We start from the raw sequence: 54,553 nt of genomic DNA, 5'->3' as shown, positions 1-54,553 counted from the left end.
GTGAGGCCCGGCCTGCGGTTGACGAAGTGCAGCACACGATGATGGGCGCGGCCGAAGCCGTAATCGGCAAGGATCTGGTCCGGATCGGAGGTGAAATCGCGATAAGCGAAGAAAAACAGTTCGATGATGGCGAAGTCAATGCCGTCGTCATCGGTGATCGCCGTCCTGATCGGTTTTCCGGCTGCGGGGCTCGTCATCATTTCTCCATGCGAGGCGGGAATTATGTCAGTACTATTGACGTAATTTCCGGGCAATGATAATTTTTGACAAGCTTTTCGGCGGATTGCGAACGAAAAGGCAAGCGGAAGCCGCTTTTCCGGAACTTCCTGAGTTTGCCACGGATTGAATATCCGCCTACGCTTTCAAGCACTGGCCAGCGTTCCGGACCCTGTGGCGGGGCCGGCACCAAAGCCTATAGGACATAACGATTTGCGGGCCCGCCCGCGGGAGGTTTCCATGGCATCCGTTCCCTTCGATCAACTGGAAGGCTTCATCTGGATGAACGGCGAGTTCGTCAAATGGGCCGACGCCAAAATCCATGTGCTGACCCACGGCCTGCACTATGCCAGCGCCGTCTTCGAGGGCGAGCGCGCCTATGGCGGCCAGATCTTCAAGCTGACCGAGCACAATGAGCGCCTGCATGAATCGGCGCGCCTGCTCGGTTTCAAGATTCCCTACGCGGTCGCCGAGATCGACGAGGCCTGCCGCACGCTTCTGAAGAAGCAGGGTTTCCAAGACGCCTATGTGCGTCCGATCGCCTGGCGCGGCAGCGAGCAGATGGGCGTTTCGGCGCAGAACAGCCGTATCAACTGCGCCATCGCCATCTGGCAGTGGCCGAGCTATTTCGACCCGGCGCAGAAGCTCAAGGGCATTCGCCTCGATGTCGCCGAATGGCGCCGGCCCGATCCGCGCACCGCGCCGTCCAAGTCGAAGGCCGCCGGCCTCTACATGATCTGCACCATGTCCAAGCACGCCGCCGAGGCCAAGGGCTACGCCGATGCCATGATGCTCGACTGGCGTGGCCAGGTGGCCGAAGCCACGGGGGCCAACATCTTCTTCGTCAAGGACGGGAAGATCCATACGCCGACGCCCGACTGTTTCCTCGACGGGATCACCCGCCGCACCGTGATCGGCCTGGCGAAGGAGCGAGGTTTCGAGCTGATCGAGCGCGCCATCATGCCGGAGGAACTCGAAGGTTTCGAGCAATGTTTCCTCACCGGAACGGCCGCCGAAGTAACGCCGGTCTCGGAGATCGGGCCCTACCGATTCGAGGTCGGCGAGATCGCCAAGACGTTGATGAACGACTATTCTGCTGCAGTGCAACCAAAGCACGCCATCGCCGCAGAATAGCGATAGTCACAGCTTTTTTGTGCAATAGGGGCGGTTTTCGAGCCGCCCTTTTTATTTAAGCTTTCACGCATTTGACTTTCGAGTGGTTCGGCGTCTCATGATGGTGTCGGCCCTTGGAGGCTGGCGGCTATGGAGGGACCAGTTACATGGATACGAACACGATTGTTCAGATCATTGTACAGGTGATTGCAGGTGTTATCGGCGGTCAGGCGGTAGGTGTGGCGCTGAAGCAGGCGGCGATGGGTCAACTCACCAAAATCCTCGGCGGCGCCATCGGCGGCGTCGGCGGCGCGGCCATTCTCGGCAGCCTGCTCGGCGGTGGCGGGGTTGATGCGGCAGCGGCAGCGGGTGGCATCGGCAGCGCGATCGACCTGAAGAACATCCTTGGCGGCGCCGGCGGCGGCGCGATCCTTACCGGCATTCTCGGCGCGGTCATGGGCGCGATGAAGAAATAGACCTAGCCACATTTTCAGGTCCGTGCGTGGGCGGCTCCGGCCGCCCATTTCTTTTCGAGGAAGGTTCGCGTCGCCGATGGTGGACGCGAACCGCCATGGCCTCTACATCAGTGGCCCACATCTCGAAAGGAATGCCATGGGTCAGCTCAATGCCGGCATCGTGCCGGTCACGCCCTTCCAGCAGAACTGCACCATCCTGTTCGACATGGACGACAAGGCCGGTGTCGTGGTCGATCCCGGCGGCGATATCGATCAGGTGCTCAAGGCGCTGAAGGACAACGCCATCAGAGCCGGCGCGATCTGGATCACGCATGGCCATATCGACCATGCCGGCGGCGCGATGGAGCTGAAGGATGCGCTCGGCATCGACATCATCGGCCCGCATGAAGCCGACAAGCCGCTGCTTGCCAATCTCGAGAACCAGGCCAAGCGCTTCGGCCTCACCGATCCGGTGCGCAATTGCGTGCCGGACCGCTTCCTCAGCGAAGGCGAGACGGTGTCGTTCGGCAATCATCAATTCGAGGTGCTGCATTGCCCCGGGCATGCGCCGGGCCATGTCGTCTACTACAACCGCGCGGCCAAGTTCGCGCATGTCGGCGACGTGCTGTTTCGCGGCTCGATCGGGCGCACCGATCTGCCCGGCGGCGATCACGCCGCGCTGATCGCCTCGATCAAGGAAAAGCTCCTGCCGCTTGGCGACGATGTCGGCTTCATTTGCGGCCATGGGCCGGGCAGCCGTTTTGGCGACGAGCGGCGGACCAACCCCTTCTTGACCTGACCGCAAAAGAAAAGCGCCGCTGGGGGCGGCGCTCTTAGGGCAGGGAACCAGCTTTGTTGGACGCAATTCCGAACGGAAAACCGCTTCACACTTTTCCTGGAATTGCTTTGGCTCAGTTGGCGACGCAGAAGTGCTGGTCACCGTCATTGCCGGTGAAGGTGCCGGTCCGCGAATTGAAGGTGCGGTAGCGGTCCGAGCAATACTCGTACCAGGCCCGGGTCCACGGCTCGGCATAGCGGTCCGCGTAGACGACCCGGGGTTGCACATAGTAGCGGCGCACCGGCCGGTCAGGATAATAGCCGTCATCATAGGCCGGGTCATAATAGCGCGGCCCGGGGTTGCTGAGCGCGCTGCCGATCAGGGCGCCGGCCGCGAGGCCGACAACGCCGGCAGCAAGGGCGTCGCCGCCATGATGGCGATGATGGCGCCAGCGCCAGTCATCGGCATTGGCCGCCGAGAAGGTGGCCAGGGTGGTCGCGGCAATGCCCGCGGTCAGGATGGCGGTCTTGAGAAAACGGTTCATTTTCGGTCTCCTTCGCGCCGGCCTGCGCATTTTTTCAGGGGATGCGGACCGGCTTTAGCAAAGGTTAATAGAAGACCGTGGCTGAACGGAGGCTGAACGGAAATCGGCGCAATCGATTTTTTCGAGGCCCGGCGATCTTTTGGAAGTCCGGCCACGACCCATTCCGGGCGGGAGCAGTCCCGCCTGAAAAGCCTCCGTCGGATCCGTCGTGAGCCGGCTTAGCCGATCGACAGATTGACGGCCTTCGGACCCTTGCCGCGCTTGTCCGGCTCGGTGTCGAATGTCACTTTCTGCCCATCCTCAAGACCGGGAAGGCCCGACGCCTGCACAGCCGAGATATGGACGAAGACATCCTTCGCGCCATCGTCGGGCGTGATGAAGCCGAAGCCCTTGGCATGGTTGAAGAATTTGACGGTGCCGGTCTGCGGCATGGGAAACTCCTTTGATCCCATCAAGTCAAGTCTCGGGCCGGCAAACTGCCCGAGAGGAAATTTGTCCTTTATTTTAGCGCTATCGGCAAGAGAAAGTTTTCGCCTGCCGATCCAAGCATTTGCGCGCAAAAAAGGCGCGACGGTTCGGTCGCGCCTTTGCAATTTCGAGCCTGTCCAAAAGCCCGTTTATGATCCTGCCGCATCATTGCATTCGCAAGGACAGGCGGTCGCGCCGATCAGGCGGCGCGCAGGTTGACCGCCTTCGGGCCTTTGCCCATGCGGTCCGGCTCGACGTCGAAGGTGACCTTCTGGCCGTCGACCAGCGTGCGCAGGCCAGATGCCTCGATCGCGGAAATGTGGACGAACACGTCCTTGGCGCCGCCATCCGGCGTGATGAAGCCGAAGCCTTTGGTGGCGTTGAAGAACTTTACGGTACCGGTCTGGGCCATTGGGGAAACTCCTTCACCCGTGTCAGTCTTGGTGGTCTGCCCGCTGCCTCGCGCCTTGGGCAAATCCCGGTGGTTGCTTCGGCGGACATGCATTCGCGCATGGTCAAACCCCCCGCCGAAAAACGGGGTTGTCAGAGATTCACACTTATCGGGGAAAGGTCGTCCAAAACGTTCCGCTCTCCGGGTCGCAAATGCCCGAACGGGGAAATTTATTACACGGAAACGTGATGGTTGCAAGACGACGGTCGCGGGCGGCCAGCGGCGCGTCCAACGCAGGCGCCTCGATAGACCCCGTGCCACCGCCGGTCATCGGCCAGAGACAGGCCAAGCATGGGCCAGGGTGAGGTCGCCGATCGAGGGTTGCGGCTCCACAAACGGTGGTTGCGTTTGCTGCGGGGAATGCGAGGATGCCGCAGGCCGATAGCATGGCACCGGGATAAAAGAGGGACATATGCGACTTGTTGCGATCTCTCGGCGGAGCCTGGTCACTTTCGTCCTGTCCGTGCTCCTGGCGGCCTGTACGGTGGTCGTCGACGACGACGGGCCGCGCCCGCGGCCACCCAAGCCGAATCCGCAGCTCTGCACCATGCAATACCAGCCGGTCTGCGCCCGGCGCGACGGCGACCGCCAGACCTTCGCCAATGCCTGCCTGGCCGAAAGGGAAGGGTACCGCATCGTGCGCGACGGTCCTTGCCGCGCCGGCGGCGGCGGTGGAGGCGGCGAGCAGACGTTCTGCACGCGCGAATACGCCCCGGTCTGCGCCAGGCGCCATGGGCAAGAGCGAACCTTCCCGAATGCCTGTGAGGCCCGCGCGGCGGATTATCGCATCGTCGGCGACGGGCCTTGCTGAGGAAGTCTCGGTGTCCGTTTCCACAGGTGGATATGGACGCCACGACGCGCGTGGTATTGCTTAGCCTTGAATCTCTCGCCCGCATGGCTTAGGTCCGGCGGACCAACAAACACGGCAGGTTTCCCATTAACAGAGATCAAAGAAGAGCGGCAAACGCGGGCGGCAAGTCAGGAACGGCCAGCCCGCTCGATCCCTATGTGCAGCGGGCGCTGCAATTGCATCAGGCCGGCCGCCGCCAGGAAGCCGAGGCGCTCTACCGGCAAGTGCTGGGGCAGCAGCCGAACCATGCCGCCGCTTTGCATTTCCTCGGATTGCTGCTGCACCAGACCGGCCGCAGCGAGGAAGGGCTCGATCTCATCGAGCAGTCGGTGACGATGCAGCCCGGTAATGCCGACTTCCTCAACAATATGGGCACCGTCATGCGCGACCTCGGTCGGGTCGCCGCCGCCGTCGATTTCTTCCGCGGCGCGGTGGACATCCGGCCGGAGCAATTGGCGGCGCGCGACAATCTCGGCTCGTCGCTGAAGCAGCTCGGCCAGTTCGGCGCCGCCGAGGAGATCTACCGTGGCACAATCGGCCGCAACCCGTTCCATGTCCGCGCCCGCATCGGCCTTGCCGAGACGCTGCAGGAGGCCGCGCGGCTCGATGAGGCGATCGCCCTGTTCCGCGAGTCGTTGTCGATCAGGCCGAAAGACGCCGAGCTGCTTTACGGGCTGGGTGTCGCGATGATGGAGAAGGGCAAGCTCGACGAAGCCGCCGATCTTGCCCGTCAGGCCGTCGCGGTTGCTCCGGCCATGGCCAAGGCCTGGCTGCTGCTCACGCAGGTCAAGCGCCAGACCGAGCGTGACAAGGAGCTTGCCGGCATGGAAGCCGAGCATGCCAAGGCGCCGCAGGGCAGCCTTGCGCGCATGCAGCTTTCCTTCGGTCTCGGCAAGGTCAATGACGACCTCAAGGACTATGGCCGCGCCTTCGACTATTTCGCCGAGGGCAACGCCATCCGCCGCCAGGGTATCGACTACGATCCGGTCCGCACGCGCGACGAATTCGAGGCGATGAAGGCGGTCTTCGACGAGGCCTTCTTCGAGACGCACCGGACGAGCGACATTTCCGACGAGACGCCGATATTCGTCGTCGGCATGCCGCGCTCCGGCACCACGCTGGTCGAGCAGATCATCGCCAGCCACCCGCAGGTCTATGGCGCTGGCGAGTTGAACATCCTGAAGACGGCCGTCGGCAAGCAGTTTCCAATGAGCATGCCTGGTGGATTCCCCGCAGGGATCGCCGACATGCCGGACAAGACGTTCGCAGAAGCCGGCCAGGCCTATCTCGATATGCTGCATAGCCGCTATCCGGGCTATCGCCATGTCACCGACAAGATGCCGGGCAACTTCATGTTGATCGGCTTCCTGCACATGATGCTGCCGAAGGCCAAGATCGTGCATTGCGCCCGCGATGCGGCGGCGACGTGCCTGTCGATCTTCAAGGTGCATTTCCGCGGCGACAGCCACCGCTATGGCTACGATCTCGGCGAGCTCGCCGACTTCCACAACCTCTACACCGACATCATGGCGCATTGGCACAAGATGCTGCCGGGCGTCGTGCACGACGTGCGCTATGAGGATTTCGTCGCCGACCAGGAAGGGCAGGCGCGAGCGCTGATGGCGCATCTCGGCCTGCCGTGGGACGACAAGGTGCTGTCGTTCCACGAGACGGACCGGCCGGTGCGCACCGCCTCCGCCGCGCAGGTGCGCCAGCCGATGTATCAGGGCTCGGTCGATCTGTGGAAGCGCTATGGCGATCGGCTGAAGCCGCTGCTCGACAAGCTGGGCTGAACAGCCACGTGCCGGATCAGGATGACGTCGGTTGAACGTCGTCCGGACCCCTTGGATGCATCAGGCGGCCCGCGCCTTCTGCTCGTAGCGCAGGAAGACGTTGCCGTTGCCGAAGGCCTGTGACCGGGCCAGCTTCACATTGAGCCGGTTGCCGATGCCCTCGAACATCGTCCTGCCGGCGCCAAGCATGACCGGAACGATGACGAACTGGTATTCGTCGATCAGGTTCTCCTCGGCCCAATTGAGCGACGAGATTGCCGCTCCCCAGGATCGTCATGTGATTGCCCGGCCGCTGCTTCAGGTGTCGAAGCTTCGCCGCCGCTCCGCTTTTGACCAACTCGGTGTTTTTCCAACTTGCCGTGTCGAGCGTTCGGGAAAACACGACCTTGGGCATGGCGTTCATGCGTTCCGCCACCACCGGTGCGATCTGCGCGGCCAGCGGCGTCGGCCAGAACTGGATCATCAGGTCGTAGGTAACGCGGCCGAGCACCAGCATGCCTCCGCCCTTGGCATTGTCGGCCACGAAAGCGTTCCATTCCGGATCCTGGCTATGCACCCAGTCCATGCCGCCGTGCCCGTCGGTAAAATAGCCGTCGAGCGATATGCTGTTGAATACGATCAGCTTGCGCATCCATCGGTCCTTCTTGGGAAATAAAGACGAGTTCGGGTCTCGCCGTTGGGGTCGGCACGCGCCTAAAGCTCCACGAACGGCTGGAAGCCGCCGAAGATCATGCGCTTGCCGTCGAACGGCATGGCGGACCAGTCCATCTTTAGACGCGCATCGGCCATCACCTTGGCCATGACCGCATCGCGGCTCTGTCTGGACTCGTAGACGACCCAGGCGAAGATGACGATCTCGTCGTCCTTCGCCTGCACGGCGCGCGGGAACGAGGTCAGCTCGCCATAGGGCACGTCGTCGCCGATGCATTCGACATAGGAAAGCGCACCGTGCTCCATCCAGATGGGGCCCGCGGTGTTGGCCAGCTTCTTGTAGTCGTCGAGGCTTGCCTTCGGCACGGCAATCACGAAACCGTCGACATAGGACATGATGAAACTCCTTTGTTGAAAAACGAGCGCCGGGTCGGCGGGGGAACGACCCGGCGCGGGTGAGCGCGTCATCCCTTGGGGCGACGTCTGCTCTATATCTTTGTTTTCGATGCAATTCCGGGCGGAAAACCGCTCACACTTTTCCTGGAATTGCGCTGGGAAATTCACTTCACAGACGCATTCATCGCCCAGGCGACGCCGAAGGGATCGTTCACTTGACCCCAGCGGTCGCCCCAGAACATCACCTGCAGCGGCGTGACGACTTCGCAGCCGGCATCGACCGCGCGCTGCCACCAGGCATCGATGGCGTCGTTGTCGAGATGGAGCTGCAACGTGTAGCCCTGCGCCGCCTGATGCGGGTGGCCGTGTTCGGGATAGGCGTCGCACAGCATCAGCGTCGAGCCGTTGATGTGGAGATGGATGTGCATGGTGCGGCCCTGCTCGTCCGGCGGATAGGCGAACACTTCCTCCGCGCCGAAAGCCTTCTTGTAGAATTGGGCGGCCTTGGTAGCGCCGTCGACCTGCAGATAAGGGGTCAATCCGCCAAGAACCTTGGCGCGGGGCGGGGTCTGGTCGTTCATTCGCGTGTTCCTCTTCACGGGTTGATCCGGCTTGCGAGCCAAAGGACGGATGAAGCGGCGGCGATCCTACATGCCTCTCGAATTTTTTTTGAAGTGCCTGGCCCGGACAGTCCGTGCGACCGGCAAGCAATCGCGTTGAAAGCGCGACTTTATATGACTTTCGCCGAGAAGGTGGCGGCGCGGCGGCTTTCCCGCGTTTCGAAAATCTCCGGAAAGCCGATGTCCTTGCGCAACTCGGCCGGAAGCGACAGCAGGATGCGCTCGCTGCGATGACGGGCGCGCGCCGCGGCGTACCGGTTCGCAAGGCGGCCGATGGATGACAGTACCGACATAGTGGTTCTCCCTGGTTGATGCCGGCATCATCGTGTCGGCATCCCAAGGACGGAGTGGCATTTGGCGATCCGACAGATCGCCGAATTATTTTTGAAGCACCGATGCGGCCAGCGCCGTGTCGTAGTATTCCACCGCCTCGACGATCTGGCCGCCGCGTATCGTCCAGAAATTGGCTGTGCGTATCACGACCTCCTGGCCGGTGGTGCGGCGTGTCAGATGAATCTCGACCTGCGCCGCGACCTTGTCGCCGCTATGGATGATGTCGATCGGAACATAGCGCCGGTATTCGAAGTCGTCGTTCAGCGCCATGAGCCGCCCAAGGAATTCCTGCTTGCCGCGGGTTACACCAGCGTAGTGCGAATGCTTCGGGTCGGCGACCCAACGGAACTCGACATCGTTGGCGCAATTGGCAAGCGCGCCTTGGATGTCGCGGTTTGCATATCGTTCATAGAAACTGTTGACGAGGTCGACTGCACGCATGGCTCGGTCCCTCCCATTGTTGAGCAACTCAGCATGCGCCTTTTTTAGCGGACGGAAAAGTATCGTCGTTTTCCCAATACTACGTGGCGGGGCCGGCATTACTTCGAAATGCCGGCCCAAACGTTTGGCCGATTCTCAATTCGGTCCCTCGGCGACCGAGCGGAAGAACGCCTCCGGGTCGTCGACTTCGGTCAGCCGCCGCTTCTCGATCAGCCAGAAGCGGTTGCCGACGGCGCGGATGAAGGAGCGGTCATGCGAGGCGAGCAGGCAGCTCGCCTGCTGCTTCAGCAGTTCCGTCTCCAGCGCCTCCTGGCCGTCAATGTCGAGATGGTTGGTCGGCTCGTCGAGCAGATAGAAGTTGGGATGGATGAGCCTGAGCACGAGCATCATCAGCCGCGACTTCTGGCCGCCGGAAAGCATGCCGATCTTCCTTTCCTGCATCTCGATGGCGACGCCGGCGCCGGCGAGCAGCGAACGGGCGCGCTGCTCGCCGACCTCGAACCGGCGCGAGACCACCGCCAACGGCGTGTCGTCGCCGCTGATGCCCGACAGCGCCTGGTCGCTGTAACCGAGCACGGTCGACGGCGTCACCTTGACATTCGCGGCCGAGCCAGGCTCGGCGATGGCGTTGCGGATCATGGCGATGAAGCGCGTCTTGCCGACGCCGTTGCGACCGAGCAGCACGATGCGATCGTCCTGGCAGATGTGGCGCTTGCCGGTCCTGAACAGCAGCGCGCCGTCGGGCGTCTCCACCGACGCGTCTTCCAGCGTGATCAACACCTTGGCGTGGGTGCCGCGGTTCGCCAGCCTGATCGCGCCGGCCGAACGTTCGCGATGCGACTGCACGGCGGCATCCTCCAGTCTTTCCGCCCGTTTCTTGAGCTGCCTGGTTTTCACCGTCAGAAGGTCGCTGCCGGAATTGATGCCGATGTTGTTGAGCTTGGCGGCCTGCTTGCGCAACTGCTGGGCGACCTTCATGTCGCGCTCGAATTTGCGCGCCGTGGAGGCATCGAGTTCGTCCAGCGCCTGCCTGGCCCGCGAGTAAGGCAGCGCGAACACCGGCGATTCTTCCGGGCGCAGGAACAGCGTGCGGTTGGTGGTGGCGTCGAGGAAGGCGCGGTCGTGGCTGGCGACGATCACCGGCACCTCGCGCGGCAGCGCGTTGAGCCAGCTTTCCAACTGGCTGATCCTGGCGAGGTCGAGATGGTTGGTCGGTTCGTCGAGCAGAAGCACGTCCGGATCGGTAACCCAGACACGCGCGATCAGCGCCAGCCGCTGCCAGCCGCCGCTGAGCGCGCGCATCGGCCGGCCGCGCATCTCCTCGGGCACATCGAGCGAATCCAGCGCGACGTCGACGCGCCAGAGCTCGCTGTCGTGCTGCTCGGTTGGCAGTGCATCGGCGACGGCGTCATGGAAGCTGCGATCGAGCAACGCCTCGGGGACGGATTGCTCGACATGGCCGACGCGCAGGCCGCGCGACCGGGCGATGTCGCCGGCGGTGGGTTCGAGTTCGCCGGCCAGGCATTTGAGCAAGGTGGACTTGCCCCGGCCATTGGCCGCGACGATGCCGAGGCGGTCGCCGGCGGCGATGGTGAGGTCGAGGTTGGAAAACAGCGGCGCACTCATGGTGACGCCGAGGGTTTTGAGGCTGATCAGGGCCATGTCGGTTTCTCTGGTCTTGCCGGTCACCGGCTCAATGCACTCGGACGGTGCGCGTGCCGGGCTTCATGCTCGGGCTAGCGCACCACGAAGGGCAGACCAAAAAATCGAAACGGGAAAACCCGGACCGTCCTGGTCAGCCCTGCAAGCAAGCTCGCAGGGCACAAATCGGGCCACGCTGACGATGGTGATCGATAAACACGCAGCCCTCCTTTCCAAGACGTTCGAGTAGGAGAACTGGGTACACCGGGGGCGGGGCGGATGGCAAGGGGGCGCAACGGAGCGGTGACTGGTCAGACGGACTTCAGATGACCACCGGTCGTTCCAAATTCCTTGTTCAAGTCGAGCAGGAAATGTCCGAACACGGAGCGTTTGCCGAGGTCGACGACGATGACCAGAAGGGTGTTGAAGCGACCGGTGCCGATCAGAACCTGATCGAACCGGCTTAGCGCGTCTCGATAGACGTTGTGGACGTCGTTCAAATAGGGCAGGCCAATCTCATCCAAGTCCAGCGCCTCGACATATGGCCATATGTCGACGGCAGCCTCCGCAGTGGCGGTGACGTTCTGCATCGGCTCAGCGAAACAGGCCTTGAATTCCTCTTCCTGAAGTCTGCGGACGACTATCATCGGGCCAGTCTAGACGCCGTTCGAAAGCGTCTGCAACAGTGTGCTACCTTCCTGGACGCCCGGTCTTGCTCGACCTGCGTTTTTGGCGGCGCTCGTCGCCCGGGTCTTCGTAGGAGCCGATGCCTGCGCGTTGGCGGACGATCAGCTTATCGGAATCGTCGCGTTCCTTCGCGCCCCCCTCTGTCCTGCCGGACATCTCCCCCACAGGGGGGGAGATTGGCTGCGGCTTTGTTGGCTTCTTTCCTTCAACCGGTTTTTCCGTCCGCCGTACCGTCATCTCGTCGAGCGAATTCTTGCGGAACAGCGGCTTGGTACGGTCGCCGGGAATGCCGAAATCGGAGCCGTGTGCCTCTGCCGCCGACTGCTTCTTGAACAGCGAGCGTGACACCGCGCCGGCCGGTGTCGGCATGTCCGTACCAGGACCCATGTCGTCGATCGACGGCTTGGCGAAGAGCGGCTTCTTCACCGGCACGGCGCCGTCGGCGCCCATCTCGTCGAGATGCGGCTTGCGGAACATGTTGGGCCGTGCGGCCTTGGCCGCCTCTTCGGCGGCGCGGGCTTCATCGAGCTTGCGGAACCGCTCCTGTTCCTCGACTGTCCGATGTTTGGCCACGCCCTTGTTGTGCTTGCCTTTTTCGCGGCCCGAGGCTGGACTTTGTCCTTCCACCTCGCGCGCCAGCGGATCGTCGGAGATGGCAAGTTCCATCTCGCGCAGCCGCTTGATCTCGTCGCGGACGCGCGCTGCCTTCTCGAAATCGAGATTGGCGGCGGCATCGCGCATCTGCTTGTCCAGCGCCTCGAGATGGGTTTTCAGATTGTTGCCGATCATCGCTCCGGCATCGTCGGTGAATTGCGAGATGTCGGCGCGGACGTGGTCCTTCTCGTAGACGGAATCGAGGATGTCGGCGATGCGCGACTTGACCGATTCCGGCGTGATGCCGTTGGCGGCGTTCCACTCCATCTGCTTCTCGCGGCGGCGGTTGGTCTCCGCCATCGCCCGCTCCATCGAGCCGGTGATCTGGTCGGCATAAAGGATGACCTTGCCGTCGACGTTGCGGGCGGCGCGGCCGATCGTCTGGATCAGCGAGGTTTCGGAACGCAGGAACCCTTCCTTGTCGGCGTCGAGAATGGCGACGAAGCCGCATTCGGGGATGTCGAGGCCTTCGCGCAAGAGGTTGATGCCGACCAGCACGTCGAAGGCGCCGAGGCGCAGGTCGCGCAGGATCTCGATGCGCTCCAGCGTGTCGATGTCGGAATGCATGTAGCGGACGCGGATGCCGTTCTCATGCAGATATTCGGTGAGGTCCTCGGCCATGCGCTTGGTCAGCACCGTGACCAGAGTGCGGTAGCCGGCCCGGGTGGTGTCGCGGATCTCGCCCACGACGTCGTCGACCTGGCTCTTGGCCGGGCGCACCTCGACCGGCGGATCGATCAGCCCGGTCGGGCGGATGACCTGCTCGGCGAAGACGCCGCCGGACTGCTCCATCTCCCAGCCGCCGGGCGTCGCCGAAACCGCGACCGAAAGCGGGCGCATGGCGTCCCATTCCTCAAAGCGGAGCGGCCGGTTGTCCATGCAGGAAGGCAGGCGGAAGCCGTACTCGGCCAGCGTCGCCTTGCGACGGAAGTCGCCGCGATACATGCCGCCGATCTGCGGCACGGTGACGTGGCTTTCATCGACGAAGACCAGCGCGTTGTCGGGAATATATTCGAACAAGGTCGGCGGCGGATCGCCGGGCTGGCGCCCCGTCAGATAGCGCGAATAGTTCTCGATGCCAGCGCAGGAACCGGTGGCCTCAAGCATTTCCAGGTCGAAGCGTGTGCGCTGCTCCAGACGTTGTGCCTCCAGCAGACGGCCAGCCTTTTCAAGCTCTTGCAGGCGCTGCTTGAGCTCTTCCTTGATCGACTTGATGGCTTGATTCAAAGTCGGGCGCGGCGTCACATAGTGCGAGTTGGCATAGATCTTGACGCTTTTCAGCTCGCCGGTCTTCTGGCCGGTGAGCGGGTCGAATTCGGTGATCTGTTCGATCTCGTCGCCGAACATCGAGATGCGCCAGGCGCGGTCTTCCAGGTGGGCGGGGAAGATCTCGATCGTGTCGCCACGCACACGGAACGAGCCGCGCACGAAGTTGATGTCCTGGCGCTTATATTGCTGGGCGACGAGGTCGGCGAGCAGGGAGCGCTGGTCGAGCCTGTCGCCGACCTGCATCTGGAAGGTCATCGCCGTATAGGTCTCGACCGAGCCGATACCGTAGATGCAGGAAACCGAGGCGACGATGATGACGTCGTCGCGCTCCAGCAGCGAGCGCGTCGCCGAATGGCGCATGCGGTCGATCTGTTCGTTGATCGAGGATTCCTTCTCGATGAACGTATCGGTGCGCGGGACGTAGGCTTCAGGCTGGTAATAGTCGTAGTAGGAGACGAAATACTCCACCGCATTGTCGGGGAAGAATTTCTTGAACTCGGCATAGAGCTGCGCGGCCAGCGTCTTGTTGGGCGCCAGGATCAAGGCAGGGCGCTGCGTCTCCTCGATCACCTTGGCCATGGTGAAGGTCTTGCCCGAGCCGGTGACGCCGAGCAGCACCTGGGTGCGGTCATTGTTGTCGACGCCCTCGACGAGATCCTTGATGGCGGTCGGCTGGTCGCCGGCGGGCTCGAAATCCGACACCATCTTGATGGCGATGCCGCCCTCGGATTTGTCGGGGCGGGCAGGGCGGTGCGGCGTCCACAGCACGCCGTCCTTATGCAGCGGATTGCCGGATTCGATCAGCGCGGAGAGAGCGGCGACCGTCGCGGTCACACCGCTCGACGTCATCGTCTCGGCTTCTTCCAGCGAGATGTCGAGGCCGGCGACCGGGTTGAGGCCTGCCGCGGTGCGTTCGCGCGCCGTGGCTGCGCCACCCATGGAGGTGCCGCGCGCCGTGCGCCCAGGCGCGGCGGAGCGCTCGGGTATCTTCTTCGACGGTTTTGCCTTCGGCTGCTTTTCCGCCTCGCGCTCGATCTGCCCGGCCCAATCGGCGATCGAACCGGTCAGCGGCGCGCCGGTGAAGTCGGTCTGCGGCGCCTCGGCGAAGCCGCCGGGATTCAGTGGTTCAGCGGCGTCGAGGAATTCGGTCAACGGATTGCGCCGCTTCGGCGCGCCATCTTGCGCCGTCTTCTTGTCAGGATGTTTGGCCATGACCCGAATATGGGAGGACTCGGCCGAAATGGAAAGAGCGGAGTGAAACGGCGCTGGCCGCCCACGGACGCTGCTGACAGAAGGCTGTCAGGAGGGGTGTCGCACCGTCACCTCGCCTCAATTGAACCACAGCGCAAAGGTCAGGAAGCCGGCGCCGCCGAACTCGCGCTGAATCTGGTCGAAATCGTCGCTGGTCAGGATCCGGCCGCTTTCGAGATAAGGCGCGATACCGGGGCCGGTGATCGACAGCACGAGGTCGAAAGGTTTCGGTTCGTCGAAGAAGCGCTTGATGTTGATGCCCTTGCCGGTAATTCGGTAGTGCGGCAGCAGCACGCGGCCCTCGAGAAGGTCCTCGGCCATTGTCAGCGTGGCGAGCCAGGCCGTTACCTGCCCCTGACCGACCTCGAGGCCGGTGAGGGGGTTGGCGCCTTTCTGCCGCGGTCCCGGCAGCCACTCGCGGTCATTGTCGGTTTCGGCCAGGATCGCTTTCCAGTCCTCGCGCGACAGCCGGATCATCTCCAGCAGATGGCGGCGCGCTGCCTGCCGGCGCTCCGGCTCGACCACCGGCCAGTTGACGAGATGTACGAGCGAGATGAAGTCGGCGAAGCGCCATTCGGAAGTGAAAATGTTGCCGCTCATGCCGCCATCCGGCGGCACCAGGGCATCCTGGAGCGGCAGTCTCGCGCGCGGGAACAACATGTGGAAGGAACCGTCGAACATGGCCCTGAAATCATGCGCCAACCAGAAATCGGCCTGCGCCATCAGGAACTCGGCGTAGCCTTGCAGCCAGAAACCGTCGGCGCGGTCAAAGCGGAAAGTGAGCGAAGGCGCGGCGTTGCTGGTGTCGATGCTGCCGTGGGCGAGCGAGGCCATGATCGCGGCGACGCTTTCGTCGGGCGCAAGGTTGCCATCCTCGTTGAGGTCGATGCCGACGCGGGTGAGATCGACTACCATCCCGATATCGGCATCGTTCGGCACCGAGCCAAGCGTCGCGGCGGATTTTTCCAGCCGGTCGCGGAAGGCGACCAGTATGGCGCGGAATTCTTCGTAGGTCAGCGGCTGCGGGTTGGGATTGTCCGGCACGGGCAACTGCATCAGCGGCAGCATGAATGATTTCGGGCTTTCGAAACCGTGGCGATGCAGGCCGCCGGCGAGCAGTTCCAGGGCGGTGAAGAATTCGCCGGCGCCGGCGGCATAGGCCGATGCCGGGTCCTTGGCCGCTGCCGCCTCGAGCGTCGACAGCGCCGCGCTCCGATCGGTCACGCTCCTGGCCTCGAACATGGCTCTGGCTGCGTCAGGCATCTCCGCCCAGGCGAAGGACACCGGCAGGAATGCAGACAAGGCTGCTGCAAGGATCGCTCTACGCATCATGATCATCGCCCTCCACTGCGTCATGTCGAGAGCATACACGCATTTGGCGCATGGCGTCCTCCAGCCGGTGCCGATCGGCGGGCTGGTTTGGCAATGACGCCCGGCTTCAACCGGCCGGGCAGACAGTCTACAGAGGATGAAACTGGACGCGCGCGTGTCGAATTATCCCCTTGCCTATAAACTGTCGTGGCTGCTTCGCCTGCTGAGACCGTCGCTTGGCGGCGACAGAAGCGATCTTGCGGCGCCGGCGGTGACGTTGATCGACCCGCCGCCGATGCGGACGGTGCGGCTGGCGTTCGTCGGCGACATTTCGGCGGTCGCCAATCGCGATGCGCCGGAATGCGATCCGGCGATCGCCGCGCTGCTGTCCGCCGCCGATCTCGTGGTCGGCAATTGCGAGAGCCCGATCGTCGAGCGTCCACGCACGATGATGGGTACATGGCTCGGCACGCACCACGCGATGAGCGAGCGCTTCCTGGCGGACGCGCTCGCGGCTGCCGGCATCGCGCGCGACAGGCTCGTGCTGTCCCTGGCCAACAACCATGTGCTCGACCAGGGAATTGCCGGTTTCGAGGAGACAGTCGCGGCGCTGAACCGGCTCGGAATTCGCACCATAGGCACGCTGGCCGGCGGACCGGTCCAGCTTCATGCCGCCGGATCGCTGACCGTCGGCTTTGCTGCCTTCACCCTCTGGCGCAACACCGCCGCCGTGCCGTTTGAAAAACGCATCGCCATGCGTGCCGCCGAATGGCCGCGCGAGGCTGCCTCCGGCATCGACCTACATTGCGCGGTGCCTCACTGGGACTGGGAGTTCCGGCATTTTCCGAGGCGGGCGACACGGGAGTTGGCGAAAGCATTGGCCGGTCGCGATGTCCGGCTGATCGTTGGCCATCACGCCCACGTCGTGCAGCCAGTCAAGCGGATCGGCGACAGCCTCGTCGCCTATGGTCTAGGCGATTTCCTCGGCACTGCCTTTGCTAGGCTGCCATGGCCGGCGCGCATCGGCTCGATATTCGTCGTCGACGTCAGCGCCGATCCCGCCACGCGCGGTGACATCGCCGCCTACAGGATGCATTTCTTCGTGCGGCTGCGCGCAGGCGGCCATGAGCGACTGGTGCCGGTGGAGGCGCTCGATGGGACGATGAGGGAACGGGTTACGGCTCGTTTGAAGGCGATCTTCCCGGGTCAGCAGGCCAGGACTATTCGAGCACCGTCCAGTTGACTAAGCGCTGATGGATTGAGCATAGATGCGTCGCGGGTCTGAGGGCGGGACGGTGACGCATCGGTCTGCAAAACCGACGTAGTGGGTTCAATTCCCACTCAGACCTCCAACTCGCTGGCTGGCGAGAACCAGACGGCAGCCCGAAGCCGCAGAGCTATTTCATTAAGAAGACCTCGGATTTATAAACTGCATAGCCGCCGAAAGCCGGTATCATAAGCCGCATCTAAGCGGCGGCCGGGGGTGGCTATGGAAGCAGCGGATTTCATGCCGAGCGACGCGGTCATCGCAGGCATCAGGCACGACATCGAGGCCTATGAGGCAAAGCGGGCGTCAGCCCAGAGACAGGTGCGCTGGCGGGTGCCTGTGTTCGTGGGCCTTGTCGTCGTCTTCGTCGCGCTCGTGGCCTGGCTGTTCAACGCCGCCGCGGATCCCCACGAACAATGGCTCTCGACACCGCATGTGTTTCTCTATCTCGGCGGCATGGTCGCTGCGGTGCTGCTCTATTTCCAGGCGCTGCGACCGGCGACACGGCTGCAGCAATCCTTCCGCGACACGCTGCTGCCGATGATCTTCGGCTTCGTGCGCGACGTGCGCTACCAGCACGGCGTGCGGCCGAACTCCTTCAACAGGATACCGCGCGAAACGGTCGGGGCTTTCAATCGGCAGAGCTTCGACGACATCGTTTCCGGGCGCTACGAGGATTTTCCGTTCGAGCTTTACGAGGCGAGGCTTTGGGAAGGCTCTGGCAAGAGCGAGACGGTTGCCTTCAAGGGCGTCGTCGTCGCCTTCGAGACCATCGAGCCGTTCCCGGGAACGCTGGTCGCGGCGCGCAAGGCCGGCAAGGTGGCGCATTTCTTCCGCGGCATGTTCGCCAATGAGATGCAGGAGCTGTCATCCGGCGTCGAGGACCTGGACGCCACCTATGAATTCCGCACCGACAATGTCGAGGCAGCGCGGCCGCTGGTCACCGGGCGGATGGCTCAGGCGCTGACCTGGCTCCACGAGACATGGCCCTACGACCAGGCGCGGGTGGCGCTCAGCGGCAGCGACGGTTTTCTGTTGATGCCACGCTCGAAGAACTTCTTCGAGTTGCCGGATATTTCACAGCCGATCGACTACAACGCGCATGTCGCGCCGATGATCACGGATCTCGGCGCCATGCTGGCGACGGCGGCGCTGGTGCGCAAGATCGGCGTCAGGGACGAAGCGGTTGAATAATGCTCAACAGTCGAAGCCGTATTGGGTGCGCATGTAGTCGGCCTCTTCCTGCGACATCTTCTTGAGCATCACGCAGACGGTGAAGCTGCCGACCTGATGGCCGTTCCTGGTGTAGCCCCAGTCGGAAATGTCGTCCCTGGTGAATTCGATATTCTGGCCGAGGACGACGTTGTGAACGATTTCCGGCTCGTTCGCCAATATGCCGGCGAAGCCGGTTGCGGTCCGCTTGAAGGGGATGACCCAGAAGTGCTCCCTCGCGTCTCCATCGACGACCATCACCTTCAGCTTGTACTTGTCGGTTCCCGGCGGCGGAACCTCGGACAAAGCCAGGAATTCATCCAGGCTGGATCGCGCCTTGGCGATCGCCGCCGCCATCTCGGCGTCGTCGGAGGCGATCATCATCACTTTGTCGTCGCCTTCCGCCCGGGCATGCAGGGGAACGAACGCCAACAGCAGGCATAGTGCGATACGAACGGCAAAGACCATGACACCTCCCAAGGCCATTGATTTCCTGCCCACCACCCTCCCGCAATGTGTCGGCTTTTTCAATCGAAGCCCAGCTTGCGTCATCGCCAAGCGGCAAGGATCAGGCCAGCTCAGAGACCGGTCAGACCGGCCAGCCAGCTTGCCGAGCGCTTGGCTGCATCCATCGTCGCGCCGGCGGCGCGGCTGAGGTCGGTCTTGACCACGGCATAGCCTGCCTTGGTGCGATAAAGCACGGCGCTGCCGCCATCGACCGACCCGTCGAAGGCGACTGGTTTCGCGGCTTCCGTTTCGCTGGCCGTCACCGTCGCGCCGACCGGAGCGCTCGGGCGGTGGTCGAGCTCGGGCGGCAGCGGGGCGATGGTTTCGACGACACGGTTCGTGGGCTTCAGATCCGGCTTGGAAGCTTTCGCGGCAAGCTCGGAGGACGAGGCCGAGCCCTTGACGCGGCAGATGCCGGAAACCAGCGGATAGTTGAAATTGCGCTGATGCAGCATCTGGCTCTTCATCGCCGCCTCGCAGTCGGCGATCGTCGCCCATTTGGCCGGCGTCTCGCCGATATATTCGCACAGCTTGGCGTCGCAGTCGCAGCCGACAATGGTCATGGCGACAAGGGCGGTCTTGATCACGGTCTTGTCCCTTCCAGAGCGCTTCACCGTTTCGCAGAAACGGCGAACCGCTCTATCTCCTTGTTTCGACGCAATTCCGGACGGAAAACCGCCGACACTTTTCCTGGAATTGCTCCAGATTGCTTCCCCACCCCGCTCGCATCCATCCACGCCGAACAAGGCGGGATTTGGCCGCGATTGTGAAATGTGGATGACGGGGCGTTTCCGAAGGTTGCCCGGCCCACGACTGTGATCGAAATGCCTCAGTCGTCGGCGTAGACATGTTCCAATTTGGCACCGGCCTTGGCCAGCGCCGGCAGAAACAGGTTGCTGGCGAGGGGAACCCGCGGTGCACTGGCGGGCTTTGCGATGCACCAAAAGACAGTCGGCGCCGGGATCTCTCCCAGCGCCTCCCTGTCAGATCAGAACCGGTCAAGGCTGCAACTCCCGTAAAGTCGTCGCGCCAGGCCAGCCTTGATTTTGACGGTCCTGCCAGTCACCACCCGAGGGCAGCGCCCGTTCCAGACCACGCCGATCTCCACCCTTGCGGGCTTCGCCCAGCGTGCCATCGAAGGTTTTTACCGGCCTTCATGGCAGCATCGGTCCGCCGTCGGCGTTGGCACGCTTTCCGCGGCACCCGTAGGTCTCGGCATCCATCCCTCCAACAGGCGAACCTGCTTTCGTTCCGGGCCGTACGGGCCTCAGGAAATCCGCCTTGCGCTTTTGCCTTTCGGCTGGGCGTTCGGTAGCCGCCTGAGATGGGTTGAATGTACGCCGGGTAAGGGCTCTGGGGAATGCCGGCCTGCCTGTGGATAGCGGGATTATCGGGGACCAATGGCAAAAGCCTGAGAATCCGCCGGCCGGACCCCTTAGACAGCCTGCCCGATTTTCTGTGCCCGTTGGACATTGGAGCCTTGCTCCGCCGCCCGGTCCGCGTTTCAATGCCGGCAAAGGAAGTTTGGGCCGGCAAAAGACGTTAGGCGCCGGCTCGGACTCCGCCGCGCATTTGCGCGCCTTACCTCGGGGGAGGTCAGCTTGAAGGTCGGGGTGGTTCTCAATCCGATAGCCGGCGGCGGCAAGCTCAAGCGGCATTGGGCGGAGATCGCCGGATCGATCACGAAGCATTTCGGCGATTTCGATCTGCGCGAGACGCAGGCCAGCGGCGACGCCGAGCGGCTGGCGATCGACCTTGCCGCCAGCGGATGCGACCTGGTGATCGCGGCGGGCGGCGACGGCACGACCAGCGAGGTGGCGGATGGCCTGCTGCAGGCGCAGCATGAGATCGGCCGGACGACCGCCTTGGGACTGCTTCCCTGTGGCACCGGCATCGACTTCGCACGGGGCCTGGGCCTGCCGCAAGCGACCGACGCGGTGCTGGCACGCATCGCCGAGGCAAGCGCGCGCAAGATCGACGCCGGTCGCATCTGCTACATCGACGATCACGGCGCGCTGGCCAGCCGCCATTTCATCAACATCGCCAGTCTCGGCCTGTCCGGCGCGACGGATCGCGCGGTCAATGCCGACAAGCGCAAGGGCAGGGTCTCGGCCAAGGCGCTGTTCTTCTGGCGCACGGTGCTGGAGTTCGTCCGCTACCGCTTCCAGGACGTCAGGATCACCGTCGACGACGGCGAGCCGGTCGAGGCGCGCATGGCGCTGGTGGCGGTGGCCAACGGCAAATTCTTCGGCGGCGGCATGATGATCGCTCCGGACGCCGAGCTCGCCGACGGTCAGTTCGACATCGTCATCCTGCGCGCCGCGGGCAAGCTCGGCCTGATAAGGGACATCCGCCTGCTCTATGGCGGCCGGCATCGCAACCATCCGGCGATCACCATCCTGCGCGGGCGCAAGGTGCTGGTCGAGCCGCTTGGTGATGGGGAGAAGAACTGGGCGCTGGTGGACATAGACGGCGAGTCGCCGGGCCGGATTCCGGCGACGTTCGAGATCCTGCCGGGCGCACTGACGCTGAGAGGTTGATTCAACTGCTTTAGGATTTGATTCAGCCGATCTGATCAAGCGATTGAAATAGCTGGCTAGATTTTTGCCGGATCACGGTTCGAGCTTAGCCGGAAAGCCCGGCGCGCGAAGCTCGGTGCCGACGGCATCCTCCAGCAGCTTGACGATCTGGGTCGACCAGGCGCCGCCGCCATAGGCGCGCTTGCCCTCTTCGAAGATCGCGTTGACGCGCGATGCCAGATCGAGCGGCGCGCCGAAATCCCGGCCCATGGCCAGCGCGAAACCGAGGTCCTTCAGCGCAAGGTCCATGGTGAAGCCGATGTCGTAGGAGCCGTTCAAGACGAGCTGGCTTTCGGTCTCGTGCACAAAACTGTTGCCGGAGGAGGCGACGATGGCGTGGTAGGTCTGGGCGAGGTCGAGGCCGCCCTGCTTGGCCAGCATCAGCGCCTCGCCGGCGGCGACCAGATGGATGAAGGCCAGCATGTTGGTGATGACCTTGATCACCGCCGCCGAGCCGATAGGCCCCATCAGGAAGGACTTCGCGCACATCGCCTCGATCGCCGGGCGATGGCGTTCGTAGAGGGCCGCGTCGCCGCCGACGAGAGCGGTGATCCTGCCCGCCGCCGCCAGATGCACGCCGCCGGTGACCGGGCATTCGAGCGTCTCGATGCCTTTCGCCGAAGCGATTGCAGCGAGCCGCAGGATTTCGTCGCGGCCATTGGTCGACATCTCGATCCAGGTGCCGCCAGCGGGCAGGCCCTGAAGCAGTCCGTCGGGGCCGGCGAGCACCGCTTCGCTGACCTTCGGCGAGGGCAGGCAGCTGATCGCATTGCCGGCGCGGGCGGCGGCCTCCGCCGGGCTCACCGCCGCAATGGCGCCGAGCGCGACGAGGCGCTCGACCGTCGCCCGGTCACGGTCGACGACGGTGACGGCAAAGCCGTTGCGCAGCAGGCTGGCGGCAAGGTTGCCGCCGAGATGGCCGAGGCCGATGAAGGCGTAGGCGAGGGTCACGGCATCAACGGCGTCTGCATCATCTGCAGATGCAGGTCCTTGCCGCTATAGGGATGCGCGTCGCAGACCGCCTCGTCGAGCTCGACGCCGAGGCCGGGCTCCTTCGAGGGGATGACGTTGCCGTCCTGCCACTCGATCTTCTTCTTCAAGAGCGTGGCGTGGAAACCGTCCCACTGCTTCAGCGATTCCAGGATGAGGAAATTGGGCAGTGTCACCGCCAGCTGGATGTTGGCGGCGCCGACGATCGGGCCGCAATAGCAGTGCGGCGCGACCTGGATGTGGTAGGCCTCGGCCATGGCGGCAATCTTCTTGGTTTCGAGGATGCCGCCGGAGCGGCCGAGGTCGGGCTGCAGGATGGTCGCGGCGCGGTTCTCGATGACCCGGGCGAACTCGAATTTCGTCGTCAGCCGTTCGCCGGTGGCGATCGGGATCGAGGTGCCGCGGGCAACCTGCGCCATCACCTCGGGCATGTCCGGCGGCACCGGTTCCTCGAACCACAGCGGATCGTAAGGCTCGATGGCGCGGGCCAGGCGCAACGCGCCCGAGGCGGTGAACTGGCCGTGCGTGCCGAACAGGATATCGGCCCTGGTGCCGACCGCCTCGCGGATCGCCTTGATCATGCTGGCGGAAACGTCGATGTCGAGCAGCCGCGGCTGGTGGCCGTCGAAGGCCGTGTAAGGACCGGCCGGGTCTAGCTTGACGGCGTTGAACCCTTGCTCGACATATTCGAGCGCGCAGGCGGCGGCGAGATCGGGATCGTTGTAGACATTCTTGCCGCTCGGCGCGTCCTCCGAATGGACGCTGCCGGTGTGCGGGTAGAGATAGGTGTAGGAGCGCAGCGTTTCATGCACCTGGCCGCCAAGGAGCTTGTAGACCGGCTTGTTCGCCTCCTTGCCGATGATGTCCCAGCAGGCCATTTCCAGCGCCGAGAAGCAGCCCATGCCGGAGACGTCCGGGCGCTGGGTGAAACCGGAGGAATAGGCGCGGCGGAAGAAGTTCTCGATGTCGTGCGGATCGCGGCCGACCAGATAGCGCTCGGCCATGTCCTCGATCATTTTCGCGGTGACATGCGCCGAGAAGGTTGCGTTGTAGGCTTCGCCATAGCCGACCACGCCGCCATCGGTGGTGAGCTTGACGAAGATGAAATACTTGCCGCCGATGCCGGGCGGCGGGTTGCCGACAACCCAGGTTTTGACGTCGGTGATTTTCATTTGTGATCCTCCAGAACCAGATCGGCGCCTCTCCATCCGGTCAGGATCGAGGCGGCGTTGGTGTTGCCCGTGATGTTGTCGGGGAAAATCGAAGCGTCGATGACGCGCAGGCCTTCCAGTCCATGCACCCGAAGCCGCGGATCGACCACGGCGCGCGCGGCGTCCGGCCCCATGCGGCAGGTCGAGACCGGGTGATAGACCGTGCCCGAGCGTTTCCTGAAATCCTGGATCAGGTCGGCGTCCGACCGGATCGACGGTCCAGGCAGCACCTCTTCTTCGATGATCTCGGCCATGGCCGGCATCGCGGCGATCTTGCGCACGAACTTCACCGCCGCCAGCATCTCGTCGACATCGGCATTGGTCGAATAGGCATTGGCCGTGATCCTCGGATAGTCGCGCGGATTGTTCGAGCGGATCATGACCTCGCCGCGGCTCGACGGGCGGCAGTTGGAGAGGCCGATAGAGAAGCCGGGCCAGGGGTCGGGCGTCAGGATCGGCCGCTCGCCGCTCTTTGGAATGACGGTCGAGAAGGCCTGGAAATAGAGCTGCATGTTCGGCCGCGTCATCGACGGGTCGGTGCGGAAGAAGCCGCCGGCATTGTTCATCGACAGCGACAGCGGACCCGAGCGTGTCAGTATATACTGCATGCCGACCAGGAGCTTGCCCCACCAGGGCCGCAGGGTCTGGTTGAGCGTCGGCAGCTTGCCCTTGAAGGTGTAGTTGATGCCGACATGGTCCTGCAGATTGGCGCCGACATTGCCGTTGGCATGGACCACCGAAATGCCGAGATCGCCGAGCAGCGCGGCGGGGCCGACGCCGGAGAGCTGCAGCAGTTGCGGCGAGTTGATCGAGCCGCCGGAAAGGATCACCTCGCGACCAGCGCGCGCCGTCTTCTTCTCGCCGTTCTGCTCATATTCGACGCCGACGGCGCGCTTGCCTTCGAACAGGATTCGTGTCGCCAGCGCCTTGGTCTCGACGCGAACGTTGCCGCGCTTCATCGCCGGCCGCAGGAAGGCGCGGGCGGCCGACATGCGGCGGCCGTTCTTTGTCGTGATCTGGTAGACACCGACGCCCTCCTGGGAGGCGCCGTTGAAATCCGGGTTGAATGGCAGCCCGGCTTGTTCGCCGGCCGCCAGATAGCGCTTGGTCAGCGGGTGCACCGCGCGCGAGCAATCGGTGACGTGCAGCGGTCCGCCTGTGCCGCGCCATTGGTCGGCGCCGGCCTCATTGTCCTCCAGCGCTTTGAAGGCGGGCAGCAGGTCGTCATAACTCCAGCCAGGATTGCCGGCAGAGGCCCAGGCATCGAAGTCCTCGCGTGCACCCCGGATGAAGACCATGGCGTTGATCGAGCTCGAGCCGCCGAGCAGCTTGCCGCGCGGCCAATGATCGGCATTGCCGCCAAGACCGGGATCCGGCTCGGCCTTGTAGTTCCAGTTGACGGCTGGGTCGAAGAACGTCTTGCCGTAGCCAAGCGGCATCTGGACGTAGAACCTCTGGTCGGTCCCGCCGGCCTCCAGGACCAGCACCGAGAAGCGGCCGGAAGCCGACAGCCTGCCGGCAACGACCGAACCGGCCGAGCCGGAGCCAACGATGATGAAATCGTAAGTCTGCATGATGGGCGGGCGCGCTCCGAAATTCGCGGCCTAGCCTAGACATTGCCGGTTCAGGTCGTCGCCGTGGCTTCCGGCATGGCTTGTGAAAAAAGCGACCGGCTGCCGTGTCGGAATCGACCCGGGCTGCCGGATTAATCGACAGGCTGCCCGGCTTCGTCGGTAACGGTGAGCCGGGCGACCTTCGCGAGGAAATGCTCTTCCAGCACCTGTTCGATCAGCGCGGTGGCGCGACGCACGCGCCGTTTCGAGCGAACCGGTATGATGAGTTGCGAAGAGACGAGGTCGACATCGTCGAGCGAAAGCGAAGCAAGCTCATTCGAGCGCAAGGCGCGATAGAGGTCCTCGGCAAATATCCAGATCTTGAAGTTGAGATCGGCGTCTCCGGGCGTCGTTTCGAAATCGATGAGGATGCGGCGCGCCATCCGGGTTCTCCATCACGGCCGCTGCGCGTTGACCATTCGTCGTGCGACCGGTAGGCATCAGACCAGATTGGCGAGGAGTTGTCTTCATGGTGCATTACGCGGAGGGAAAGCCGCTCGGCGATCTGACGCTGAGGACCCTCGCCATGCCGTCCGATGCCAATGCGGCCGGCGACATTTTCGGCGGCTGGGTGATGGCGCAGATGGACCTTGCCTGCGGCATCCGCGCCGCAGAGCGCGCCAAGGGCCGGGTGGTCACCGCCGCAGTCAAGGAGATGTCCTTCGCCAAGCCGATGAAGATCGGCGATACGCTCTGTATCTACACCCATGTCGAGCGCGTCGGCCGCACCTCGATGGTGCTCAAGGTCGAGGCCTGGGCGCAACGCTACCTTTCCGATTTGATGGAGAAAGTCACCCACGCCGATTTCGTCATGGTGGCGCTCGACGGCGAAGGTAAGCCGAAGCCGGTTCCGGCCGAGAGCTGACGATCCCCCCGATTCTCCCAGACTGCTGTTTGTAACGACGCCCGCGCGGGGGATGTGCTTCGCGACATCCAATGGTTGCCTTCACCGCCCAGTTTTGCAGGTGCGGGGAGGGAAGACAATGCGTCAACATATGCTGAACGGGTGGCTCGTGGCAGCCCTCGTCGCCCTGGTCTGCCTGCTTGGCATTACGGCCTATGTGGAGGTCAGGAAAGACCTTCCGCGCGTCGCATGCTTGCGGGATTTGAAGGCGGCGGGCGAGGGTGTAACGTAGCCGGAAAACTGCTCGACGGCCTGCTGCAACAGCACCGCACGAGGCACCTGATCGGTAGGCGGCTAAGGGCGGCCACGCTTGGCGAAGCGATCGCGGCGACGCCTGCGAGGCTAGCAGGACCCGAAGCTGATCCCATCGAAATCGGAAAGTGCGCAGAGGCCGGCGCTGAGGCGCGCGAGGTTTATCCGTAGGTTCAAAATCCGTTGAACTACAAGGCCTTCAGGCCTGCAGGCCATCGAATTTCGCGCGCGCTTCCTGCACCCGGCTGGTGTTCCTGCGCGCCCATTCGCCGAGCGCGCCGACCGGCACCAGCAGCTCATGACCGAGCTCGGTGAGCTCGTAATCGACACGCGGCGGAATGGTCGGAAAGACTTTTCGGGTGACGAAGCCGTCGCGCTCCAGACCGCGCAAAGTACTGGTCAGCATCTTCTGCGAAATGCCGCCGACGGCGGCGCGCAATTCATTGAAGCGCATCGGTCCGCCGCCGAGCTTGCCGACGACGAGCACGGTCCATTTGTCGCCGACCCGTTGCAGGATTTCCGACACGGCTCGGCAGTCCTCAGTGTTGTGCGGGTGCCTCAGTAACAAAAACGTGCCTCCTTGCGCGCCGGTTTGTCAGTATCACATATAGCGCCGGTATCCAAACGATACCAATCCCCCAAGGAGAGCCCCTTATGTCCAAACCCAAGATCGCCATTGTCGTCGGTTCGACGCGCGCCGCCCGCTTCGCCGACGTCCCGACGCAGTGGATCGCCAAGATCGCCAGGTCGCACGCCGATATCGACGTGGAGATCGTCGATCTGCGCGACTGGCCGCTGCCTTTCTTCGACGAAGTAGCCTCCTCCGCCTGGGCGCCGTCGCAGAACGAAGTGGCGCAGCGCTGGCAGAAGAAGGTCGCCGAGTTCGACGGCTTCATCTTCACCGCCGCCGAATACAATCACGGCCCGACCGCCGTTCTGAAAAACGCCATCGATTACGCCGCCAATGAGTGGAACAAGAAGCCGGCCGGTTTCGTCGGCTATGGCTCCGTCGGCGGCTCGCGCGCGGTCGAGCACCTTCGCCTTGCCGCCGTCGAGCTGCAGATGGCGCCGGTCAAGTCGGCCGTGCATATCGCCTGGGGCGATTTCCTCGCCGTGCGTCAAGGCGAAAAGAAGCTCGAGGATCTCGAGCATCTGAACCAGTCGGCCACGGCGCTCGTCAACGACGTCGCCTGGTGGGCCAAGGTGCTGAAAGCCGCCCGCGCCGCCGACGCGATCGCCAGCGAAGCCCAGGCCGCCTGAGCCGAGACAGATATCATCCTCCCGATGGGCGGCGCTTGCGCCGCCCATCTTAATTTGCGGGAGCCTCAGCGACCTGCCTTGGCCTGATGATGCAATCGGCAAGCTGCGCCCGCTCGTCCAGCTCGTCGGCGTGGTGCTGTCCCCACTGGCAGAGCGCCAGGAGGATGGGCTCTAGGCTGAGGCCGAGCGGCGTCGCGGAATATTCGACGCGCGCAGGGATTTCGGCAAAGATCTCGCGGCTGACCAGCCCGTGCTCCTCCATCTCGCGCAGCTGATCGATCAGCACCTTCTGGGTGATGCCGGGCATCCGAGCCTTGAGCGCCGAAAGCCGGCACGGACCGTCGAACAGATGATAGAGGATCACCGCTTTCCAGCGGCCAGAGATCACCTTCAGCGCGCGCTCGGCCGGCAACATCGGCAGTCGCTTGATCGTGCGGGCCATGGTCACCTCCTGGTGTGCAGCGGACAAATCCGTGTGTAGCGGCGACTGCGCAGATAGTGGCAAAGGGCGGCCGATGCCATAGCGATCGGAGCCTGTCATGAAAGCCGTCCAATTCAACCGTTTCGGCGGTCCGGAAGTGCTGGAAACCGTCGAGCTTGCAAGACCCGTCGCGGCAGCCGGCGAGGTGCTGGTCAAGGTCGGAGCCGCCGGCATCAATTTCTTCGAGGTTCTAATGCGCGCCGATCGCTACGCCGTGACGCCCGGCCTGCCGGCGTTTCCCGGCGTCGAGGTCGCCGGCATCGTCGAGGCGGTCGGCGAAGGCGTTGACCGGCGCCTGTTGCGACAGCGTGTCGCCGCGCCGCTGTTCGTCTCGGCCCGGCCATTCGGCGGCTATGCCGAGTATGTGGCGATCGACGCCAGCCTCGTCGTGCCTTTGCCGGATGCGCTTACGTTCGAAGACGCGGCCGCCTTGATGGTGCAGGGGCTGACGGCCTTGCACCTGCCGCGGCAAAGCCCGCCAGCCGGCAAGGCGGTGCTGGTTCCCGCCGCCGCCGGCGGCGTCGGCTCGCTGCTTGTCCAACTGGCCAAAGGGCAGGGCGCGCGCCGAGTCATCGCGCTCGCCGGTGGCAAGGCCAGGCGCGATTTCGCCCTGTCGCTCGGCGCCGATGCGGCGATCGATTCCAGCGAGGCGGACTGGCCGGCGCAAGTCCGCGAAGCGAATCATGGCGCGGGCATCGAAATCGTCTACGACACGGTCGGCGGCGCGTTGACGAGGCAATTTCTCGATGTCCTGGCGCCCGGCGGCGAGCTGGTGTTCGCGGCGCTCGGTCGGTTTCAATTGTCGGCCCCGGATATCGAAGCGATGATTAACCGCAATCAGTCGCTCAAAGGCTTTGCATTGCTGCCGCTCTTGTCTCCGGACATTCTCAGGACAAGTCTTCGCGAGCTGTTCGACCTGGCGGCGCGCGGCCGGCTGAAGGTGGTAATCGGCGGCTGCTTTTCGCTTCGCGAGGCAGGCGAGGCGCATCGATTGGTGGAAGAGCGCCGCGCCACCGGCAAGGTCGTGCTGCTGCCCTGATCGATCGATGGCTTTCCGTCGGCGCTTGCCGCGCGCCGCTCACGACTTTGTGTCGGGCCGGTCCAAAGCCGCGCCACATAGTGACTTTCATTATGCAACTAACGTGGTTATTTGTAACTTGCATGTTGAAAGTGAGTTACGAAGATGGTTGCCAAGACGAGCTTCGAAACGCGCCCGTGCCCCATCGCGCGCAGCCTCGACGAGGTCGGCGAATGGTGGAGCATCCTTTTGCTGCGCGACGCCTTTCAGGGCCTTACACGCTTCGACCAGTTCCAGAAGAGCCTCGATATCGCGCCGAACATCCTGACGCGGCGGCTGAACAGCCTGGTCGAACGCGGTCTGTTCGAGAAGCGTGCCTACTGCGAGCGTCCGCTTCGTCATGAATATGTGCTGACCGCCAAGGCCCGCGATTTCCGGCCGGTGCTGCTGGCCCTGCTTGCCTGGGGCAACCGGCATCTGGCGCCGGAAGGCCCGAGCCTCGTCGTGGTGGACACGGCGGACGGGCGTTGGGCTGACCCTGTTCTGGTCGACCGCGAGACCGGCAGGGAGTTGGACGGCGGCGGCTTCACCATGGCGACCGGACCCAAGGCCAGCGACCGCATGCGGCAGCGCTACCGTTTCAGCAGCGAGGGTTCGGGTCGGCCGCTCGTCGAGAACACGCTGGGCCAGGTAGAGGCGCGAAGCAGATGAACAAGGCTCTTTCCCCGGCCGAGTTGCAGGCGTCGGTCGTCGACATCCCGAAACCCGCCAGGAAGCGGCGCAAGCCGCTGCTGCTCGGGGCGGCGTTGATCGCGATCGCTGCCGCCGGATGGTATGGCGCTCAGTGGTGGCAGGCCAACCGCTTCCTGGTGACGACGGACGATGCCTATGTCGGCGGCAATGTCACGCCGCTGGCGCCGCGCGTCGCCGGGCATATTGATCAGGTTCTCGTCGAGGACAACCAGCACGTCACCGCCGGCCAGCCCGTCATCCGCATCGACGACAGGCCGTTCAAGGCGGCGCTGGAGCATGCGCGGGCGTCGGTCGAGCAGAAGCAGTCGGCGCTCGACAATCTGCGCGCCCAGGTGTCGCTGCAGAATTCGTTGATAGAGCAGGCCAAAGCCGATCTCGAAGCCAAGAGCGTAGCGGCTCTCTTCACCGCACAGGATGCCAAGCGCTACGCAGTGCTTGCCAGCGCCAGGACCGGTTCGCAGCAGGATGCCCAGAAGAGCGCCGCCGCCGATGGCCAGGCGCAGGCATCCGTCACCGCTGCCCGGGCGGCGCTTGCGGCGTCGAGGCAACAGCTCGACGTCCTCGACACCCAGATTTCGGAAGCGGCGGCGGAAGTGGCGGCTGCCAAGGCGGATCTCGATGCGGCGGAGCTCGACCTCGGCTTCACGGAGATCCGCTCGCCGATCGACGGCATCGTCGGCAACAGGCTGGCGCAGGTCGGCACCTATGTTTCGCCGGGCAGCTACCTTTTGACCGTCGTTCCGGCCTCGGGCCTGTGGGTCGACGCGAATTTCAAGGAAGACCAGCTCGGCGCCATGGCCGACGGCCAGGCCGCGACGGTTTATGCCGATGTCGCTCCCGACCGGCCGCTCAAAGGTCACGTCACCAGCCTGGGGCCGGCGACCGGGGCGATCTTCAGCGTCATCCCGCCGCAGAATGCGACCGGCAACTTCACCAAGATCGTGCAGCGTGTCCCGGTCAGGATCACGATCGACGCCGGCCAGGCGGGCAAGGTCGCGCTGCGGCCCGGCCTGTCGACGGTCGTCACGGTCGACACCGGATCGCACTGAGGGCGCCATGTCATCGCCGGCCGCCCCGCAATCCTTCCTCGCCAGCATCCTGCCGTTCATGGTGATGTGCGTGGGGATGTTCATCGCGCTGCTCGACATCCAGATCGTCGCCTCCTCGCTGCAGGATATCGGCGGCGGCCTGTCGGCCGCGCAGGACCAGATCGGCTGGGTGCAGACCTCCTATCTGGTGGCTGAGATCATCGTCATCCCGCTGTCCGGCTGGCTCACCCGCGTCTTCTCGACCAGATGGCTCTTCACCATCTCGGCGGCCGGCTTCACGCTGGCCAGCATGCTGTGCGGCTTTGCCTGGAACATCGAAAGCATGATCGTGTTCCGGGCGCTGCAGGGGCTGCTGGGCGCGTCGATGATCCCGACGGTGTTCACCTCGTCCTTCCATTATTTCCAAGGCCCGAGGCGCGTCTATGCCGCCGCCGTCGTCGGCAGCATCGCCTCGATCGCGCCGACGCTCGGGCCCGTGATCGGCGGCTGGATCACCGACACGCTGAACTGGCACTGGCTGTTCTACGTCAACGTCGTCCCCGGAGTGGTCATCACCATCCTCGTCGCGCTTCTGGTCAAGATCGACAAAGCCGATCCGTCATTGCTGAAGGGCGCCGACTATATCGGCATCGTGCTGATGGCGGTCAGCCTGGGCACGGCGGAATACGTCCTTGAAGAAGGCTCGCGCTGGAACTGGTTCGATGATGCGCCGATCCGCAACGGCGCCATCGTCGTCGGCATCACCATGGTCCTGTTCGTCATCCGCAGCCTGACCTATTCGCAGCCGGTGGTCGATTTCCGCGCCTTCGGCAACCGCAATTTCGCCATTGGCTGTTTCCTCTCTTTCATCACCGGCATCGGCATCTTCGCCACGATCTACCTGACGCCGCTGTTTCTCGGTTACGTGCGCGGCTACAACGCGCTCGAGACGGGGCTCGCGGTATTTTCCACCGGCGTCGCCTCGATGGTCGGCGTTCCGGTCTACATCTTCCTTGCCAAGCGCTTCGACACGCGCTGGCTGATGATGTTCGGGCTGGCGTCCTTCGGCGCCTCGATGTGGAGTTTCAGCGCCATCACCAGCCAGTGGGGCTCGGCCGAGCTGCTCATCCCGCAACTGTTCCGTGGCTTCCCGCAGGTCTTTGCCGTGGCGCCCAGCGTCAATCTCGGGCTCGGCAGCCTGCCGCCGGACCGGCTGAAATATGCCAGCGGCCTGTTCAACACCATGCGCAATCTCGGCGGCGCGGTTGGCATCGCCATTTGCGGCGCGATCCTCAACAATCGCACCAACTTCCATTTCCTGACCATCGCTTCGCACCTGACGCCACAGAACGAAGCGGCGATGCACCTTCTCGACAATGTGGCGCAGCGCTACGGACAATTGCCCGGCGCCATCGACGAGGGCCACGCCGCCGCGCTGAAGCAGCTCTGGCAGCTTGCCTATCGCGAGGCCTCGACCATGGCCTATGCCGATGCGTTCCTGGTCATCATGGTTGCCTTCGTCATCGCCACGGCGCTGGTGCCGTTCCTGCGCAACGTGACGCCGAAGGCGCCGCCGCCGGACGCGCATTGAGCGAGCCGAAGTGACAGCGAGTGACGGTGTCGGACTCTACCACTTCACGCTGAAGCCGACCGAGCCGCCGAAGGAATGGCTGTCGCTGAAATCCTCGAGGCTGGAGCGCGCGATCAACTCGCCGTGGACGGCGTAGCGGTCGTCGGCCCAGCTCAGCGAGCCGCCGAAGCCCAGGCCGCCCCAAAGCTGTTGCGGCCTGCTGGTCAGCCTGGTGCCGGAGACGTCGACATCGGTGCCGTCGAGGAAGTCGTAATAGAGGTTGGCGATGCCGTAGACATGCGAGCGGCTTGTGCGGCCCGTCTTGTCCTTCCAGTCGCTTTCATAGTCGGCGGAGAGGCCAAGCCGGCCGATCAGGCTGTCGCTGTCGTCGTTGGAGACGAGCGCGCCATAAGGATCGGTGAAATTGTCGAAGTCGACCGAGGCGTAGCTCAGCTGCGCCTGCGGCGTCAGCGACCAGTTGCCCTCGAGCGCGATCTTTTGGCCGGCTTCGACGCCCAGGCCATAGCCGAAGCCGTTGTTGCCGTCGGCGAGTTTTTTGCCGAGCGTCGCGGAGGAAAGATCGCTGTCGAACCAGGTCAGCTCGGCCTGTGTGTCGACATAAAAGCCGTTCTTGCCGTACCAGGTCAGCGTGCCGCCGAAGCCATAGCCATTCGTGTCGATCGAGCCGGTGCCGAAGGACGAGGAAACATCCGACTTCACCGCGCCGTAGTGGACGGTGAGGCCGCCGATCACCATTCCGGAGGCGGTTTCCGAAAGCAGCATGTCGAGACCGGCCTGCATTCGCCACAGGTCCGCGTCGTAATCGGCGCCGGTCGTGCTGGTGCCCGGCTCGAACTCGTTGTGCGAAGCCTCCATGCGTCCCCAGATCGGACTGCCGCCTTGGGCGGCGCCGCCTGTCGCCGATTGGTCGGCGACAGTCCAGGAGCGGTTGCCGACGCGCTGCTGCAGCGTGCCGAGCCGGGTGAAGCTCTGCAGCACGCCGGCATAGGCCTCATAGATCGGCACGGCGGGCGAATAGAGCGGCGAGGTCGGCCCGCCCGGATCGACGGGATTGATCAGCGCCGAGCGCAGATACCAGTCGCCGTCGGCCGGCGTGCTGACGCCGTTCTGGTAGAGACGATAGGCATAGGCGCCGGCCACCACCGCCTGGTCGCCCTGGAAGACGTAGTCGCCCTGCAGGTTGAAGGTGCCGGCCGAGGCACCGCCGACATCGATGATCTTGATGCCGTCGACGGTCTGCGCGCCCGCGCCGCCAAGGCCGATCACCTTGACGTCGGCGGTGCCCGAGGTGTCGCCGGTGATGACGAGCTTGTCGGTGGAAGAGGCATCGCCGTCGAGAATGGCCTCGATCTCGACCGTGCCGCCGGCGCCGGCGAAATTGCCTTGGATGGTGAGCTGTCCGATCGAATTGCCGGGCGCGATGACGCCGCCGGCCCGCAGTGTCGTCGACCCCACCGTGCCGTTGCCGCCGAGAGCGCCGCCACCCAGGATGGTGACGGCGGAGTTGGCGAGCGAGCCGTTGATCGAGAGCTTGCCGGCTTCGATCGTGGTTGCGCCGCCGAGCGCGCTCGTGCCCGTGAGGTTGAGGTTGCCCGCGCCTTGCTTGGTCAACGTGCCGGTGCCGTCGATCGCCGCGGCAAAGCTGGCGTCGGCGGGCTGGTCGAAGACGAGCGCGGCGTCGTTCAGGATATTGCCGGTGCCGAAGCTCGTTGCCTGGCCGATCAGCGTGCCGGCCGAGATCGTCGTGCCGCCGCTGTAGGTGTTTGCGCCGTTCAAGGTCGTGCTGCCATTGCCCTGCTGCACCACCGCGCCACTGCCGGAAATCGCGCCGGCAAGGGTCATGGCGTTGGAGCGGTCGAAGACGAGGGTGCCGTTGTTGGTGATATTGCCGGTGATCGAACCGGTGGTGCCGCCATTGCCGAGCTGCAGGGTTCCGACCGAGATGGTCGTGGGACCGGTATAGCTGTTGTCGCCGGTGAGGATCAGCATGCCGGCGCCGATCTGGTTCACTGCACCGGCACCTGAAATCGCACCGGCGAAGGTGTAGGTGTCGGAGCGGTTGAAAGCGAGGGTGCCGTTATCGATGACATCGCCGAGGATCGATCCCGTCGTGCCGCCATTGCCGAGTTGCAGCGTGCCGACGGAGATGGTCGTGCCGCCGCCATAGGTGCTGTCACCGGTCAGTATGGTCGTGCCGGCGCCGATCTGGTTCACCGCGCCGCTGCCGGAGATGACGCCGGCATAGGTGTAGGCGTCGGAGCGGTCGAAGGCCAAAGTGGCGTTGTTGGCGGCATTGCCGAGGATCGAGCCGGTCGCGCCGCCATTGCCGATCTGCAGGGTGCCCTGGGAGATCGTCCAGGCTTGAGTGGCCGTATTGTCCGCTGTCAGCGCCCAGGTGCTGTTGCCGTTTTTTTGGAGGGTGTCGAAGTTCCGGTACTGGCCGGTGGCGCCGATCATACCGTCGAGGACTGCGGAGCTGTCGCCGCCGAGGGTGAGGACGTCATTCGCCCCCGTTCCTCCCACAACATTGCCGGTGATCAACGAACCGGCCTGAAGTTCAAGCTTAAGGCTCCCTGTCGAGCCTGCGATAAGAGAAATGGCATTGGCGCCAGTTCCGCCATTGATGGTGCCGCTGTTGATGATGCTCAGGGACACTGCGGCACTGCTGGTGATGATTGCGTTTGCTCCGGTTCCGCCCTGGATTTTACCGGTATTGATAATCGTCCCGACGTTGTTGGTACGCACCAGGACGCCGACGCCGCCGTTGGTCGTCCCCTCGCCACCCAGGATGGTACCGTCATTGGTGAGCTTTGTCTGCGCCCCGGCCGGACTGCCAATGGCAACGCCAATGCCTCCCGGCCCTTGGCTACCGCTACCACCCTGAATGGTGCCACCCGCGTTGTTTATCAACTGGCCACCGGAGCTTACTTGCGCTCCTGTGCCGCCAGCCGTGGTGCCGTCGCCGCCTGTGATGCTGCCGCTGTTGGCAAACGTCGAATTGTTCATAACGCTCGCGCCAATTTGTCCGGCGGTGCCCGGAGTGCTGAATGAGGCGCCTTCAACCGATACCTCATTGGTGACGTTAGCCCCATTATTGACCAGAAGCCCGGCCGTGTTGCTAAGTCCGACAACATTGCCGGTTCCGGTCACGATCACCGCTTGTCCGCCGCTGAATTGAGGACCGGTCAGCGTGTGTCCATTCGTATCGACCGTCAGCGGACTGGTAGAAGTCAAGACGTTGATGCTGGTCGTGATGTCGGCCTGCAGGACGATAACGGGCGTCGGATCACCTGTTGAAGTGATCGTAGCCAGGGCATTGTTGAGTTCGGCCAGATTGGCGACATCGTATTGCGCCGCCGAGGCAGCGCCTGGAAGCAGGCAGGCGATCGCCGCGCCGCTCGCGCCCGCAAGGAGCATCCCGTCCCGCATGCGCCGAAGCGCGCCGCTGCTCGTCTTCATTGGTCTGCCCACCCGGAAATCCGTCGCCCGCCATGCCGGATCGCCCGCACGGCGTGCCGACCAAATCGCCAATAGGTTAACTTGGTGTGTGATTCCTGTCGTTAAGTTGAATTGCTGATTACTGATTCATTGCGTGCCGTTACTTAAAAGTAACATTAGATACCTAGAATATAAGCAGTATAAATATAAGCTTTGACTTGAATACGACTGGAGCGGAAGGGCGAGCGGCGCTTGCAGGGGCCGCAAAAGCGTAACCCGGGCGATCCGGACGCTTGTCATGGCGATACAGGATTTGCGGGCCGGACCATGCCCCGCGGCTTGGGCAGCAGCCGTCAGCCCATGTCAATGCGAGCGCCACTTGTGCGTGCGATTTCCATCAGCGTCCGACATCCGAACAGATGATGGCGCACGGCTTGGCGCGGGCTATCTTTCGAACGTTGAGGGATAAGGCACGCAGCGTGCGAGGTGGAATTGTGCAGTCTCTTGCAGCGACCAGAGGTTCGAAATGGGTCTTGCCGGGCGACGAGGAGCGGCAGGCGAGGTTGGAGAAGATGGCCGGGCTCAGGCGACTCCGGTCCTACGGCTCGTGGCTGTCGCTCGATCCGAACGCCCAATTTCACGACCTAATCGACTGCGCGGCGCTGCTTGAAGGTGGCGAGGTCACGGGTATCCAGTCCAAGACTGGCAGACTGGTTTAACTGCACGGCTGTCGGGCAGGCGGGAGCAATCCCCCTATCGATGCGGCGGCCTTAGTGGTCGACCACCTCAGGCATCAGCGTTGCGAACTGCGAGCCGATGTACTCGCCGCACTGGCGCCCGCTCCTACAGCCAGCCGCCTGAAAACCCGGCCCGCCGGAGGCCCGTAGTTATGGCGGGCACGCCGCGCATCAGCCGCCACAGGAAATCCGACCGATAATTCTCGATCATCAATGCGATCGGCCCATGGTTGATGCCGATATGGTCCGGCGACACCCAGCCGCATGGCCGGCCGTCTGCGTTGGCGATCGTCGGGTTGAAGCTTGCGGTGAAGCCATAGGGATTGCCGTCATGCAGGTCTATCTCGTGAAAGTAGCGCAACGCCGGCAGCACGATCTCCGGCGCAAAGGGCAGCGACGTGATCGCCGCCCAGGGCGACAGCGTACCGTCATCGGGGCCGAAAGGCGCACCGCGCGCCAGATAGGTGAAGAAGCGGCGCCCGCCGGCGCGGCTCGGCTGCAGGCCCGGGCCGTCGCTCGCCGTGATGCCCCAGCAGTTCTCGCCGTAGCCGGCGAAGCCCTTCGGATTGCGGATGGCGTAGTGGCGGTGCAGATAGGTCGCCTGGCGGCTGTTCTCGAAATAGTCGCTGCCGACATTGCGCATGAAGGCATCGCGAATGCCGCGAAAATCGATCCAGATATGCGAGAACTGGTGGATGAAGAGCGGACCGGCATAGACCTGTTCCCGGCCATAGATCTTCTTCCATTTGTAGCTGGACAGCCAGGCGGCGTAGCTTTCTGGCGGCAGCGGAAAGGTCGGCGAACCGAGGCCCAGTATGTAAAGGATCAGCGCCTCGTCATAGCCTTCCCAGCGGTAGCGCAGGAAGCCTTTTTCGGGCCGCCAGCCGTGGGTGACGGTAGCGCCGCCATCTTGCGCCCAGCGCCAGTCGGTACGGCGGTAGAGCGCATCGGCAAGCTGGCGGATTTCCAACTCGGTCGCTTCGTCGGCGTCGAAATAGGCGCCGGTGGCCAGGACACCGGCAAGCAGAAGCGCCGTATCGATGGTGGACAACTCGCAATTCCAGACGCGGCGTCCGGTCCGCATGTCGAGGAAATGATAATAGAAGCCCCTGTAGCCGGTGGCGTCGGGCTCCGGTCCGTGCGGCGCATTCCAGAAGAAGCGAAGGGTGGCGAGCGTCCGCTCGACCGCGGCGGTGCGTGTCATGAAACCGCGCTCGACGCCGACCGGGTAGGACGACAGAGCGAGGCCGACGGCGGCTATGCTGGCCGGCGATGCCGCGGTGTTGCGGTCGGCGATCAGGCCGTTGGCCGGGTTCGCCTCGTTCAGAAAATAGTCGAAGGACAGACGCTGGATGTCCGAAAGAAGCTCGTCGTTCAGCGCGTGTTCGCTCGATGCATCCATGGTTGCCGATATAGACGCTTTTGCCGCGCTTCAAAGCCTTCTGGCCGGTCAATCCTAAGTGAGGAAAGCGAAGCTTGGCGGCGGCGTCAACCGCTCCGGCCGAACTTTGCCGCCTGCTCAGCGCGCCATCGGGCGATGGCCATCGGGCAGGCGGGTGGCGATGAGCTTGTCGATGCGGCGGCCGTCGAGGTCGACCACCTCGAAGCGCCAGCCTTGCGCGTCGACGCACTCGCCGGTCGCCGGCAGATGATGCAGATGCGACAGAACATAGCCGGCGACGGTCTCGTAGTCGCGGTTCTCGGGCAGGTCGATGCCCAGCACCTCGGCCATCTCGTCGGCCTGCATGTAGCCGGCGAGCAGCCAGGAGCCGTCCTCGCGCTTGACGGCGTTCTCTTCCTCGCCGGCCTCGAGGTCGGAGCGGAACACGCCGGTGATGGCTTCGAGGATGTCGGCCGGCGTGACGATGCCTTCGAAATGGCCGTATTCGTCATGGACCAGCGCCATCGGCACGTCGGATTCCCTGAGCTTCTGCAGGACGTCGAGCGCGTCGGCCTGGTCGTGCACGATGGGCGCGGCGCGCACATGCTGGCGCGGATCCAGCACCCTGCCGGCGAGAAGGGCGGCGAGCACGTCGCGCGTCTGGATGACGCCGACCATGGCGTCGACGTTGCCGTCGCCGACGGGCAATCGGGAGTGCTGGGTCTCCATCAGAAGCTTTTTGACGGCTGTCTCGTCGGATTGCAGGTTCAGCCAGTCGACCTCGGTGCGCGGGGTCATGACGGCGCGCACGGCGCGGTCGCCAAGGCGCATGACGCCGGCAATCATGCGGCGCTCGTCCGATTCGATGGTGCCGTGATGCTCGGCCTCGGCGACCAGCATCTTGATCTCCTCGTCGGTGACCTTCTCTTCCGCCTCGCCGGCCTGGCCGAGCAACCACAGAACGGCGCGGCCAGAGAGATCGAGCAGGAAGACGAGCGGCGCCGAAACGGCGGCAAGGATGGTCATTGCGGGTGCCGCGCGGACGGCGACGCGTTCGGGATCCTTCAGCGCGATCTGCTTCGGCACCAGCTCGCCGACGATCAGTGAGGCATAGGTGATGATGGCGACGACGATGCCAACGCCGACCGGATCGGCGATGGTTTCGCGGATGCCGGTCGAAGCCAGATATTGCGCCAGCCTTTCGCCGAGCGTCGCGCCCGAAAAAGCGCCCGAGAGAACGCCGACCAGGGTGATGCCGATCTGCACCGACGAGAGGAACTTGCCGGGATTAGAGCCCAGCGTCAGCGCACGGCCGGCACCCTTGACATTGCGGTCGATCATCGCCTTGAGACGCGCCGGCCGCGACGAAACGATGGCAAGCTCGGACATTGCCAAAAGGCCGTTCACCAGGATGAGGACGGCAACGACGGCGATTTCAACATAAAGCATGGGCGGTCAATAGCATTGCTGCAGTGCATTCGAAAATAGCCTGCCGGTATTTTTGGAAGATGACAGGCGCGCCGTTCAGGCAGCATCCCAAAGCGACGCCGAGAAATGCCCGACAAGCGCGTCGATGACCACACGCAGCTTCGGTGCCAACGCGCCCGCGACTGGTGCCGTCACTGCAGGCCCTTCAACACCCCGATCACAGCCATGCCGTTGGTGAAATAGGGGTCGTCGCCGCCGTTGCGCCCTGTCCTGGTGGCGCCGATCCCCGGTATCTGGCTGGTCGACGCCAGCAAACCGGCGGCCTGCAGGTCGCCGATCAGAAAATTGCGCTCCGCATCGATATCGGGGCCGATATGGTGGGTGACGGCGCCGGTGTCATGGCTGAGGCCGACGCCGCGATCGAAGCTCGCCGCACCCAGCCAGAGCGGGCGGCCGTCGTCCCCAACCGTGTCGGTCTGCCAGAAGCGCACGTGATGGCGCCGGTCGGCGCTGTCGCCGACCGGCTTCTCGAAGGCCAGATCCTGGGCGCGGCCCTCGAACAGCAGGCGGCTCATCGGCGCATCGGGGTAGGGGCGAGAAAACAACACGCTCTCGCCGATGTCGATCGCGGTCCTCAGCGTCACGGCGTCGGCCGTGTCCCAGCCGGCGACGGCGAAGGCGTGGACGACTTCCTTCTCTGTGCCGACGAGGCCGACATTGATCGGGTCGCCGGGAATCCCCTGCGGCGTATGTGTCACCATCTCGAAGGGACGGGTCCGGAAGCCGCGCTCCCGCCATGTCCAGAATTCCGGCGCGGCGAAATAGGCGAGCGCCAGATAGGCGACGCAAACCGTCGCCAGCCAGATCGCCGCGCGCCGCCTCAGGCTTCGCTCACCCACAACCAACCGCTCCCAAATCCATGCGCGACCATTTTATGCGGTGTTGGCGGTTTTGGGGCAGAGCCGCCTATCTTCTTGTTTTATCGCAATTTCCGAACGGAAGGCTGCGGCGAGGGCCGCCGTTACGCCTTGGACTGCCCTAGCGGCAGGCGCGGTAACCGCTTTTGCGGTTCTTGATGTCGAAATGGAAATGGTTGCGGTGGTCGTAATTGTAGCCCGGACCGAGCACCGTGGTGAAATACTCGCAGCCATCGGCGCGCACATTGTTGAGGAAACCGCGGGTGCGGAAGGCGAACAGGCCGGGCTTGCGCACGTCGATGTCGTCGCCATTGTTGAGCTCGATGCTCATGACGTCGAGCGCGTTGCCCTTGCCGTGTTCTGACAGGACGCCTTCGCCGGCGATGTTGCGGCAGGAATAGCTCGAACCCTGGTGGATCGCCTTGACGCCGGAGAAGTAACGCCAGCGGGCGGCCGGCTGCAGCTCGTTCTTGGTCCAGGCGGCGAAGGTGGCGGCCATATTGCAGGTCAGCGTCGCTGCCGGCTTCATGGCGACGCTGCCAATCGCCGAGACCTTTACCGGAAAATCGATGCCGCATTGGCCTTCGTGGATCGGCTGGACATCCTGATAGAGGACGCCCATCCGCTTCAGCTCGTTGCGGCAGTCGATCTCGCTGGCCGGCATCTGCTCGAGCGGCGACATCGGCTCGTCCATGCGCGGATAGGCGGCCTGGGTCATGTAGGGATTGGACGGAACGAGTCGCTGCATGCCGGAATATTGCGGCGCGTCGGGCTGCGGCACGGCGGCGGTCTGGCTGCCGACATCGACGGCCGGCTGCAGCGCGAAGACGTCGCCGGTCGTGCAGGCCGATATCGTCGCGATGGCAGCGCCCGCGACCAGCCCGACAGCCGTGACGCGCGCACGCTTGCTCCATTGCGCCGCCGCCGGCATAGCGCCAAGTCTTCGAGCCATTAAAAGGCATCCTTGTCCCCAAGAGCTGATCCGAGTTGGGATCATGCTCCCGATGGCACAAGGTTAATCGTCAACAGTAAAGGAAAGATCAGCGCCGGCATTCATGCATGGGGCGGAATTGCGGCGTTATTCTTGAGCGGGAGGCGGCCAAGACTTCGAGGATTTTGCCTATTGGCAGAAAGTGCCGCCATGGCGGCGCGGCTCCAGGTCGAGGTGGAAATGCAATGCGTGGTCGGGGTCGGCGCCCGGACCAAGCACCGTCTTGAACGGCCCGCAGGCAGCCTTGCGCACCGCATCGAGGAATTTTCCGTCCTTCTCCGACGGCGTCGGGCCGATCTCGATCTTCTTGCCGTCGGACAGTGTGAAAGAGGCGATGTCGAGCGCGTTGCCGAAAGCATGTTCCGACAGTTTGCGTGTGCCGTGGCGCGGGCGGCAGACAAAGGCCGAGGCCTGGTTGATCGATTTCAGGTCGGCGCCGAATTCGGCCTTTGCGGCAGGCTGGACGGTGTCGGCCATGAAGCGAGCGACTGCCTCGGCCATCTGACAGTTGAGCTCGGTGCCGGGACTGATGCCGACGGATTTGCCGAGCGTCCTCATCACGACCGGGTAGGGGATCGAGCAGCCGATCTCGGGATCGTGCTCGGCCTCGTGCTCCTCGAATTCGACGCCCAGCGCCTCCAGCCGTTCACGGCACGCGGTCTCTTCCGCCGGCATCCTGTCGGCCGGCGTGGCGGCGGAACGCGGATCGGGAAGCATCTTTTCCTCCGCCGGCTGAGCGGGTTTTTCCGGCGGTTGCGGCGCGGTTTCCGGCGGCTCGGGCTCGAGTTCGGTGGGCTTCTCCGGCGGTGTGGGCACGACATCCGGCGTTTGCGGCTCGGATTCCGCCTGCGGCTCTGATGCAGCGCGCTTCGAACGCGGCGGATGGGCATCCCATTTCGGGTGCGACTTCTCCTGGTTGAGGAAGTCGTCATTGCTGTTTGCGCGGTCTTTGCCCTGCCCGGACCTCTCGGCGCCGTTCTCCAGATCCTGGGGCCGCGACCCCGGAACCGGTGTCGCTTCAGGCGCTTCCGGTGCCGGAGCGGCGCTCTGGCTGGCCGGCGGCGGGTGTCTCTTATGCCGATGATGATGCTTGGCCATGGCCGGCGTCGCCAGCAGGGCCGCGGCCGCCAACGGCAGCGCCAATCTGCAAAGTCGTGAAAAGCTCAGCGTTGCCATCGCCCCGAAACGGCGGTCGCGTTGCGAGGTTGCCTGCTTCACCCGCCTTGCCGATCACAATCGGTTACCGGCGCGTTACGCGCCGATGGCTTCAAGGCCTTCCTCCAGCCAGTCGGCAAGCATCGGCAGGCCGAGCAGGTACTTGGCCGTGCGCTTCCTGGGCCGCTCCCTGGCGGCGGCCACGGCATCCGCCCACTCGGACGCGTCATAGTCGCCGCGCCCGACCCAGGCGAGGGCGATGAGTTCCGCTGCTTCGTCGATGTTGAGATCGTTGATCAGCTCGCGGAATTCTTCCTCGGTCAAGTCCTCCGAGGCTTCCTCGACAAGGCCGTCATGGTGGTGGCTTGCATGCCTGTCGCCGTCGAACTCGACTTCGTGCTCCGCGCCGTCGTCATAATCCTCGTTGACGGCCGCGCTCAGCGCCTTGGCCTTGAGGATGAACAGGCGCACGGTGTCCGGGTCGATCGAAAGTTCCCACTCCTTTTCGAGGCGCTGCTGCACGGTCCTTCTCCACGTGATGCGCTTGGCCCGATGATAGCGGAATTAGAGCGCGCGTCACGTCCGCAGGTAAAGCTCCCTTGCCAATCGTCGAAAATAGTTACGCAGCCCCCCCGGATTTCGGGATGAAACCGCGCCGAGGCGGCGTTAATCTGCCATTGTCACGCTCAAGGAGGCTTCGATGCGCAGACGTTTGCTTGTTCAAGTCATGGCTATCGCGGCGCTGCCGCTGTTTACGGCGCCTGCGTTCACGGCGGGCGAGAGTGGCGGCAATGCTGGTGGCAGCGGTGGCCAGACGACCACTACCTGCAAGAAGGGCGAGGTCTGGGACAAGAAGAAGAACAAATGCGTACAGCCGCAGTATGGCATGCTGGATGACGACAGCATCTACGAGGCCGGCCATGATCTGGCGATGGCAGGGCGTTATGACGAGGCGATCTCGGTGCTGACGCTCGCCGCCAACAAGCAGGATCCGCGCATCCTCAACTATCTCGGCTATTCGCACCGCCACTCGGGCCGCGTCACCGTCGGCCTCGGCTATTACGAGGAAGCACTGCGCATCGACCCGAACTACACGCTGGTGCGCGAATATCTCGGCGAGGCGCATCTGCAGATCGGCGATCTCGCCGGCGCCCAGGAACAGCTCAAGGAAATCGAAAAGCGGACCGGCACGGGCTCGCGCGAATACGGCATGCTGTCCGAGCAGATCGATCATTTCCTGCGGAGCTGATGCGGCTCCGATACCGGTCCAGCCGGCTGCGAGCCATCGCAGCCGGCTTTTTGTTGTCCGCCGCCAGCCAGAGCAATTCCAGGAAAAGTGCGCAGCGGTTTTCCGTCCGGAATTGTGTAAAAACAAAAAATTAGAGCGGGTCGGCGATTCTATCGATGCTGAACTGCTCTAAGGCTCGCTAAAGCGGTGATCAATTTGCCGAACTTCATTTTTGGACGTGAAAATCGCGCCAAGATCGCTATATTCGGGGAAATTGTGGTGAAACGGCTCCGTTAGCCCGAGGCTGCCGGACCGTTTTCTTTTTGTACCTATCGACAAGGCTGCTCCCGAAATCGGGGGTGGCGGCAGGAAAGGCCAGGCATATGATCAAGGTCCCGATGACAGGCGAGGGGTTCGCGTCATTGAAGGAAGAACTCCGCTGGCGCCAGCAGGAGGAACGTCCTCGGATCATCGAGGCGATCTCCGAGGCGCGCTCGCATGGCGACCTGTCGGAAAATGCCGAATATCACGCGGCGAAAGAGTCGCAGAGCCACAACGAAGGCCGCATCAACGAGCTCGAGGACCTGATCGCGCGCGCCGAGGTCATCGACGTCTCCAAGCTTTCCGGCGACAAGGTGAAGTTCGGCGCGACCGTCGTGCTCGTCGACGAGGACACCGAGGAAAAGAAGACCTACCAGATCGTCGGCGACCAGGAAGCGGACGTGAAGTCCGGCCGCATCTCGATCTCCTCGCCGATCGCGCGTGCGCTGATCGGCAAGGAAGTCGGCGACGCCATCGAGGTCAATGCCCCGGGCGGCGCCCGCGGGTATGAGATCGTCCAGGTGCAGTTCATTTGAGGACCTTTTGATAATTGTACTCTGGCGGCCGACTAGCGTGGTTTTCTGCGCTTCCGGTGCTCACCTACTTCAAGTACGCTCCGCTCCGGCCTTCGCCGACCCGAAGCCCTCATAAGTGTCTTCGCTCTATGAAGGCTACGGCCGGCGTAGGCTGGTTCTCGAGAACCACGCTATTCGACAGAGCGAATTCTGAAAAGGTCCTCACGCTGGCGCGTTTGACCTGAGTGCCAGCAGGCGCTCGGCCTCCGCCATCACCTCGGCCGGCGTGACCTTGCCGCCGGCTGGGGCAAGCAAGGTCGATGCAAACGGTCCGCGCGGGCCGGTGAGACCCGGTTCCGTCGCCAGGAAGATGGCGACCGTCGGCAGGCCGAAGGCGCTGGCGAGGTGGGCAAGGCCGGTGTCGGCACCGATCACGAGCGTCGAGCGGCCGAGGATCGCTGCGACATCCGCGAGCGGCGATTTTGCTACCAGCACCGTCCTCGGCACGGCGCCAGCAATGGCTTCCGCCACTTTCTTTTCCGCCTCGTTCGACCAGGTGACCACCGGTGTGAAGTGCCGGTCGGCCAGCCGGCGTGCGGTTTCAATCCAGTCCTCAACCGGCCATTTCTTGTCGTCGCGGCTGGTCCCGTGCAGTAGGAAGGCGGTTTTGCCTTCAACGCCGGCCAGGCCGCCCGTCGGCGGCACGATGCCGGACCCGAGCGTCGACAAGTCGGGCTGATAGCCAAGCGCCAGGCCGAACAGCCGCCTGTTGCGCTCAATGGCATGCAGGTCGCGCGGCACGGCGTATTTGCGCTGATAAAACAGGGTTGCGGAAGGCTCGCGGGCGCTGGCCCAACCGAAGCCGGCGATCGGCGCGCCGGCCTGGATGGCGACCAGGGCCGACTTCAACAGACCTTGCGCGTCGATGACGAGATCGTAGCGGGAGGCGCGCAGCGCTTGGCGCAGCCCCGCCATCTCACGCCACGTGCCGCCGTAGAAAAGCGTCTTGCGCCAGCGCCGGACGGCCACCTTACGGATCACTCCAATCGCCGGATGCAGCGCCACGATCCCGGCAAACGGCTCCTCCACGCACCAATCGAAGCTGATATCGGGGCGATTGCGGATCGCGTCCTCGATGGCCGGAAAAGTGTGAATGACATCGCCCATCGACGACGTCTTGACGATCAGCACTTTCATGCGGCCGCCGGAACCTTGAGCAGGCGGTCGGCAGCGGCGGAGACGCGCGCGACATCGAGCGTCTTCAGGCAGTTGAGGTGCCCGAGAGGGCAAACCTTCTTGTGGCAGGGCGAGCAGGACAGATGCAGCCAGATCAGCTCGGAGCGCTCGCTGAGCGGCGGGGTGTTTTCCGGCGAGGTCGAACCGTAGACGGCCACGATCGGCGTGCCGACGGCGGCGGCGACATGCATCAGCCCGCTGTCGTTCGACACCGCGAGCTTCGCCGCGGCGATCAGGTCGATGGCGTCCTCCAGCCGTGTCTTGCCGGCGAGGTCGATGGCGCCCGGCGCAAGCGCGGCGATCTCACTGGTCACGTCGGCGTCGTTCTTCGAGCCGAGCAGGGCGACGGCCAGACCCTTGGCCATCATGTCCCGGGCAAGCCCGGCATAGTGATCGCTCGGCCAGCGTTTTGCCGGGCCGAATTCGGCGCCGGGCATGAGCGCCACGAATTTCTTGCCGGCCAGGCCGAACCGCGCCAGCAAATCGGCTTGATTGGTATTGTCGACGGTAAGTCTCGGCGCGCGAAACGTGCCGCCGCGCGCGAGGCCGAAATAGGCGCGCGCCGTGCGCCGTTTGAGAGCATCGGGCAGCGGCACTATGTCGGTCAGAAGGCCGTAACGCATTTCCCTCAGATTGCCAACACGGCGCGGGATGCGGGCAAAGAACGGGATCAGCGCCGATTTCCAGCTTCCCGGCAGCACATAGGCCATGTCGTAGCGGCCGCGCAGCAGCCGGCCGAAGCGCCTGCGGCTGCGGAATTCGAGCGCTCCCGGCATCAGCGGAAAGTCGATCTGGCAGCGGATCTCGGGCATGCGCTTGACCAAGGGCGCCGCCCAGGCCGGCGCCAGCACGTCGATCGCGGCGTGTGGATGTTTTTCCTTCAGCGCCGCAAACAGGCACTGCGCCATGACCATGTCGCCCACCCAGCGTGGGCCGATCACGAGGATCGTTGGGCCTTCAGCCATTCGACATAGTCCCTGACGCCGGTTTCGACAGTACGGAATTGGCCATTGTAGCCGGCCGCGCGCAAGCGGGACATATCAGCCTGCGTGAAACTCTGGTAGCTGCCCTTGAGATGATCGGGGAAGGGGATGAATTCGATTTCACCCTTGCCAAGTGTGTCGATCACCGTTTCGGCGATGGCGCGGAATGGCTGGGCGCGGCCCGTGCCGCAGTTGAAGATACCGCTCAAACCACGCTTCCACAGCCACAGATTGACCTCCGCCACGTCGCCGACATGGATGAAGTCGCGGCTCTGCTCGCCGGGCCCGAAGTCGCCATAGGCGCCGAACAGTTTCGGGTTTTCGCCGCGCTCGACCTGGTTGAACAGATGGAAGGCGACCGAGGCCATGGCGCCCTTGTGCGCCTCGCGCGGTCCGTAGACGTTGAAGTAACGCAGGCCCACCACCTGCGAATGATCGGTGTCGAAGACGTTCCGGCGCACATAGTCGTCGAACAACTTCTTCGAATAGGCATAGACGTTGAGCGGCCGCTCGAAATCTGGCTCCTCGCGGAACTCGCTGCCGCCGCCATAGACCGAAGCGGACGAGGCATAGAGGAAGGGCACGCGCAACGCCAGGCAGGCATGCAGCAGCCGCTTCGAATAGGCGTAGTTCACCTCCATCATGAACTTGCCGTTCCATTCGGTGGTGGTCGAGCATGCGCCTTGATGGAAGACGGCTTCGATGCGACCTAGCGCGCCGTCCTCGAGCCGGGCGAGAAATTCGTCCTTGTCGAGATAGTCGGCGATGCGAAGGTCGGCGAGGTTGGCGATCTTGTGGCCGTCGGTGAGATCGTCGACGACGACGATGTCGTCATGCCCCTCGGCGTTGAGCGCGGCGACAATGTTGGAGCCGATCATGCCGGCGCCGCCCGTGACGATGATCATGCTTCTTTCAGCCTTGCTCCGTTGCCGATTCCGGCCCTTATAGGGGAGGTGGGCTGGGCTGTCGATAAAGCTCGCCGGCCACGGCTACGACGAATGTAGGGATGGATCGGCGGAACGGCTTTCGAGATAAGCTGCCCGCGAGCATCGCGGCAAGGGTCGTCGGTGTGGGTTCTTGCCTCCGGTGTAGCCATGACGTCCGATCTAAAGCCCGGCCTTCGCCATCTTCAAACCTTGCGGGTGGAAGACACCCTGACGGTGCCGGCCATGACGCCTGCCTTTGCGGGTTTTGGCGACATGCCACCGGTTTTCGCCACCGCCTTCATGGTCGGCTTCATCGAATGGGCGTGCATCGAGGCGTTGCGTCCGTTCCTTGGCAGCCATGAGAGAACCGTCGGCACCCATGTCGACGTCAGTCATGTCGCCGCCACGCCCGTCGGCATGACGGTCACCGCGGATGTCGAGCTCGTCGCCGTGGAGGGGAGAAAGCTGCGTTTCAAGGTGTCGTGCAGGGACGAAAGCGGCCTGATCGGGGAGGGTTTCCACGAGCGCGCGGTGATCGACCATGACAAGTTCATGGCGCGCGTCCTGGCCAAATCGGGGCAGGCCGGGTCCTCGCCACAGTGAGGCCGCAAAGCTCCCGCTTTTGTCGGCTCTCGCCACCCGGCATACCGTGAGGGGACCAGGATGCCGTCAACCGAATTGCTGATCGCGTTTTTCGCCACGACGGCGATCTTCGCCTACATCCCCGGCCCCGCCATGCTTTACGCCGCCGCCCAGACGATGGCGCGTGGCCGCTGGTCGGGCTTGACGGCGGCATTGGGCATCCATCTCGGCGGCTATGTGCATGTCTTTGCCGCCGCCGCCGGCCTGTCGGTGCTGTTCCACGCAGTGCCGCCGCTCTATCTGGCGGTCAAGCTCGTCGGCGCGCTCTATCTGGTCTGGCTCGGCGTCTCGATGTTCCGCAAACGCATGGATGGCGATTTGGCGCTGCCCGCCATCGAGCGGAAATCGGCGCATCGCGCCTTTTTCGAAAGCATCACCGTCGAGGTGCTCAATCCGAAGACGGCGATCTTCTTCATGGCGTTCCTGCCGCAATTCATCGATGCCGCTGCCGCGTTTCCGGTCTGGCTGCAGTTCGTTATCTTGGGAACCATCGTCAATCTGATGTTCTCGTCGGCCGACATCGTCTGCGTGTTCCTTGCCGGTGTGCTGGTCGCACGGTTGCGGCGCTCGGGACGCGCGCAGCGGCTGATGCAGCGCGCGGGGGGCGCCGTGCTGGTCGGCCTCGGCGTCCATGTCGCCCTGCAGAGGAGCTGATTGCTGGCCGATTTCGGCGGTAGCCCGCACCGGGCCCGCCGTTGCGCTCGTCCGAATTGCGGTATATCGGCATCGCGAACATGACGAGTTCTCGAAATACCGAGTTTCAAACCGACCAAAATTCGCCCCCAGGCGCGCGCCAGTGAGATGATCAAGCACCATCCGCCTTCTCCCGAGCCTTTGCATCGCACCATCGCCCGGTTCGGCGACGTCACCGTGCTGGTGGTGGGCGACTTCATTCTCGACCGTTTCGTCAGCGGCGTGATCGAGCGCATCTCGCCGGAAGCCCCGATTCCCGTGCTGCACGGGCGGGGCGAGACGTTGAACATGGGCGGCGCCGGCAATGTCGTCTCCAACATCGTTTCGCTGGGTGCGGCCGCCATACCCGTCTCGGTAATCGGCGCCGACCAGGCGGGCAACAATCTGATGCGCATGCTGGGCGAGATCGGTGTCGATACGGACGGGCTGCTGCAGCGGTCGGACCGCATGACCTCGTCGAAAAGCCGCTTCAGCGCGCTCAACCAGCAGGTACTGCGTTTCGACGAGGAAGAGATCAAGCCGCTCAGTTCCGCCGAGCGGGCGAAGCTGATCGATCATTTCCAGGCAACGCTTGGCCGCGCCGATATCGTCATCCTCTCCGACTACGGCAAGGGTATCCTGCTCGACGGCGTCGCCGGTGAGCTGATCGCGATCTGCCGCGACGCCGGCAAGCCAGTGCTGGTCGATCCGAAAGGCCGCGACTATGCGCGCTATGCCGGCGCGACAGCGGTGACGCCAAACCGCAAGGAACTTGGCGAGGCGGTCGGGCGCAAGGTGTTCGGCGACGACGAGATCGTCGCGGCGGCGCGCGACCTGATCGCGGCGCATGATTTCGAGTTCATCGTCGCCACGCGCAGCGAAAAAGGCATGAGCGTGGTCTCCGCCGAGGATGCCCGGCACATCTCCACCCAGGCGCGCGAAGTGTTCGACGTTTCCGGCGCGGGCGACACGGTCATCGCGAGCTTCGCACTGTCGCTCGCCGCCGGCGCCGACCGCGTGCATGCCGCCGTCATCGCCAACGCGGCCGGCGGCGTCGTGGTCGGAAAACGCGGCACCGCGCGCCTCAACGTCGAGGAGCTGTCCGGCGCGCTGTTCCGCTCGCATGGGCCGACCGGTCACCAGGACGCCATCCTCGATTTCAATGCCGCCTCCCGGATGGTCGCCGCCTGGAAGGAAGAGGGGCTGACCGTCGGCTTCACCAATGGCTGCTTCGATATCCTGCACGCCGGCCATGTCAGCCTGCTTCATGCCGCGCGCAGCCAGTGCGACCGGCTGGTGCTCGGCCTCAACAGCGACGCCTCGGTGCACCGGCTGAAGGGGCCTGGGCGCCCAGTCAACAACCAGCACGACCGCGCCTGCGTGCTGGCAGCGCTCGCCTCGGTCGACGCCGTCGTCGTCTTCGAGGAAGACACGCCGCTCAAGCTGATCGAGGCGCTTTTGCCGGACATTCTGGTCAAGGGCGCGGACTACACGATCGAAACCGTGGTCGGCGCCGATGTGGTGCAGAAGGCTGGCGGGCGCGTGGTGCTGGTCGATCTCGTCGCCGGCAAGAGCACGACGAACACGATCGGCAAGCTGCGTGCCGCAAACTGAGGGTCTTATGTCCGATTTGAACGATTACCTGGTCCGCTCAGCGGCGGCGATCTCGGCGATGGTCGAGCGCGACCTCACCGGCGAGATGGAACGCGCGGTGAGCACGGTCGTGACCGCGCTGTCGCAAGGCAAGGCGCTGCTGATCTGCGGCAATGGCGGCTCGGCCAGCGATGCCATCCACATCGCCGGCGAACTGGTCGGCCGCTTCCTGAAGGAGCGCAAGGCCTACAACGTCATCGCGCTGCCGGCCAACGCCGCGGTACTGACCGCCTGGGGCAACGATTACGGCTTCGACACCGTGTTCTCGCGCCAGGTCGAGGCGCATGGCTCGGAAGGCGCGGTGCTGCTGGCGATCTCGACCAGCGGCAATTCGCCGAGCATCCTTGCCGCCGCCGAGCAGGCGCGGACGATGGGGATGACCGTGATCAGCCTGACCGGCGAGACCGGCGGCAAGCTCAAGCCGCTGACCGACATCCTGCTCAACGTGCCGTCGACCTCGACGCCAATCATCCAGCAGGGGCACCTGTGCCTCTACCACCATCTGTGCGAGGTGGTGGAAGCGCGTCTCGCCAATGGCTGAGAGCGCAGGCTTGCCGCTTGCCGAGCCCGGCCTGTGGGTCGAGCGGGTCGGCGACAGGAGCTTTCCAACTGGCAGGCCGGCGCTGTTTCTCGACCGCGACGGCACCATCAATGTCGACACCGATTATCCCAGCGATCCGGCCGACATTGTGCTCAGGCCGCAGATGCTGCCGCCAATCGAAGCCGCCAACCGGGCTGGCATTCCAGTCGTCATCGTCACCAACCAATCCGGCATCGCGCGCGGCTATTTCGGCTGGGATGCGTTCGCCAAGGTGAACGGGCGTGTGCTCGATCTGCTTGCCAGAAGCAATGCCGTCGCCGACATGGTGCTTGCCTGTGGCTACCACGAGAAAGGCAGCGGCCCGCTCGCAATAGCCAACCACCCGATGCGCAAGCCCAATCCGGGCATGCTGGTCGAGGCGGCCAGACGGCTGGGCCTCGATCTTGGACGTTCATTGATCGTCGGCGACAAGCTGGCCGACATGGAAGCCGGCGAGCGCGCCGGCCTGACGCGCGGCTGGCTTGTCGATGGCCAACCCTCGACGATCGGCGGGTTTGCGGTTTCGCCGCTGCGCGATGCGCGCGATGTTGACGGGCTGCTCACCGCGATACGATCGTTCTGATCGCGGACAGATTCAAAGTCTGGGCCTAAGTCCGTTGTTTTTTCGTGCGATTTCCAGGAAGCCGGCACATTAAGCGGGAAAGGCAATCAATCCCTCATCCTTGACCCGGCGGATGGTCAAGGCCGTCCGCACGGTATCGACATTCGGCGCCGAGGCCAGTTGCTCGATGACGAAGGTCTGGAAGGTGCCGAGGTCGCTCGCCACGCAATGCAGCAGGAAATCGGATTCGCCCGAGACCATCCAGGCGTCGCGCACGATCGGCCAGCCGCGCGTGCGCTCGGCGAAGGTTTTCAGCTCGGCATCGGCCTGGTGATGCAGGCCGATCAGACAGAAGGCGACGACATCCATGCCGAGCGCCGGCGCGTTCAGCAGCGCGCGGTAGCCGCGGATGATGCCGGCCTCTTCCAGCCGCCTAACGCGGCGCAGGCAAGGCGGCGCCGAGATGCCGACACGGCTCGACAATTCGACATTGGTCATGCGTCCGTCGCCCTGCAGCTCGCGCAGGATCTTCCAGTCGATGGCGTCGAGATCGGCTTTGAGGGGCATGGCTGTCTCGGCTCTTGCGCAAGAATCTTTCGCAATTTTGTAATTAAACGACTTTTGTGTCCGCGCCAGCCCCTCCGCGATGCGATTTTTCAGGCGTAACAAAAGCCGCGATTTTGGCGAATACCCTGTTGATCGCAGCTTTCCGGGGACGACGGCCCGTTCGTCTTGCTGCCATGGTTGGCAACCCTTACATTAACCGCGACAAGCCACGGCTTCGAGCCGCAGGGGACTTTTTCATGAACACAAAACACGCACCCGTTCTCATCATCGGTTCCGGCCCGGCCGGCTATACGGCAGCGGTCTATGCCGCCCGCGCCATGCTGAAGCCGATGCTGGTCGCCGGCCTGCAGCAGGGCGGCCAGCTGATGATCACCACCGATGTCGAGAACTATCCAGGCTTCGCCGATCCGATCCAGGGCCCCTGGCTGATGGAGCAGATGCTGAAGCAGGCCGAGCATGTCGGCACCGATATCATCAACGACATCGTCACCGAGGTCGACCTCAACGTGCGGCCTTTTCGCGCCACGGGCGATTCCGGCACCGTCTACACGGCGGACGCGCTGATCATCGCGACCGGCGCCCAGGCGAAGTGGCTGGGCATCCCCTCGGAACAGACCTTCATGGGCTTCGGCGTTTCAGCCTGCGCCACCTGCGACGGCTTCTTCTATCGCGGCAAGGACGTCGCTGTGATCGGCGGCGGCAATTCCGCGGTCGAGGAAGCACTCTATCTATCGAACCTCGCCAAGAGCGTCACCGTCATCCATCGGCGCAGCGACTTCCGCGCCGAGCGGATCCTGCGCGAGCGGCTGCTCAAGAAGGACAATGTCCGCGTCATCTGGGACACGGTCGTCGACGAGATCACCGGACGTCCAGGTAAGGCGCCGCTGCCGCCGTCGGTTGAAGGTCTGACGCTGCGCAACGTCGTGACCGGCCAGGAATCGAAGCTGCCTGTCGACGGCGTGTTCGTCGCAATCGGCCACGCGCCGGCGGTCGAACTCTTCGCAGGCAAGCTGAAGCAAAAGCCGAACGGGTATCTGTGGACCGCGCCCAATTCGACCCGCACCGACGTGCCCGGCGTGTTCGCCGCCGGCGACGTGACCGACGATATCTACCGCCAGGCGGTGACGGCGGCGGGGCTTGGCTGCATGGCGGCGCTCGAAGCGGAAAAATATCTGGCCGGCATCGAGGTTCACCGCGAAGCGGCGGAATGACAAATCGGCTGAAAAAAGCCGTTTAAAAGCCTGATTTTTCATTCAGACGCCAAAGGCAACGCGAGGGGAATCATGGCGCTGGACTGGGACAAGCTACGCGTATTTCACGCAGCGGCGGAGGCTGGGTCGTTCACCCATGCCGCCGAGACACTGCATCTGTCGCAATCGGCTATCTCGCGGCAGGTCAGCGCGCTGGAGCATGATGTCGGCGTAGCGCTGTTCCACCGCCACGCGCGCGGCCTGGTGCTGACCGAACAGGGCGAGATGCTGTTCCGCACGGCGCATGACGTGCTGATGAAGCTGGAAACCATCAAGACGCGGCTGACCGAGACCAAGGACCGGCCGTCGGGCGTGTTGCGCGTCACGACCACGGTAGGCCTGGGCGCCGGCTGGCTGACCGAACGCGTGCAGGAATTCATCGAGCTCTATCCCGAGATCAGCCTGCAGCTGATCCTCGCCAATGAGGAGCTCGACCTCACCATGCGCCAGGCCGATTGCGCCATAAGGCTGCGCCAGCCGCAGCAGCCGGACCTGATCCAGCGCCGGCTGTTCACGGTGCATTTCCACCTCTATGCGGCGCCGTCCTATATAGCCAAATTCGGCAAGCCGGCCTCGATCGCCGAGCTCAGGAACCATCGCATCGTCACCTTCGGTGTGCCGGTGCCTTCGCATCTGTCGGAACTGAACTGGCTGGAGACTGTCGGCGATTTCGAGGGCGCGCAGCGGGTGCCGACGCTGCAGATCAACGACATCCTGTCGATCAAGCGAGCGGTGCAGGGCGGCGCCGGCATCGCCATGCTGCCCGACTACGTGATCAGCAAG

56 protein-coding genes and 1 tRNA gene (2 of these 57 running past the window's edge) are annotated in these 54,553 nt (G+C 64.0%); 25 read left to right on the top strand and 32 right to left on the bottom strand.

Features of this window, described 5'->3' with window-relative positions:
• Positions 1 to 200: the beginning of a MarR family winged helix-turn-helix transcriptional regulator gene (locus DPM33_RS18685; RefSeq protein WP_425373537.1), read on the bottom strand. 331 nt of this gene lie to the left of the window's left edge; the window shows 200 of its 531 coding nt (coding positions 1-200); its start codon is at positions 198 to 200; its stop codon lies off the left edge, out of view.
• 256 nt (positions 201 to 456) lie between these two features.
• Here DPM33_RS18685 and DPM33_RS18680 point away from each other — a divergent pair, with 256 nt between their 5' ends.
• From DPM33_RS18680 to DPM33_RS18670, 3 genes are all read left to right on the top strand, one after another.
• Positions 457 to 1,350 carry a branched-chain amino acid aminotransferase gene (locus tag DPM33_RS18680; RefSeq protein ID WP_112098900.1) on the top strand — a complete coding sequence of 298 codons (894 nt, stop codon included), beginning with the start codon at positions 457 to 459 and terminating at the stop codon, positions 1,348 to 1,350.
• A 146-nt stretch (positions 1,351 to 1,496) separates the two neighbouring features.
• Positions 1,497 to 1,805: a hypothetical protein gene (locus DPM33_RS18675; protein ID WP_112098899.1), complete on the top strand. Its 309-nt coding sequence runs from the start codon at positions 1,497 to 1,499 to the stop codon at positions 1,803 to 1,805.
• Positions 1,806 to 1,941: 136 nt separating this feature from the next.
• Positions 1,942 to 2,583, top strand: a complete 642-nt coding sequence (locus tag DPM33_RS18670; RefSeq protein ID WP_112098942.1) for an MBL fold metallo-hydrolase — start codon at positions 1,942 to 1,944, stop codon at positions 2,581 to 2,583.
• A 112-nt stretch (positions 2,584 to 2,695) separates the two neighbouring features.
• Here the strand turns inward: DPM33_RS18670 and DPM33_RS18665 are convergent, their stop codons facing one another.
• The 3 genes from DPM33_RS18665 to DPM33_RS18655 all read right to left on the bottom strand — a co-directional run bounded on the left by DPM33_RS18665 (position 2,696) and on the right by DPM33_RS18655 (position 3,986).
• Complete coding sequence (locus DPM33_RS18665) at positions 2,696 to 3,106, bottom strand: BA14K family protein (RefSeq protein WP_112098898.1); 411 nt, start codon at positions 3,104 to 3,106, stop codon at positions 2,696 to 2,698.
• A gap of 218 nt (positions 3,107 to 3,324) precedes the next feature.
• Positions 3,325 to 3,537, bottom strand: a complete 213-nt coding sequence (locus DPM33_RS18660) for a cold-shock protein (protein ID WP_006202521.1) — start codon at positions 3,535 to 3,537, stop codon at positions 3,325 to 3,327.
• A gap of 236 nt (positions 3,538 to 3,773) precedes the next feature.
• Entirely contained in the window at positions 3,774 to 3,986 is a 213-nt protein-coding gene (locus tag DPM33_RS18655) for a cold-shock protein (protein WP_006202520.1), read from the bottom strand.
• A gap of 451 nt (positions 3,987 to 4,437) precedes the next feature.
• Here DPM33_RS18655 and DPM33_RS18650 point away from each other — a divergent pair, with 451 nt between their 5' ends.
• Positions 4,438 to 4,836 carry a Kazal-type serine protease inhibitor domain-containing protein gene (locus DPM33_RS18650; protein ID WP_112098897.1) on the top strand — a complete coding sequence of 133 codons (399 nt, stop codon included), beginning with the start codon at positions 4,438 to 4,440 and terminating at the stop codon, positions 4,834 to 4,836.
• A gap of 197 nt (positions 4,837 to 5,033) precedes the next feature.
• Positions 5,034 to 6,668: a tetratricopeptide repeat-containing sulfotransferase family protein gene (locus DPM33_RS18645; RefSeq protein ID WP_112098896.1), complete on the top strand. Its 1,635-nt coding sequence runs from the start codon at positions 5,034 to 5,036 to the stop codon at positions 6,666 to 6,668.
• Positions 6,669 to 6,684: 16 nt separating this feature from the next.
• On the opposite strand, the gene DPM33_RS37770 is transcribed toward DPM33_RS18645, so the two are convergent.
• From DPM33_RS37770 to DPM33_RS18600, 9 genes are all read right to left on the bottom strand, one after another.
• Positions 6,685 to 7,299 (bottom strand): dihydrofolate reductase family protein, encoded by a 615-nt coding sequence (locus DPM33_RS37770; RefSeq protein ID WP_425373536.1) that lies wholly within the window; start codon positions 7,297 to 7,299, stop codon positions 6,685 to 6,687.
• Positions 7,300 to 7,361: 62 nt separating this feature from the next.
• Entirely contained in the window at positions 7,362 to 7,715 is a 354-nt protein-coding gene (locus tag DPM33_RS18635) for a DUF1428 domain-containing protein (RefSeq protein ID WP_112098895.1), read from the bottom strand.
• A 164-nt stretch (positions 7,716 to 7,879) separates the two neighbouring features.
• Positions 7,880 to 8,296: a VOC family protein gene (locus tag DPM33_RS18630; protein ID WP_112098894.1), complete on the bottom strand. Its 417-nt coding sequence runs from the start codon at positions 8,294 to 8,296 to the stop codon at positions 7,880 to 7,882.
• 149 nt (positions 8,297 to 8,445) lie between these two features.
• The gene (locus DPM33_RS18625; RefSeq protein ID WP_041012788.1) at positions 8,446 to 8,628 is read right to left on the bottom strand and encodes a hypothetical protein; all 183 of its coding nucleotides are present in this window, start codon (positions 8,626 to 8,628) and stop codon (positions 8,446 to 8,448) included.
• Positions 8,629 to 8,713: 85 nt separating this feature from the next.
• Positions 8,714 to 9,109 carry a nuclear transport factor 2 family protein gene (locus tag DPM33_RS18620; RefSeq protein WP_112098893.1) on the bottom strand — a complete coding sequence of 132 codons (396 nt, stop codon included), beginning with the start codon at positions 9,107 to 9,109 and terminating at the stop codon, positions 8,714 to 8,716.
• 135 nt (positions 9,110 to 9,244) lie between these two features.
• On the bottom strand, positions 9,245 to 10,771 hold the full coding sequence (locus DPM33_RS18615) for an ABC-F family ATP-binding cassette domain-containing protein (protein ID WP_112098941.1): 1,527 nt from the start codon (positions 10,769 to 10,771) through the stop codon (positions 9,245 to 9,247).
• A 290-nt stretch (positions 10,772 to 11,061) separates the two neighbouring features.
• Positions 11,062 to 11,397: a hypothetical protein gene (locus DPM33_RS18610; protein WP_112098892.1), complete on the bottom strand. Its 336-nt coding sequence runs from the start codon at positions 11,395 to 11,397 to the stop codon at positions 11,062 to 11,064.
• Positions 11,398 to 11,440: 43 nt separating this feature from the next.
• Positions 11,441 to 14,572: an excinuclease ABC subunit UvrB gene (gene uvrB, locus DPM33_RS18605; RefSeq protein WP_112098891.1), complete on the bottom strand. Its 3,132-nt coding sequence runs from the start codon at positions 14,570 to 14,572 to the stop codon at positions 11,441 to 11,443.
• A gap of 117 nt (positions 14,573 to 14,689) precedes the next feature.
• Complete coding sequence (locus DPM33_RS18600) at positions 14,690 to 15,943, bottom strand: hypothetical protein (protein ID WP_112098940.1); 1,254 nt, start codon at positions 15,941 to 15,943, stop codon at positions 14,690 to 14,692.
• Positions 15,944 to 16,097: 154 nt separating this feature from the next.
• Between DPM33_RS18600 and DPM33_RS18595 the strand changes: the two genes are divergently transcribed.
• From DPM33_RS18595 to DPM33_RS18585, 3 genes are all read left to right on the top strand, one after another.
• Complete coding sequence (locus DPM33_RS18595) at positions 16,098 to 17,165, top strand: CapA family protein (RefSeq protein WP_112098939.1); 1,068 nt, start codon at positions 16,098 to 16,100, stop codon at positions 17,163 to 17,165.
• Positions 17,166 to 17,200: 35 nt separating this feature from the next.
• A tRNA-Cys gene (locus tag DPM33_RS18590) sits at positions 17,201 to 17,274 on the top strand.
• Between the two features lie 155 nt (positions 17,275 to 17,429).
• Entirely contained in the window at positions 17,430 to 18,383 is a 954-nt protein-coding gene (locus DPM33_RS18585) for a DUF3137 domain-containing protein (protein WP_245442219.1), read from the top strand.
• A 3-nt stretch (positions 18,384 to 18,386) separates the two neighbouring features.
• Here DPM33_RS18585 and DPM33_RS18580 read toward each other — a convergent pair whose 3' ends face one another.
• The gene (locus DPM33_RS18580) at positions 18,387 to 18,869 is read right to left on the bottom strand and encodes a YegJ family protein (RefSeq protein ID WP_112098889.1); all 483 of its coding nucleotides are present in this window, start codon (positions 18,867 to 18,869) and stop codon (positions 18,387 to 18,389) included.
• A gap of 110 nt (positions 18,870 to 18,979) precedes the next feature.
• Complete coding sequence (locus DPM33_RS18575; protein WP_112098938.1) at positions 18,980 to 19,495, bottom strand: hypothetical protein; 516 nt, start codon at positions 19,493 to 19,495, stop codon at positions 18,980 to 18,982.
• Positions 19,496 to 20,509: 1,014 nt separating this feature from the next.
• Here DPM33_RS18575 and DPM33_RS18570 point away from each other — a divergent pair.
• Positions 20,510 to 21,448 carry a diacylglycerol/lipid kinase family protein gene (locus DPM33_RS18570; protein ID WP_112098888.1) on the top strand — a complete coding sequence of 313 codons (939 nt, stop codon included), beginning with the start codon at positions 20,510 to 20,512 and terminating at the stop codon, positions 21,446 to 21,448.
• Positions 21,449 to 21,520: 72 nt separating this feature from the next.
• Here DPM33_RS18570 and DPM33_RS18565 read toward each other — a convergent pair whose 3' ends face one another.
• The 4 genes from DPM33_RS18565 to DPM33_RS18550 all read right to left on the bottom strand — a co-directional run bounded on the left by DPM33_RS18565 (position 21,521) and on the right by DPM33_RS18550 (position 25,684).
• Positions 21,521 to 22,438, bottom strand: coding sequence for an NAD(P)-dependent oxidoreductase (locus DPM33_RS18565; protein ID WP_112098887.1), 918 nt, complete (start codon positions 22,436 to 22,438; stop codon positions 21,521 to 21,523).
• Complete coding sequence (locus DPM33_RS18560) at positions 22,435 to 23,649, bottom strand: mandelate racemase/muconate lactonizing enzyme family protein (RefSeq protein WP_112098886.1); 1,215 nt, start codon at positions 23,647 to 23,649, stop codon at positions 22,435 to 22,437. The genes DPM33_RS18565 and DPM33_RS18560 overlap by 4 nt, the downstream gene beginning before the upstream one ends.
• The gene (locus DPM33_RS18555; protein ID WP_112098885.1) at positions 23,646 to 25,262 is read right to left on the bottom strand and encodes a GMC family oxidoreductase; all 1,617 of its coding nucleotides are present in this window, start codon (positions 25,260 to 25,262) and stop codon (positions 23,646 to 23,648) included. Before DPM33_RS18555 ends, DPM33_RS18560 begins: the two co-directional genes overlap by 4 nt.
• Before the next feature lie 131 nt (positions 25,263 to 25,393).
• Positions 25,394 to 25,684: a hypothetical protein gene (locus DPM33_RS18550; protein ID WP_112098884.1), complete on the bottom strand. Its 291-nt coding sequence runs from the start codon at positions 25,682 to 25,684 to the stop codon at positions 25,394 to 25,396.
• Between the two features lie 86 nt (positions 25,685 to 25,770).
• On the opposite strand from DPM33_RS18550, the gene DPM33_RS18545 reads away from it, so the two are divergent.
• Positions 25,771 to 26,166 (top strand): acyl-CoA thioesterase, encoded by a 396-nt coding sequence (locus tag DPM33_RS18545; RefSeq protein WP_112098883.1) that lies wholly within the window; start codon positions 25,771 to 25,773, stop codon positions 26,164 to 26,166.
• 490 nt (positions 26,167 to 26,656) lie between these two features.
• On the opposite strand, the gene DPM33_RS18540 is transcribed toward DPM33_RS18545, so the two are convergent.
• Positions 26,657 to 27,025, bottom strand: a complete 369-nt coding sequence (locus DPM33_RS18540; protein ID WP_112098882.1) for a winged helix-turn-helix transcriptional regulator — start codon at positions 27,023 to 27,025, stop codon at positions 26,657 to 26,659.
• Between the two features lie 86 nt (positions 27,026 to 27,111).
• Here DPM33_RS18540 and DPM33_RS18535 point away from each other — a divergent pair, with 86 nt between their 5' ends.
• A complete protein-coding gene (locus tag DPM33_RS18535) occupies positions 27,112 to 27,717 on the top strand; it encodes an NADPH-dependent FMN reductase (RefSeq protein ID WP_112098881.1) in 606 nt (201 codons plus the stop codon).
• 49 nt (positions 27,718 to 27,766) lie between these two features.
• On the opposite strand, the gene DPM33_RS18530 is transcribed toward DPM33_RS18535, so the two are convergent.
• Positions 27,767 to 28,159, bottom strand: coding sequence for a winged helix-turn-helix transcriptional regulator (locus DPM33_RS18530; protein ID WP_112098880.1), 393 nt, complete (start codon positions 28,157 to 28,159; stop codon positions 27,767 to 27,769).
• Between the two features lie 97 nt (positions 28,160 to 28,256).
• Between DPM33_RS18530 and DPM33_RS18525 the strand changes: the two genes are divergently transcribed.
• The 4 genes from DPM33_RS18525 (at position 28,257) to DPM33_RS18510 (ending at position 32,588) form a co-directional block, all read left to right on the top strand.
• The gene (locus DPM33_RS18525) at positions 28,257 to 29,237 is read left to right on the top strand and encodes a quinone oxidoreductase family protein (protein ID WP_112098879.1); all 981 of its coding nucleotides are present in this window, start codon (positions 28,257 to 28,259) and stop codon (positions 29,235 to 29,237) included.
• Between the two features lie 144 nt (positions 29,238 to 29,381).
• A complete protein-coding gene (locus tag DPM33_RS18520; RefSeq protein WP_112098878.1) occupies positions 29,382 to 29,927 on the top strand; it encodes a winged helix-turn-helix transcriptional regulator in 546 nt (181 codons plus the stop codon).
• Positions 29,924 to 31,018 (top strand): HlyD family secretion protein, encoded by a 1,095-nt coding sequence (locus DPM33_RS18515; protein ID WP_112098877.1) that lies wholly within the window; start codon positions 29,924 to 29,926, stop codon positions 31,016 to 31,018. The genes DPM33_RS18520 and DPM33_RS18515 overlap by 4 nt, the downstream gene beginning before the upstream one ends.
• Before the next feature lie 7 nt (positions 31,019 to 31,025).
• On the top strand, positions 31,026 to 32,588 hold the full coding sequence (locus tag DPM33_RS18510; protein ID WP_112098876.1) for a DHA2 family efflux MFS transporter permease subunit: 1,563 nt from the start codon (positions 31,026 to 31,028) through the stop codon (positions 32,586 to 32,588).
• A gap of 36 nt (positions 32,589 to 32,624) precedes the next feature.
• On the opposite strand, the gene DPM33_RS18505 is transcribed toward DPM33_RS18510, so the two are convergent.
• Entirely contained in the window at positions 32,625 to 36,047 is a 3,423-nt protein-coding gene (locus DPM33_RS18505; RefSeq protein ID WP_245442217.1) for an autotransporter outer membrane beta-barrel domain-containing protein, read from the bottom strand.
• Positions 36,048 to 36,520: 473 nt separating this feature from the next.
• On the opposite strand from DPM33_RS18505, the gene DPM33_RS18500 reads away from it, so the two are divergent.
• On the top strand, positions 36,521 to 36,745 hold the full coding sequence (locus DPM33_RS18500; RefSeq protein ID WP_167449130.1) for a hypothetical protein: 225 nt from the start codon (positions 36,521 to 36,523) through the stop codon (positions 36,743 to 36,745).
• 124 nt (positions 36,746 to 36,869) lie between these two features.
• Here DPM33_RS18500 and DPM33_RS18495 read toward each other — a convergent pair whose 3' ends face one another.
• The 6 genes from DPM33_RS18495 to DPM33_RS18470 all read right to left on the bottom strand — a co-directional run bounded on the left by DPM33_RS18495 (position 36,870) and on the right by DPM33_RS18470 (position 43,157).
• On the bottom strand, positions 36,870 to 38,165 hold the full coding sequence (locus DPM33_RS18495) for a glucoamylase family protein (protein ID WP_112098875.1): 1,296 nt from the start codon (positions 38,163 to 38,165) through the stop codon (positions 36,870 to 36,872).
• A 117-nt stretch (positions 38,166 to 38,282) separates the two neighbouring features.
• Entirely contained in the window at positions 38,283 to 39,593 is a 1,311-nt protein-coding gene (locus DPM33_RS18490; RefSeq protein ID WP_112098874.1) for a hemolysin family protein, read from the bottom strand.
• Positions 39,594 to 39,763: 170 nt separating this feature from the next.
• Positions 39,764 to 40,471 (bottom strand): LssY C-terminal domain-containing protein, encoded by a 708-nt coding sequence (locus DPM33_RS18485; protein ID WP_112098873.1) that lies wholly within the window; start codon positions 40,469 to 40,471, stop codon positions 39,764 to 39,766.
• Between the two features lie 139 nt (positions 40,472 to 40,610).
• Positions 40,611 to 41,441 carry an extensin-like domain-containing protein gene (locus DPM33_RS18480; protein WP_112098872.1) on the bottom strand — a complete coding sequence of 277 codons (831 nt, stop codon included), beginning with the start codon at positions 41,439 to 41,441 and terminating at the stop codon, positions 40,611 to 40,613.
• 168 nt (positions 41,442 to 41,609) lie between these two features.
• Positions 41,610 to 42,656 carry an extensin-like domain-containing protein gene (locus DPM33_RS18475; RefSeq protein ID WP_112098935.1) on the bottom strand — a complete coding sequence of 349 codons (1,047 nt, stop codon included), beginning with the start codon at positions 42,654 to 42,656 and terminating at the stop codon, positions 41,610 to 41,612.
• Positions 42,657 to 42,731: 75 nt separating this feature from the next.
• Complete coding sequence (locus DPM33_RS18470) at positions 42,732 to 43,157, bottom strand: DUF3775 domain-containing protein (RefSeq protein ID WP_112098871.1); 426 nt, start codon at positions 43,155 to 43,157, stop codon at positions 42,732 to 42,734.
• A gap of 178 nt (positions 43,158 to 43,335) precedes the next feature.
• Here DPM33_RS18470 and DPM33_RS18465 point away from each other — a divergent pair, with 178 nt between their 5' ends.
• Positions 43,336 to 43,884, top strand: a complete 549-nt coding sequence (locus tag DPM33_RS18465; protein WP_112098870.1) for a tetratricopeptide repeat protein — start codon at positions 43,336 to 43,338, stop codon at positions 43,882 to 43,884.
• Between the two features lie 362 nt (positions 43,885 to 44,246).
• A complete protein-coding gene (gene greA / locus DPM33_RS18460; protein ID WP_027168132.1) occupies positions 44,247 to 44,720 on the top strand; it encodes a transcription elongation factor GreA in 474 nt (157 codons plus the stop codon).
• Between the two features lie 201 nt (positions 44,721 to 44,921).
• Here the strand turns inward: greA and waaC are convergent, their stop codons facing one another.
• From waaC to rfaD, 3 genes are read right to left on the bottom strand one after another with little or no spacing between them, the layout of a single operon-like run.
• Positions 44,922 to 45,896, bottom strand: coding sequence for a lipopolysaccharide heptosyltransferase I (gene waaC / locus DPM33_RS18455; protein WP_112098869.1), 975 nt, complete (start codon positions 45,894 to 45,896; stop codon positions 44,922 to 44,924).
• Positions 45,893 to 46,900, bottom strand: a complete 1,008-nt coding sequence (waaF, locus tag DPM33_RS18450; protein ID WP_112098934.1) for a lipopolysaccharide heptosyltransferase II — start codon at positions 46,898 to 46,900, stop codon at positions 45,893 to 45,895. The genes waaC and waaF overlap by 4 nt, the downstream gene beginning before the upstream one ends.
• Complete coding sequence (gene rfaD, locus DPM33_RS18445) at positions 46,873 to 47,823, bottom strand: ADP-glyceromanno-heptose 6-epimerase (RefSeq protein ID WP_112098868.1); 951 nt, start codon at positions 47,821 to 47,823, stop codon at positions 46,873 to 46,875. The genes waaF and rfaD overlap by 28 nt, the downstream gene beginning before the upstream one ends.
• 189 nt (positions 47,824 to 48,012) lie before the next feature.
• Between rfaD and DPM33_RS18440 the strand changes: the two genes are divergently transcribed.
• The 5 genes from DPM33_RS18440 to DPM33_RS18420 all read left to right on the top strand — a co-directional run bounded on the left by DPM33_RS18440 (position 48,013) and on the right by DPM33_RS18420 (position 51,974).
• On the top strand, positions 48,013 to 48,447 hold the full coding sequence (locus DPM33_RS18440) for a thioesterase family protein (protein WP_112098867.1): 435 nt from the start codon (positions 48,013 to 48,015) through the stop codon (positions 48,445 to 48,447).
• A gap of 60 nt (positions 48,448 to 48,507) precedes the next feature.
• Positions 48,508 to 49,140 carry a LysE family translocator gene (locus DPM33_RS18435; RefSeq protein WP_112098866.1) on the top strand — a complete coding sequence of 211 codons (633 nt, stop codon included), beginning with the start codon at positions 48,508 to 48,510 and terminating at the stop codon, positions 49,138 to 49,140.
• A gap of 147 nt (positions 49,141 to 49,287) precedes the next feature.
• Entirely contained in the window at positions 49,288 to 50,772 is a 1,485-nt protein-coding gene (rfaE1, locus tag DPM33_RS18430) for a D-glycero-beta-D-manno-heptose-7-phosphate kinase (RefSeq protein WP_112098865.1), read from the top strand.
• 7 nt (positions 50,773 to 50,779) lie between these two features.
• Positions 50,780 to 51,352: a D-sedoheptulose-7-phosphate isomerase gene (locus tag DPM33_RS18425; protein WP_112098864.1), complete on the top strand. Its 573-nt coding sequence runs from the start codon at positions 50,780 to 50,782 to the stop codon at positions 51,350 to 51,352.
• The gene (locus DPM33_RS18420) at positions 51,345 to 51,974 is read left to right on the top strand and encodes a D-glycero-alpha-D-manno-heptose-1,7-bisphosphate 7-phosphatase (protein ID WP_112098863.1); all 630 of its coding nucleotides are present in this window, start codon (positions 51,345 to 51,347) and stop codon (positions 51,972 to 51,974) included. The genes DPM33_RS18425 and DPM33_RS18420 overlap by 8 nt, the downstream gene beginning before the upstream one ends.
• A gap of 69 nt (positions 51,975 to 52,043) precedes the next feature.
• Here the strand turns inward: DPM33_RS18420 and DPM33_RS18415 are convergent, their stop codons facing one another.
• Entirely contained in the window at positions 52,044 to 52,520 is a 477-nt protein-coding gene (locus DPM33_RS18415) for an Lrp/AsnC family transcriptional regulator (RefSeq protein WP_112098862.1), read from the bottom strand.
• A gap of 236 nt (positions 52,521 to 52,756) precedes the next feature.
• On the opposite strand from DPM33_RS18415, the gene trxB reads away from it, so the two are divergent.
• Positions 52,757 to 53,731 (top strand): thioredoxin-disulfide reductase, encoded by a 975-nt coding sequence (gene trxB / locus DPM33_RS18410; protein WP_112098861.1) that lies wholly within the window; start codon positions 52,757 to 52,759, stop codon positions 53,729 to 53,731.
• A gap of 72 nt (positions 53,732 to 53,803) precedes the next feature.
• Positions 53,804 to 54,553, top strand: the 5' portion of a protein-coding gene (locus DPM33_RS18405) for a LysR family transcriptional regulator (RefSeq protein ID WP_040989587.1). The gene runs 147 nt beyond the window's last position; only the first 750 of its 897 coding nucleotides appear in the window; its start codon is at positions 53,804 to 53,806; its stop codon lies off the right edge, out of view.

The organism is Mesorhizobium hawassense (genome assembly GCF_003289945.1).
In the GTDB taxonomy this organism is placed as follows: Bacteria; Pseudomonadota; Alphaproteobacteria; order Rhizobiales; family Rhizobiaceae; genus Mesorhizobium; species Mesorhizobium hawassense.
Note: the sequence above shows the minus strand (reverse complement) of the source record. Positions and strands in the feature narration are given on the sequence as shown.

Bases quoted from the DNA above. Each gene is read 5' to 3' on its own strand.
- DPM33_RS18580 (WP_112098889.1), bottom strand. From the start codon at position 18,869: ATGGTCTTTGCCGTTCGTATCGCACTATGCCTGCTGTTGGCGTTCGTT.
- waaF (WP_112098934.1), bottom strand. From the start codon at position 46,900: ATGGCTGAAGGCCCAACGATCCTCGTGATCGGCCCACGCTGGGTGGGC.
- DPM33_RS18525 (WP_112098879.1), top strand. From the start codon at position 28,257: ATGAAAGCCGTCCAATTCAACCGTTTCGGCGGTCCGGAAGTGCTGGAA.
- DPM33_RS18635 (WP_112098895.1), bottom strand. From the start codon at position 7,715: ATGTCCTATGTCGACGGTTTCGTGATTGCCGTGCCGAAGGCAAGCCTC.
- uvrB (WP_112098891.1), bottom strand. From the start codon at position 14,572: ATGGCCAAACATCCTGACAAGAAGACGGCGCAAGATGGCGCGCCGAAG.
- DPM33_RS18535 (WP_112098881.1), top strand. From the start codon at position 27,112: ATGTCCAAACCCAAGATCGCCATTGTCGTCGGTTCGACGCGCGCCGCC.
- DPM33_RS18630 (WP_112098894.1), bottom strand. From the start codon at position 8,296: ATGAACGACCAGACCCCGCCCCGCGCCAAGGTTCTTGGCGGATTGACC.
- DPM33_RS18625 (WP_041012788.1), bottom strand. From the start codon at position 8,628: ATGTCGGTACTGTCATCCATCGGCCGCCTTGCGAACCGGTACGCCGCG.
- DPM33_RS18655 (WP_006202520.1), bottom strand. From the start codon at position 3,986: ATGGCCCAGACCGGTACCGTAAAGTTCTTCAACGCCACCAAAGGCTTC.
- DPM33_RS18660 (WP_006202521.1), bottom strand. From the start codon at position 3,537: ATGCCGCAGACCGGCACCGTCAAATTCTTCAACCATGCCAAGGGCTTC.
- DPM33_RS18420 (WP_112098863.1), top strand. From the start codon at position 51,345: ATGGCTGAGAGCGCAGGCTTGCCGCTTGCCGAGCCCGGCCTGTGGGTC.
- DPM33_RS18475 (WP_112098935.1), bottom strand. From the start codon at position 42,656: ATGGCAACGCTGAGCTTTTCACGACTTTGCAGATTGGCGCTGCCGTTG.
- DPM33_RS18650 (WP_112098897.1), top strand. From the start codon at position 4,438: ATGCGACTTGTTGCGATCTCTCGGCGGAGCCTGGTCACTTTCGTCCTG.
- DPM33_RS18435 (WP_112098866.1), top strand. From the start codon at position 48,508: ATGCCGTCAACCGAATTGCTGATCGCGTTTTTCGCCACGACGGCGATC.
- DPM33_RS18670 (WP_112098942.1), top strand. From the start codon at position 1,942: ATGGGTCAGCTCAATGCCGGCATCGTGCCGGTCACGCCCTTCCAGCAG.
- DPM33_RS18465 (WP_112098870.1), top strand. From the start codon at position 43,336: ATGCGCAGACGTTTGCTTGTTCAAGTCATGGCTATCGCGGCGCTGCCG.
- DPM33_RS18675 (WP_112098899.1), top strand. From the start codon at position 1,497: ATGGATACGAACACGATTGTTCAGATCATTGTACAGGTGATTGCAGGT.
- DPM33_RS18615 (WP_112098941.1), bottom strand. From the start codon at position 10,771: ATGGCCCTGATCAGCCTCAAAACCCTCGGCGTCACCATGAGTGCGCCG.
- greA (WP_027168132.1), top strand. From the start codon at position 44,247: ATGATCAAGGTCCCGATGACAGGCGAGGGGTTCGCGTCATTGAAGGAA.
- rfaD (WP_112098868.1), bottom strand. From the start codon at position 47,823: ATGATCATCGTCACGGGCGGCGCCGGCATGATCGGCTCCAACATTGTC.
- DPM33_RS18665 (WP_112098898.1), bottom strand. From the start codon at position 3,106: ATGAACCGTTTTCTCAAGACCGCCATCCTGACCGCGGGCATTGCCGCG.
- DPM33_RS18520 (WP_112098878.1), top strand. From the start codon at position 29,382: ATGGTTGCCAAGACGAGCTTCGAAACGCGCCCGTGCCCCATCGCGCGC.
- DPM33_RS18515 (WP_112098877.1), top strand. From the start codon at position 29,924: ATGAACAAGGCTCTTTCCCCGGCCGAGTTGCAGGCGTCGGTCGTCGAC.
- DPM33_RS18495 (WP_112098875.1), bottom strand. From the start codon at position 38,165: ATGGATGCATCGAGCGAACACGCGCTGAACGACGAGCTTCTTTCGGAC.
- trxB (WP_112098861.1), top strand. From the start codon at position 52,757: ATGAACACAAAACACGCACCCGTTCTCATCATCGGTTCCGGCCCGGCC.
- DPM33_RS18510 (WP_112098876.1), top strand. From the start codon at position 31,026: ATGTCATCGCCGGCCGCCCCGCAATCCTTCCTCGCCAGCATCCTGCCG.
- DPM33_RS18560 (WP_112098886.1), bottom strand. From the start codon at position 23,649: ATGAAAATCACCGACGTCAAAACCTGGGTTGTCGGCAACCCGCCGCCC.
- DPM33_RS18620 (WP_112098893.1), bottom strand. From the start codon at position 9,109: ATGCGTGCAGTCGACCTCGTCAACAGTTTCTATGAACGATATGCAAAC.
- waaC (WP_112098869.1), bottom strand. From the start codon at position 45,896: ATGAAAGTGCTGATCGTCAAGACGTCGTCGATGGGCGATGTCATTCAC.
- DPM33_RS18585 (WP_245442219.1), top strand. From the start codon at position 17,430: ATGCCGAGCGACGCGGTCATCGCAGGCATCAGGCACGACATCGAGGCC.
- rfaE1 (WP_112098865.1), top strand. From the start codon at position 49,288: ATGATCAAGCACCATCCGCCTTCTCCCGAGCCTTTGCATCGCACCATC.
- DPM33_RS18550 (WP_112098884.1), bottom strand. From the start codon at position 25,684: ATGGCGCGCCGCATCCTCATCGATTTCGAAACGACGCCCGGAGACGCC.
- DPM33_RS18480 (WP_112098872.1), bottom strand. From the start codon at position 41,441: ATGGCTCGAAGACTTGGCGCTATGCCGGCGGCGGCGCAATGGAGCAAG.
- DPM33_RS18505 (WP_245442217.1), bottom strand. From the start codon at position 36,047: ATGAAGACGAGCAGCGGCGCGCTTCGGCGCATGCGGGACGGGATGCTC.
- DPM33_RS18545 (WP_112098883.1), top strand. From the start codon at position 25,771: ATGGTGCATTACGCGGAGGGAAAGCCGCTCGGCGATCTGACGCTGAGG.
- DPM33_RS18440 (WP_112098867.1), top strand. From the start codon at position 48,013: ATGACGTCCGATCTAAAGCCCGGCCTTCGCCATCTTCAAACCTTGCGG.
- DPM33_RS18490 (WP_112098874.1), bottom strand. From the start codon at position 39,593: ATGCTTTATGTTGAAATCGCCGTCGTTGCCGTCCTCATCCTGGTGAAC.
- DPM33_RS18600 (WP_112098940.1), bottom strand. From the start codon at position 15,943: ATGATGCGTAGAGCGATCCTTGCAGCAGCCTTGTCTGCATTCCTGCCG.
- DPM33_RS18530 (WP_112098880.1), bottom strand. From the start codon at position 28,159: ATGGCCCGCACGATCAAGCGACTGCCGATGTTGCCGGCCGAGCGCGCG.
- DPM33_RS18680 (WP_112098900.1), top strand. From the start codon at position 457: ATGGCATCCGTTCCCTTCGATCAACTGGAAGGCTTCATCTGGATGAAC.
- DPM33_RS18610 (WP_112098892.1), bottom strand. From the start codon at position 11,397: ATGATAGTCGTCCGCAGACTTCAGGAAGAGGAATTCAAGGCCTGTTTC.
- DPM33_RS37770 (WP_425373536.1), bottom strand. From the start codon at position 7,299: ATGCGCAAGCTGATCGTATTCAACAGCATATCGCTCGACGGCTATTTT.
- DPM33_RS18555 (WP_112098885.1), bottom strand. From the start codon at position 25,262: ATGCAGACTTACGATTTCATCATCGTTGGCTCCGGCTCGGCCGGTTCG.
- DPM33_RS18415 (WP_112098862.1), bottom strand. From the start codon at position 52,520: ATGCCCCTCAAAGCCGATCTCGACGCCATCGACTGGAAGATCCTGCGC.
- DPM33_RS18425 (WP_112098864.1), top strand. From the start codon at position 50,780: ATGTCCGATTTGAACGATTACCTGGTCCGCTCAGCGGCGGCGATCTCG.